Genomic DNA, 43,244 nt, shown 5'->3' on the forward strand with positions numbered 1-43,244 from the left:
GGTCGGATATAAAGCCGCAACCCAACCTAGTCAGGTCAGAGCGCACAAAAACCTCGCAAACGGGAGGCGTTCATATAAAGTCATATCAGTATCTAGGGTAAGAGCCCTGTGTTGAATTGGGCACGACGGGATCTGTGCGGGCGGGTAATAGGCAACCGGAATTCCGACCGCGATACGATTCACGGTTGAGCAGGGGGCGCTCAGCCACGGCGAGACCTTCGTCACCGTCATGGATTGGACGGAGACGCTTGCCTTCGTCGGCCACCTGGCTTGCTCCACCGTTGCATTGCTGATCAGTGTAGCGTGCACGGTGCGCCACAGTGCCCCGATCCTCGAGCGGCCTTATATGTGAACTCCTCCAACATTAGCATCGGGAAGACACGAGCCATCGAGTACGTGCGCTTGCTGCTGGCACGCAACCATCCAAAGATGACGAGCTACCATGCGCAGTGCGAACACAAGCCGCGACACGCCGAGGGTCCGTTTTTTGCAAACCTGCTGGAAGCCGTAGGCGACCCCGAACCGAATGCCGGTTCCAATCCCGCCAAGCGCCTGCGCCTGTCTCTGCGAATTAGAGAGGCGGCAGCGAGGTCGGGGAGTGGGACTGTGCTCCTGTTCTGTGATGAAGCACAGCGGTACAACGAGAACGAGTACGAATGGCTGCGCGATGTACATGACGCGCTCGATCGCCAGCAGATCAAGCTGTTTACCTTTCTCGTCGGTCAGCAGGAATTTCTCGCTCAGAAAACGGCCATGCAGGTGGCAGGAAAGACGCAGATCGTCGCGCGGTTGATGGTCGAGGAATTGCCCTTTTATGGCATCCGAAACGCGAAGGACGTGGCGACGTGTCTGAGCGGCTATGATCCAACGGCGTATCCAGAGGGCACGCAATGGAGCTTTACCCGATTCTACATGCCCCAGGCTTTTGATGCTGGATATCGGCTGGTCAGCGATGCGGACGTGATGTGGGACGCCTTCGAGGCGGCGGCGTGCCGTTGAGATCCTGCTAAAGGATAGCGAGATCAGGGATTGCCCGGGCTACTGTCCGGAGCCAGCGTTATGGGCTCACGCGGTACGGCATTGCGGTCATGTCCAGTCTCGCCATGCAACCGGACGTGTGCTTGTCGCCGCCGCCTTGTGAGGGGAGAGCGCCGCGCTTTCCTATCCTCACGCTCGACGAGGCAAAGCTCACGCCGGCGCTGGGCTACGTATTCGACAAGAAGTGGATCGAGCCATGGGAGTCGCTTGTCTCGATCTTGTGGAAGTTCAAAATGGCGAATGGGTTGTCTGGTGCCGCGATGATGCGGTTGCTGAGGCCGGACCTGGATCCTTACGAGGCTATCCCACCGCGGCAGGGATCGGTGAATACTGTCCGGCTGAATGAGGCCTTGGGCTTGACCAAAAAGACGCTGCAGATGGCGCTCATCGAGAACGCCGAACAGCGACGCTATTGCGAAGTGCTCCGCTACTGTCGTTCCTGTATGTCACGCGGCTACCACTGCCTCTTGCATCAAATGGCGAGCGCGACTCGATGTCCTGCTCATCGTTACCCCTTGGAATCTGCCTGTCCTCGGTGCGGTCATGAAACGCCGTTTTGCTTGAACGTGCAACTTCTCGAGGCACCGTATCATACACGCCCCCGTCGACCACGAGTGCCGAGGAAATGCCTGCCAGCGTCGTACCACCGTAGGAAGTGCGCCCCCCGGCAGTACCGAGCAGGACCAGATTGGTACGGTAGCTGGAAGCGGGCGCGGACGCCGCCACCTCCAGAGTGCCAGCAGCGCTCGCCATGGCAGGCACCAACGCCAGGAGGAAGCAGTGTACGAGCCGGGCATATGCGGTGCTGCCGATGGAACACCTGGCGCTGGAGGCGGGCGGTGCATCGTTCAATCGCACCAACCTCGGCGACTTGATCGTCAGCCCTGCGCTGATTGCGTGGGGTTCGGGCGCGCTGCGCACGGTGGCTGCGATCGAATTTGTGCTGCCAACCGGCCAGTACGACATGCATGCGGCGTTGAACACGGGCAAGAACTACTACACCGCGCGGCCGGTGTTCGGCGTGTCCTGGTTGCCGAACGACAAGGTCGATGTCTCCGCAAAGATCACGTACAGCTTCAATTCCCCGAACAACGACACGCACTACCACTCGGGAAATCTGTTCCACCTTGACTATTCGGCGGGTTATGCCATCATGCCGAAGGTGCACGTTGGGCTGTCAGGCTACTTCGTCAAGCAGACGACGGATGACACGCAGAACGGGCAGTCGGTCAACGGCGATGGCTTTCGCGGGCAGGCGTTTGCGATCGGACCGGGGCTGCGTTATCAGTTCAGCAAGGTCAGCGTGGAAGCACGTGTCGTGAAGGAATTCTTCGTGCGCAACCGGCCTGCCGGCGAGGCAATGTGGGTGAAGGCGGTCAACCGTTCTGACGGAAAGGGACGCATGATGCCGCCCCAGAAGGGCGGCATCATGCCGCGCGTTACCGCGCGAGCCCCGCAAGACGCGGGAACAGCGGTAGCGCGTTGTCTCGGTTGACCGCAGCGTGCTGCTCCGTGCTCAGTGCGGGATGGGCGTCCTGCGCAGCGGTGAACGACGTGCTGACCGACGGCGGCGCATACGGGAAATCGCTGCCGTACAGCACGCGATCGGGCTGCGCGAATGCCATGAGGCTCGGCAGTGCGGACGGCGACGACAGCGCGGTATCGAAATAGAACGTCCGGAGCAGGTCGAGCAGCCCTTCGCGGTTGGGAACATCCTCGCGCACACCCGGCGCGAGTTCAGCGAAACGGTACGCCGCATACGGCAGGAAGCCGCCCGCATGCGACAGAATGATGCGCACGTGCGGATGTCGTGTGATCACGCCGTTGAGCACAAGCTGGACGGCGGTGCGTGTCGTGTCGAACGGATAATCGAGCAGCGGGCCGGGCATTCCGGGCAACGCGTCGAGCGGCGGCTTCGCCGGGTGGATGAATACCACCGCGTGGCGGCGGTCGAGTTCCGCCCACACGCGTTCAAAGGCCGCGTCGCCGAGATAGACGCCGTCGTAGTTGCTAAGCAGCACGACCCCGTCCGCGTGCAGCACATCGAATGCATGGCTGATCTCGGCGAGCGCGCCGTCGACGTCCGGCAGCGGTAGCGTCGCAAAGTGGCCGAAGCGCGTCGGCCACTTTGCAACGAGGTCCGCCCCGTACTCGTTCACTTTTCGGGCCATTTCACGCTTGGCTTGGCTGTTCCAGCCGTGTACCCCGGGCGCCGTCAGCGACAGCACACCAGTTTCGATTTGTAGCGAGTCCATGAACGCGAGTGCGCTGTCCGGACTCCAGTTCGGGCTTGTCCAGCCGGACGGGTCGCCACCGTGCGAGGGCAGTGCCTCAGCCCAGAATGGCGGGACGACGTGTTGATGGACATCGATGCGGTGACGGACTGACATGATTTGGCTCCTGTAGAGATATGCTGTGTTTCAGTGCGTTATCGTCAGGATGCACGCGATTGATTTTTCAATCCAATATATTAAATTTCGTGTTTGATCGTTTTTGGTGAAAAATCATCCGTATGGATCTTCGTCATTTGCGCTACTTCCTTGCGGTTGCCGAGGAAGGACATTTTGGCCGCGCCGCGGAACGGCTACATATCGTCCAGTCTGCGCTGAGCGTGCAGATTCGCGCGCTTGAGGAGGAGCTGGGAACGGCGCTGTTCCTGCGCAGCACGCGCAAGGTAACGCTGACGGATGCGGGCCGGCTATTGGTGATAGAGGCGCGTCGCACGCTCGAGCAAGCCGAGCATGCGAAGACGCTGATTCAGCGCGCCGCGCGCGGCGAGACGGGTGTAGTTCGGATCGGCTTCGTTGGTAATGCGGTCGCGACGGGGCGTCTGTCTGACGACCTGATCGCGTTTCATGGTGCGTGGCCGGACGTGGCGCTTGAACTGCACGAGATGGCGCCCGCTGCACAGCAGGACGCGATCCTGTCGGGGCGGCTTGATATCGGCTATTGCCCGGCGTTTGGCGTGGCCTTCGATGCAAAGTTCTCCGTGCGCACGCTCGGAAGCTGGGCATGGGACGTGGTGATGAGCGACCGGCATTCACTCGCAAAGCGGCGCACAGTGCCGGTCGCGGCGCTCGCGGACGAGCCCTTCATCCTCTATGCGGCCGAGGACTACGACGATGGGCAGTTGATAATGCTACGGCAACTGCTCGGCACCGAGCCGCATATTGCACAGAAGGTGAATAGCACGTTGTCGGTACTGGCGCTGACGGGCGCAGGTCTCGGCATAGCGCTCGCGCCGGCACCGCTGAGTCGGATTGCGGCGCCGAACGTCGTTTACCGGCCCGTCGGGAAGGGCGGCCCGCGATCGGAACTCGTTGCGATCAGCCTGATGGATGGCGAATGGGGGGCCGTGCAGCAGTACCTAGCGATGCTGGGCAAGCACACCGCATAGGCGCCGAATCGAAGCTCGCATCTCAACGTCACTTACCCGTCAATCGGACTTTCACGCGTGCACTCTTGAAGTAAGCGTCTCGCCGTCCCACCTTGCCGGTTGAGAGCGGTTGTGAGAGATCAGACGCGCTCAGCGTGCGGGACGCCAGTTGTGGGGAAGCAGCTCGTCGATGCGGCTGTTCAGGTGGGTGGGCAAGCGAGTCAACACATCATTGAGGTAGGCCCACGGATCGTGCCTGTAAAGCTTGACTGTTTGCACCAGGCTCATCACGATCGCGGCGCGCTGACCAGCCAGTTCGCTGCCAGCGAACAACCACGAGCGCCTTCCCAGGGCCCAGGGACGGATCAGGTTTTCCAAGCTGTTGTTGTCCACACTGACCTCCCCATCGAGGAGATGGTGGGTCAGCGTCGCCCAGTTCTTGAGGCTGTAGTCGAGCGCCTTGGCTGTGATGCTGCCGTCAGGCACACGTGACCGCTCCAGTTGCAGCCAGGCATGCAGTTCCTCCCACAGCGGCTTGGCGTCGCTGTGCCTCCTGGCCTGACGTTGCTCGCTGCTCAGCGTGGCGAGCTCTCGCTCAAGACGGTAGATCTGCGCGATGCGACGCAGCGCCTCTGGCGCGACCGTGCTGTTGCCCTGGTTCCGTAGCAGTTCGTCGTACCGACGTCGGGCGTGAGCAAGACATCCCGCCGCTACGCGACCGGGGCTGGCTTGCAACACGCTGTCATAGGCAGCGTATTCGTCGCGCACCAAGGTACCTTGCCAACATCGCTCGTTGCCGTCTTCGCTGGTACCTCCCAGGAAGGCAATCGGGTACTGCGCGCCTCGGCCAATACAGAAGTCGTAGATCACGCCAGGCAGTGGATCGAAGGCGCCGCGCGAATAGGCCCAGACGTACGCTCGCTTGGTCTTGCCGGCTCCCGGGTCGAGCATTGCCACCGGCGTCTCGTCGGCGTGCAGCACCCTTGCTGCAAGTACGAAGCGCTTGTGCGCTTCATAGAGCGGTTCAAGCGCCGCACCAGCACGCCCGGACCAGGCAGCCAGTGTTGAGCGCGGCGTGTGTACGCCCGAACGGGCGTTGATCGTCTCCTGCCGGTAGTACGGCAGATGGTCGACGAAGCGGCTGATCAGCGTGTGTGCCATCAACATCACGACCGGCGGCAGCACGCTCATGACACTTGAGGAGCGCCTCGCCTATCCTCTCCTCGCCAAGCCAGAAATGTGCTCGCTGAACATGGGATCGATGAATTTCTCGATTCACCCGGTGGCTAGGCGCATCTCGTCGTGGAAGTACGATTGGGAGAAGCCGTATGTCGAGGGAATGGAGGATTTTATTTTCAGGAACACGTTCAAGGACATCAAGCGCATCCTGCAAACTCTGGGAGAGTGCGGGACGCGCTTCGAAATCGAATGCTACGACGTCGGGCACCTGTACACCCTGGCCCATTTTGTCGATGAAGGGCTCATCAAGCCGCCGTTCTTCATCCAGTCGATCTTCGGCGTCCTCGGGGGAATGGGCCCGGATCCGGAGAATCTCACCATGATGCGCACCGTCGCCGATCGGCTGTTCGGCAGGGACGCCTATGCCTTCTCCATCCTCGGATCCGGCCGACACCAAATGTCGTTGCTGACGATGGGAGCAATCATGGGCGGGAATGTCCGGGTGGGCATGGAGGACAGCCTCTATCTTGCGAAGGGCGTCATGGCTGAATCGAACGCCCAGCAAGTCAGGAAGATCCGACGGATCCTTGAAGAGCTTTCATTCGAAGTCGCATCCCCTGCGGAGGCCCGGGCGATGCTGCAGCTCAAGGGTCGCAGCGAAGTCTCGTTCTAGAGCGTTTCCGGATCAACACAACGAGTGGAGGAATACATGGGTGCTGCAATCGTGGGCTGGGCGCACTTGCCCCTTGGCCGGTTCGACGAACTGAACCTGGAGGACCTGATCGTGCGCGCCGGTCGCCAGGCCATCGATCATGCTGGCGCGCCGCCCGACGCGGTGGACGGGATATGGCTGGGCAATCTGAACGGCGGTCTCGTGCCGGACAACTTTGCCGCGTCGCTCGCCCTGCATTGCGATGACGGACTGCGGTGGAAGCCGGCCGTCCGGGTGGAAAACGCGTGCGCGTCGGGCGCGGCGGCGATCTATGCCGCATGCGATGCGATCGAAGCGGGCCGAGCTCGGATAGCGCTGGTCATCGGTGCCGAGAAAATGACGACGGTGTCCGGCGCCGATGTGACACGGATTCTCGGCAACTGCGCGTACTCCGGCGAGGCGGGTCATCCCGCCGGCGGTTTCCCGGATATCTTCGCTGCGATTGCCCGAGACTATTTCGATCAGTATGGAGACCACTCCGCGACGCTCGCGCATATCGCGGCGAAGAATCATGCGAACGGTGTCGCCAACCCGTGGGCGCAGATACGCCGAGATCTCGGCTTCGATTTCTGCAACAGTGTTTCGGAGAAGAATCCGCTGATCGCGCCACCGCTGCGCAAGACTGACTGCTCACTGGTGTCAGATGGCGCTGCGGCGTTGATTCTGGCCTCGGAAGAAGCCGCCGCGGACTTTCAGGTGGCCGTGTCGATCCGGGCACGCGCGCAGGTCAACGACTATCTTCCGCTGGCGCGGCGCCGTGCGGTCGAATTCGAAGGGCCGACGCGCGCGTGGCGCAACGCACTGCATCAAGCTGGCTGCACGCTTGACGACCTTTCCCTCGCCGAAGTGCACGACTGTTTCACCATCGCGGAACTCCTGAGCTACGAAGCGATGGGGCTTGCGCCATTGGGGCAGGGCCATCGCTTGATCGAAGAGGGCGTAGTTGCGCGCGGCGGACGCCTGCCGATCAACGTCTCGGGCGGGCTCAAGGCGAAGGGCCATCCGATCGGCGCTACCGGCGTCTCGATGCACGCCCTCGCCGCGATGCAATTGACCGGCCAGGCCGGCGACATGCAAGTACCCGACGCCACACTTGCCGGTGTCTTCAACATGGGTGGGTCGGCGGTGGCAAGTTACGTCAGCATCCTGGAGCGCAGCCGATGAACATTGCCCCTCCTTCCTGAGCAGGGCCGCCTCGCGGCGCACCAGTTGTCCGGCCCTCGGCTCCTTCGCGCGGAAGTCCCAGGAGAAGCTTCCGGGTTACTACGGATTAGGTTATAGGCCAGGTGACCTATATTATTAAGCCTGCATTCACAGCAGGCGCCGCGCGACAGTCGAGGGTGCCGGAGGAGACACAAGGTGGAACACGGTGCCAATCGCGAGAGTCTGCCGAGGCAATTGTCGCAGTTGCCCATGCCTTTCGGTGGAGCCCGCCCCACGGTTGGCGCAGGCCTGGAATCGGGCATGGACAGGCTGGGAACCGGCATCCTTGTCGTGGCGGAGCAAGCTGTGCTTCCTGCCTCAGCCAGCGATTCGCACGCAAACACGATCCCGCGTCTTCTGTTCGACACCCCTTGGTGCAGTGTTGATCACCTGGCGGTTGGTTCCACGCGGCATCGCGTTCGCATGGAGCGGGAGGCGCACACGCTGATCCTGTTCGACGGGGGCAGCTATTGCACGGAGGGCGAACGCTGCCTTGATGGTTCACGGGCATTCCTGACCGGTCCGCTGGATGGCGGCGTGGATGTGGTGCCGGCAGGGTGCCGACTCACCGCCACGTCTGGGACAGCTAGCAACGTTGGATGCACGCTGATCACGCTGGACGCGGATTACCTCGCGGCTTGCATTGAAATGGAAACCAATGCGCAAGGCGAGGTGTTGCAACCGCGGATCAATATGCGCAACGACTTGATTACCACGCTCGCCAGCCGCATTCGTCGCTGGTCGGTCGTCGACGAATCGGATATGAGCGCCATGCAACGCGAGACGACCCTGATGCTGCTCGTGCTGGAAGTCGTGCGCTTGCAACGCGCGGCGGCCGCGCAAGGCAAGGACGTGCCCCGCGGAGGCCTATCGTCGCGGCGACGGCGCCTTGTTCGTGAGTTCGTCGCGGCCAATCTCGATACGCGCATCGACCTGCAGATGCTGGCCGATTGCGTGGGAATGAGCCGCTTTCACTTCTCGCGCGCGTTCAAGACTTCGTTTGGCTTGCCACCGCACAAGTACCTGATGGGTGAACGCATCCGGTTGGCGGCGGAACGTCTTCGCAATAGCGCTGACTCCATTACCGATATTTCGCTCCAGGTAGGCTTTTCCTGCTCGAGCGAGCTGACGCGGCTGTTCAGGCAGACGATCGGCTGCACTCCGCGCGAGTATCGGGCGCGGATCGTGGCAAGCGGTGGCTGATCAAGGTTGAAGAGGGCAAGGGCTGCGCGTGCCTATCTTGAGGTCTCAGAGACTGATGCTTAAACCAACTCAAATCCTCGGCAAGGGTGACAACACGGGTCGCACAAGACGCGGCAACAAGAGCACGCGCATCCCAGAGATCCTTGATATCGCGGCCCGGCTCCTGTCGCGGGACGGATACGCGTCGTTTACGACCCGCCGCGTCGCGCAGGAGGCCGGCATCCTTCTCAGCACGCTCCAGCACTATGTTGGCGCTCGCGAAGAGCTTCTTTCGAAGACCCTTGCCGGACTCATTGATCAATATACCCAGCTGTTTCAACGCGCGACGGCCGATGAAAGCGCATCGCCGACGACGCGCCTGCAAACGCTGCTTGATGCGTGTTTCGCTGAATTCGTCAGACCCGCCGTCGCGAATTTCTGGGTCGAGGTCTGGGCAATGGCCCGGCACGAGCCGCTCGCGAAGGAGTTGGCGACCAAGGCGTATGAGCAGGGTACTGGCAAGATCCAGAGCCTGATTTCTGAAATCCGCCCCGATCTTCCGGAATCGGAAGCCCTGCTCAGGGCGAGGGCGGTGTCAGTTCAATTGGAAGGTTTGATGGTGCTCTCCAGCCGATATGGGGAAGGGCCGGAGTTGGATGCCGCGGTGAATGCCGCAAAGGCGATCTGCGAGGCGATCGTGACTGCCGCTGCCACCCCGGACAAGGCGCAGATCCGCCTGTCGGCCGGCCCGGTTGTCCACGCTACCATGGCGTAGCCATTGCGCCGAGGGGCGGCTCCCGGTGCGGCGTACGCGCAGCCTGGTTCTCGCGCTGTTCGTAGTCCCACCGGATATCCGGCGGGACCACCCGTCTTTCCTGCCTCCCTATTCCTAGCGGATCCACGGCGCATCGTCGCCGCACTCGATCTCGTAACGCGCGATCGCGACGGCATGTTTCGCCGGACTGACGACGGCAAGTGCAGCGAGCGCGATGTGCCAGCGGTCGACTTCAAAGAAGCGACGCAGGGCGGGGCGCGTGTCACTGCGCCCGAAACCGTCGGTACCCAGCGCGACGTACTGTGCGCTGATGTACGAGGCAATCAGCTGCGGGTATGCGCGTACATAGTCGCTCGCGGCCACCACCGGCGTGCTGCCTGCGAGGCAACGCTCGACGTGGCTCTGCCTGCCACCCCCATCCGCCGTTTCGGCAAACAGCCGCTCGCGTTCGACTTCCCGCGCTTCGCGCGCGAGCTCCGAGAAGCTCGTCACGCTCCAGATTTCCGACGTCACGCCCCAGTCGTTCGCCAGCAGTTCCGCCGCCGCGATGACCTCGCGCAGGATCGCGCCAGAGCCAAGCAGGCGCACTGCTGGCACGCGAGCGCCCCGTGTACCCAAGTGGCGCATCCCCTTCACAATGTCATCATACTGGCTTTCGTCGATCTGCGCCTGAACGTAGTTCTCGTTGGTCACCGTCAGGTAATAGAACTCGTCGCGCTGGTCCTCGAGCATGCGGCGGCTACCGTGATCGATGATCACCGCGGCCTCGCCGGCAAACGCCGGATCATACGCGCGGCAGTTTGGAACTGTTGCCGCCATCAGGTGACTCGTGCCGTCCTGGTGCTGCAAGCCTTCTCCGGAGAGCGTGGTGCGACCGGCCGTCGCACCGATCAGGAACCCGCGCGCACGCTGGTCGGCGGCTGCCCAGATCAGGTCGCCAACGCGCTGGAAGCCGAACATCGAGTAATAAATGTAGAAGGGCAGCATCGCAACGCCATTCACGCTGTAGGAGGTTGCTGCGGCGACCCACGACGAAAGCGCCCCCGCCTCCGTGATGCCTTCCTCGAGCAGCTGGCCGTCCTTCGACTCCCTGTAGTACAACATCGAGCCCGCATCCTCGGGCTCGTACAGCTGTCCGAGCGGGGAGTAGATGCCCACCTGCCGGAACAGGCTCGCCATGCCGAACGTGCGGGCCTCGTCGGCGACGATCGGCACGATTCGGGGTCCCAGCTCGCGGTCCTTGAGCAGGTTGGTAAACAGGCGCACCACCGCCGTTGTCGTCGAGTTCTCGCGTACGTCGGGGCTCAATGCGAACTGCGCGTAGTCCGCCAGCGGCGGCACCTTCACCGACTCCGCGTGCGTTTCGCGTTTCGGCAGGTAGCCGCCCAGGGCCGTGCGCCGCTCATGCAAGTAGCGCGCCTCGGCGCTATCGTCCGCCGGGCGGTAGAAGCGCATTTCTGCGACCGCCTCATCGTCCAGCGGGAGGGCAAAGCGGTCGCGAAACGCCTTGAGCGCCTCGACGTCGAGCTTCTTCTGCTGATGCGCGGTGTTGCGCGACTCACCCGCCCGTCCCATGCCATAGCCCTTCTTGGTCTTGGCGAGAATCACCGTCGGGCGGCCGCGATGCGCTGCCGCGGCTGCAAATGCGGCGTAGAGCTTGCGGAAGTCGTGGCCGCCGCGCCGCAGCCCGTCGATCTCCTCTGGCGACATGTGCGAGACAAGAGCCTGTAGCTCGGGATCCAGGTCGAAGAAATGCGTCCGGTTGTAGTCGCCATCGTTTGCGCCGAGGGTCTGGTACTGTCCGTCGACGGTGGCCGCAAAGCGGCGCAACAGCACGTGGTGGTGGTCTCGCGCAAAGAGCGTATCCCAGTCCGAGCCCCAGATGACTTTGATCACATTCCAGCCAGCGCCGGTAAAGAGGGACTCGAGCTCCTGGATGATCTGGCCGTTGCCACGCACCGGACCGTCCAAGCGCTGCAGGTTGCAGTTGATCACGAACGTAAGGTTGTCGAGCTGCTCGCGAGCGGCGAGCGAGAGCGCGGCAATCGACTCCGGCTCGTCCATTTCGCCATCACCGAAAACGCCCCAAACGCGGCGGGATTTCGTATCCGCGATACCGCGGTGCTTGACGTATCGCAGAAATCGCGCCTGATAGATGGCGCTGATCGGGCCGATGCCCATCGAGCCCGTGGGGAACTGCCAAAACTGCGGCATCAGCCACGGGTGGGGATACGAGCACAGGCCGCCGCCGTCCACTTCCTGCCGGTAGCGTTCGAGCTGTGCCTCTGGCAGCCGTCCTTCGAGGAACGCCCGAGCGTAGATCCCTGGTGCCGAGTGCGGCTGGAAATACACTAGGTCTCCCTTTTCGGTTTCGCTGTCGGCGCGGAAGAAATGGTTAAACCCAACCTCGAAGATCTCGGCCGCCGAGGCGTAGCTTGCAATGTGGCCTCCGAGTTCGCCGTATGCCTTGTTTGCCTTGGCGACCATCGCGAGTGCGTTCCAGCGGATGATGGAAGTGATGCGTTCTTCCAGTGCGAGATTGCCAGGATAAGCGGGCTGGTTCTCGACGGCGATGGTGTTCTGGTAAAGCGAATACGGTTGGGCCGCGGGCGAGACGCCGAGATGTCTCGCATGCTCGGCTAGGCGCTGTAGCAGGAACGTTACGCGGTCGATTCCTGCGTAGCGTGCCACTCCGTCCAGCGCGTCCAGCCACTCGGCGGTCTCCTGCTGATCGTAATCCTGTTCTGGCTCAGCCCCAATCGCGACGCTCAGGACATTGTGCGGTTCAAACTTCATGTCGGTATGCTCGGTAGTTCGGGTGTCGTTGCTTGCACCGGGACATCTCCTGGAGGTGACGCGGGTCGCTCAAGGCGTGGTGCCCCCGGCGGCGCCGCCAAAGGCGGTCCACCCACCGTCGACAGGAAGAATGGCGCCGGTGATATAGCTCGAGAGTTCGGAGACCAGGAATGCCGCGACATTTGCCACTTCGCGCGGAGTGCCGAACCGGCCCATGGGCGTGCGTGCCTCGAGTCGCGACATGTCGATTATGCCTTCGCGGATTTGGCGCTCGGTCATCGGCGTCGCGATATAGCCCGGCGCGATCGCGTTGACGCGCACGCCGGCCGTGCCCCATTCGCAGGCGAGATTGCGCGTCAGCATTGCGACGCCCGCTTTTGCCGGACCGTACGCGTGACGGTAGGGAACGCCCACAACGCCGTATATCGACGAGACGTTCACGATCGAACCGTGACGTTGCGCAATCATCTCGCGACCCGCCGTGCGGGCCATTAGGAAACTGCCTCGCAGGTTGACGTCAACGATACGCTGCCAATCCTCGATAGCGAGTTCGACGGCAGGCGCCACCTTGTCGCTGATGCCGGCGCAGTTCACCAACGCGTCGATGCCACCGCATTGCGCGATCGTCGCGCTGACCATGGCGCGACAATCGTCTTCACGCGTCACGTCGCCCGCATGAATGCCGTGGGCCCCGATGGTGTCCTGGGCGGCGCCCAACGTCTCTTCTGACAGATCTGCGATGACGACGGTTGCGCCGTAGGCGATCAGCTGTTCCGCGGTGCTGCGGCCGATGCCGCTTGCACCACCGGTGATGAGAACTCGTTTGCCCTGAAGATTCAACTCTGAGCCTGACATGGCGGCCTCTCCTGAGAATGATGAGGGAATGGAATGGAATGGATGGAGCCGGCAGCCTACGCGAGCAGCGCTCCGGCTGAACGGAATTTGACAAAAGCGACGAGGGGCCGCCTCACGATTCGTGCGCAAGTCGGGTCCTTCTTGCGCAATATTGCCGGCGGTGAGCCGGCGTGCATCGCGTTCGCGACATGCCGATTGGAGACCTCGCACCCAATCCCGCAAGACTGTCCCGAAGCGGCAAGAATTGCCAAGCGGCGGCTGTCGGAATCCGACATCGTTCCCTGTGGACGGGAGGCGAACGCGTGACCGTTCGTCCACCCGGTATGACGACGCAAGGAGAGAACTCCAGGCGCGTCACCTGCCTTCGTAAGTACAGGAGAAAATGCATGACCGACTGCGCGAACCACCGCGAAAACCCGCACCCCGACAACACGACACACCTGACGTGGGTTGCCGAGTGCGAACGCCTGTGTCTGGATTTTGCCTACTTCGTCGACCGACGCGACTACGCGCGCGCCGTGGCACTCTTCACGGCGGATGGCACGTTCACGCGCAATGGCGATACGCTGCACGGCCCGGGGGCGATTCTTCAGTCCATGCATGCCCGGCCTGCCGAGATCGACACGCGCCACGTATGCACCAACATTCGTATCGATATAGGGCCCGACTCCACCTCGGCCCGCGGCACGTCATACCTGACCCTATATCGCGGCCCGAAGTCCGGCGATGGCACGGTGGCGGCAACGGTCGTTGCGGAATTCGATGACCGGTATCAGCGCACGCCAGGCGGATGGCGCATCGCGTCGCGCGTCGTCAGATTTGCGTTCTGAAGGTTGCTTCCCTCTCCCGCATGCGGGGGAGGGGATGGTCTCGGGTCAGTTGCCGAACAACGAACCTTTCACGTCGGATTGTGGAAGATGCACAGTGCGATGCAGCATCGTCTGCTCTGGCACACCCGCGCGAAGAAGGGCGAGCAGCGCCTCCGGATCATACTCGACGCCGATCGGGTTGAGCGCGAAGTGCGGCCCTTCCATGAATGCGTTGGCCTCATCGCTCGTATCGAAGCAATCGACCTGGAACTCCATTTGATTGCCGTCGGGATCGGCGTAATACATCGAGACGGTGATGCCGTGGTGGATGCACCAGTACGGCGTGATGCCCTGCTCCTTGAGGCGCGCGTAGTTCTCCAGCAGGTCGCGCAGCGAGCCGAACCCGTAGGCAACATGGTCGACCCCAACGTCGCCGCGCACGTTCGCCTCAGGTCCCTGCGGCTTGATCAGCGAGAGGTTGGCAATCGCGAACCGATGATGTTCGTCATCGTACGTAAGGAACGCGAGGGCGTCGGTCCGGAGCTGAACCGTTGCGCTGAAGACGGTGAGGTACCAATTCAGCATGGCGTCGAAGCGACGTGTGCGATAGACGACGTGGGCGAACGTCTTCGGCTTAAAGCTTGTTGACATGATTGTCCTCCTGGTGCCGGCCGAAGCCGGCGCGTGATTCAGATTTCGTCGACGACCGTGTTGCGCAGCTTGCCGATGCCGGACGCCTCGACTTCGATCACGTCGCCGGCCTTCATCAGCAGCGGAGGCTCGCGCACGATGCCAACCCCAGCCGGTGTGCCGGTCGAGATGACGTCGCCCGCTTCGAGTCGCGTGATCGTAGAAAGGTACTGGACGATGTAGCCGACATCCCAGAGCAGTTCGCCGAATTCGGTGCACTGCACAACCATCCCATTCAGTCGCGTCGTCAGTACGATCTTCGAAGGATCCTTGATTTCGTCGGTGGTGACGAGCCAGGGACCGAATGCGCCGCTGCCATCGAAATTCTTGCCGGCCAGAAGGCTGTGGTGCTGCAAGTCGCGCACGGACCCATCCATAACCAGGCTGTATGCCGCGATGTGTTCGTGCGCCCGATCCGCCGGGATCGCGCGACCTGCCTTGCCGATGACAATGGCGATCTCGCCCTCGAAGTCGTAAAAGGTGCTCGCGCTGGGGCGTGTCAAGGGCCTGCCATGCCCGACCAGCGACTGCGGGTGCTTGCTGAACACGAGGGGAAACTCCGGCGCGACAGCGCCGCCTTCTTCCTGGTGCGCCTTGTACGACAGCCCGAGGGCGAACATGCGCATGTCTGCACGCGGGTTCGGCGGCAGGAATTCTACCTCGTCGAGCGTGAAGTCGACTTGCCGGGTCCGCGAAAGCAGGCGCGCTTGGTCGAGCAGACCGCGGGAAAGCAGCGTGCGCAGATCCTCGCAATCGGGAAGCCGCGACGACAAGTCGAAGAAGCCGTTGTCGTCAACGATGCCATATCGGACTTTGTCGTCCGCTTCCACCGTGGCTAGTTTCATCTGATCTCCTGTGTGCCGACCGGTGTCGGCCAAAGTGCGACGATTGAAAAGTGCAAATCTCGTGACCTGAGGTGGTTATTCAAGGCGCAGGTCCGCGAGAAAGCGGTCGAGTGCGGCCGTCACGGCTGCGGGCGTCTCGAGCGGCGCAGAGTGGCCGGCGCCATCGAAGGTGACGAACTGTGAGCCTGTCACGGCGCAAAGATAGTGCCGAGCCAACTCGATGGGGCTGCCGGCATCGTGCTCGCCCCAGGCAATCAGGGTCGGCACTGTAATCGACGACAGTCGGTCAACCACCGAGCCGTAGGTGAGGGGCAGGCGCACCGCACGCGCGAGGCCGGAGCGGTCGTGCGAGCGCAGGCACGCCCGCGCGGCGGCCACGACCTCCGGGTGGTCGCGCCGTGTGGCCGGGCTGAGCATGCGTTCCAGGACGTCCTCAAAGAACGCCTCGATCCGGATATCGTCGCCCAGCAGCAGCGTCGTTGAGGCATCAGTGAGCCACGATCCGACAGCGACTGGCGGGCCAAAGGGCGTCGCGTCCATCACGACAAGGGCATGCACTAGCTCCGGGTACGCCAGCGCAAAGCGGGTGAAGATGGCGCCGCCTTGACTCAAACCGACGAGGATCGCCTTGCGCTCGCCCAAGGCGCCGATCAAGGCGGCGACGTCTTCCACCAAGTCGTCGGCGGTCCATCCTTCCGGCTGGAATTCGCTCTTGCCGTGCCCGGGCCAGTCGATGCTGACACAGCGGAAGCGCGCACTGAGCGCGGCGGCCTGTGAGTGAAACATGGTGCGGTCAAACAGCATGCCATGACCGAACAGGATCAGCGGACCCTGTCCGATATCGTCAAGCGCATAGCGGATACCGCGGACAAGAAGTGTCGATGTCATGCGGCATTCCTCGACACGACGCGTGCGCGACCAGTTAGCAGGTGGACGAACTCTTCCACGTCGGCAGGCAGGCTTTCGCCTCGCCAGGCGACGTGCTGGTCAGGGCGAATCAGCGTCAGCGGCCGGCCGAACAGGCTCCTGAGCGATTCGTCGGTAACCGACAGGTGTGCGACGGGCAACCCGGCAGCGGTAAGACGCTGTGCCGCGACACGACCCGCATCGGACGCTGGCGCGAGATCCAGCAATGTGTACTCGGGGCCGAAACGGTCGTATAGGGGGGCGCCAGCGTTGTCCCGATACATCGGGGCGCGGTGCCCCGGCACCGCGCAGGGGGTATTGCGCGCCGGATCGTAGGGGACATGTTCGGACGCCGCCTGGTCGCAAGCAACGATGGGCGAATCTGGATAGCGCAAATCCAGCACGATGCCGTCCGATACCCACTGCGGATAGAGATGGTTGCCGATATCCTGGCCCATCTGCTCACGCCTCGCATGGGTGTCGGCATCGTCGCCCTCGATCGTCATCCATTCCGCCAGACGGCCAAAAGAGGAATAGAGGCGCGCGTGGTTCTGAAGCACCTCCCCCTTCGTTCGCAGCACCATCGCGCGGCGCTCGACAGAATAACTGTCGAGAATGGCGTCGCCGGCCCAGCCACGTAGCACATGCGCGAGCTTCCATCCGAGATTAACGGCATCACCGATGCCGAGGTTGAGGTTGTGCCCGCCCAGCGGCGGAATGATATGTGCGGCGTCTCCGGCGATGAAGCCGAATTCGTCCCCGAACCGGTCGGCCACAAGATCGAAGTAAGAGAACGGAAAAGTGCGCTCCAGCTTGTAGTCGATCCCGGGCCCGACCAGCGCGCGCACGACCGCATCCGGATCAATATCGTTCTCGGTCGCGTCATCGGCCAGGTTGATCTGGAGCTCCCAGCGATGGCCCTGAATCAACCGCGCGATGCCTCGCACTTCCGGCTTGGAGACAACATACATGACGGCGTCGGTAATCCCGCGCTGACGCATGCTGGCAAGCAGATCCGGTGCGTCGAAGAAGACAGCGACCACACGCGACAAGGCACCATTCCCCTGATACGTCATGCCGAGCGTCTCGCGCACGAAGCTGCGCGCTCCATCGCAACCGACGACGTAGCGCGCACCGATGTTGCGCGTCACGCCGTCGGATTCCACGCCGACACATGCGGTGCCGTCGTCCCGCCGCGTCATAGACACAGCCTTTGACGAGAAATTGATCATGACGCCGAGTTGCTGGGCCTTTTCGAGTACGACCTGCTGCAATTGGCCCTGCGTGACCCAGAGCGCGTCCTCCGACGCATCAGGCAGGACGCGCTGCCAGCCGAGACCTTCGGCGCAGACGCTGGTGATCTGCCGACCGCCAAGGGTATCGACCAGCGTCACGTTCCCCGGCCAGCCCTTGGGGACGAAATTGATGTCTTTCAGCCGCTCGGCGATCCCCCACCGCCGCAGATGCTCCATCGAACGCTTGTTGCAGTTCATGGCTCGCGTCCACCAGCTGCCAATCTCCGGCAGCTGTTCGACGATCTGCACGCGGATGCCGCGCAATGCGAGCTCGACTGCGAGCGAGCCACCCACCGGCCCCGCTCCAACGATGAGGACATCGGTTTCCATGTCAACGGCGGAAGGCAGGGAGGAGTTGGGCAAATGGTCTGTCATGGCAGTGCGCCTATCGGGGTTTTTGGACAGGGCGAATGTGGCGCGAGACGGCCAACCGTGCTGAGCGAATCGTGCGGATTCCGGTAGTTCTTGCGCGGTCATGCGCTGCGAGTCGACCCCAGAGAAGGGACGCTTTCGCCGGCAATTCGCATGGAGCGCATGAATTGTCCAATATCGCAAGAATCGCAAAGCGCGCCAATGATGGTTCGAACTTAATGGCGACGCGGATAACGGTCCGGGTCGCAACGATCGTCAATGGGCGAGGCACACAGGGACAAGACTACAAGGAGACCGCGCCAAACCGGGGGCTGACGACCGGACCGCTGCCGAGAGGCAATTGACGCACCTACAATGCGCCCATGTCTACTGATCCCGGGCCGGCGACCTCCGTCCTTCAACTTCGAATTGCTCTGCGCGGCCTGAGCCCGCCGGTTTGGCGACGCGTCCTTGTTCCCGAGCACTTGACGCTCAGGCAATTGCACCATGTCATCCAGGTCGTCATGGGCTGGGCCGACGAACATCTGCACACGTTTAGCATTCGTGGCAGGCGTTACGGGGAAGCTCAGGAGGGCGTCATGCAGTTCTCCACCGTGGCAAACGAACTGCTACTGACTGCGTTTCATCTCCGAGAGCAGGAAGGCTTCGTCTACGTGTATGACTTCAACGCGTGGTGGCGCCACGAGATACGCATGGAGCGACGTAGGCTGCAGCAACATCCTGGCCAGCTGCCCCGTTGTGTGGCGGGTAGCGGGCCAGGCCCGCCAGAGGACATGGGCGGGATCGAGAGGTATCTGGAGGCCCGGGACGAACGCAGTGAGTATGAGTTCCTCGATTGGCTCGAGTCGCTGCGCGAGGGTCCAATCGCACTGGAAGACTTACGCGATGAGGTCGACGGGTGGCTGACTTGGCTGGATCGTCGCTTTGACCGTCAGACCGTCAATGATCGGTTGCGAGAGTTCGAGAGGTAGACTGGTCGCCGCAGTTTCCGCGGGAGGAGGGCGGCCATGCGTATCAGCTTGCAACTTGTAGTGCAGGACGATGGAGGGGCGCCAGCCACCGTCACCGAGATTGCCCAGTTCGCGAGAGACGGCCTTGATGTGGGCTCACTGGGCCTGCATCTGGAGGAGGCGAAATCATTGCTGGGGCGGCTGCAGCGCACGATGGTCGCGGCACAGGTTGCCGAGGCAGCTGCGCGGACCAGCGTCTGTCCCACGTGCGGGGCGCCGTTGGCTTGCAAAGGCCACCATCACTTGATCTTCCGGAGCGCGTTCGGGCGACTGTCGATTGACAGTCCGAGGCTGTACCCCTGCCGGAAGTGCAAAGGCGATGCCCCCACCTTCAGTCCGGTCGCTAGCTGCTTGCCTGAGCGGGTCAGCCCAGAACTGCAGTATCTCGAGGTCAAGTTTGCAGCGCTGATGTCGTATGGGTTGACCGTCAACGTCCTGCAAGAGGTGTTGCCGCTCGATCATGTGTTGGCGGCCAGCTCGATCCGGCGCCAGGTCACCACGCTCGGTCGCCGGCTGGAAGCGGAACAGGCCGCCGACGCCCGGCAGCAGGCGGAGGTGGCCGCGAGCTTCGGTTTGCCGGAGATCCCGGAGCCCAGTCGGGTCCGCGCGGTCGGCATTGACGGCGGCTACCTCCGACGGGCCGGCCACCGGCGCCGCCAAGACGGTTGGTTTGAAGTGATCGTCGGGAAGTCCCTGCGGGATCAGGATGCCGGCCATAGCTTTGCCTACGTGCACAAGCTGGAGCGCCGACCGGCCGATCGCATGTGGAGCTTCCTGCTACGAGAAGGTGTGCAACCCAGTCAGCCGGTCACCTTCCTGTCGGACGGCGGGGACACCGTACGGTTTGCCCAACTCGGCTTTGGTGACCGCGGTGAGTACGTTCTCGATTGGTTCCACATCGCCATGCGGGTGCAGAATCTCGAACAGATGATCAGGGGCCGGCCGGCACCCTGTGACGGTCCTAGCAACGCAGCCTTGATCAAGGCGCTGCATGGCTCCAAGTGGCGCCTGTGGCACGGCTGTCCCCATCCGGCGTTGCGCCAACTGGGAAGTCTGGGCTGGGATCTGGACGCTGAGGCCAGCCCCGAGGAGGCCAAACTTCTTGGCAAGCTCGAGGAGTTTATTGTCTACCTCGACAACAACCGGCACTTTATCGTGAACTACGGTGACCGCTATCGGCATGGGGAGCCCATTGCCTCAGGTTTTGTCGAGTCGGCCGTCAACCAGGTGATCAGCAAGCGATTCGTCAAACGGCAGCAGATCGCCTGGCGGCCTCGGCACGCGCACAACCTGCTGCAAATCCGGACGGCCGTACTCAATAACCTGCTCCGGTCTTACGTTGAACGATGGTATCCCTCCATTCCTCAAGGCGAGGGCCACCGCCTTGCCGCTTAGTTAGCCCCCGGTTTCGCGCGGTCTCCCAGTCGGCGTGCCGGAGTGCAGCCAATCAGCCGGGTCACGGCAATGTGGCAAAGGCGGGCACGGCGCGCAGCGCGATTCGTGCGCAAGTCGACGTTTCTTGCGCATGGTTGCCGGCAGCGCGACAGGGCGCCACTGCCAGCGGCCGGCGGTGGCGCCGCGCGCGGCAAGATCCTTCGTACATAGCAAGAATCGTTAAGCGGCGGCCCGGGAACTGCGTCAAGTTACGCCCCTGACAGAGACGAGCGCAGTGACGCTCGCCCGCCGAGACAGTTGGCCCGCGCGCCGGTCTCGCCGACGTACAGGAGACAACGCATGACCGCCCCATTGCATACCGATTTGGCCGCCCCCGCTGACCTGGCATTGTGCGCCGCATGCGCCAGGCTTTGCGACGACTTTGCCTACCACGTGGACCACCGGGACTATGCGGCCGTTACCGGACTGTTCACGGAGGACGGGACCTTTATGCGCCAGGGTGAAACCCTGCGCGGACGCGCCGCGATTCTCGCCGCCATGCAGGCGCGTCCTGCGGACACCGAGACCCGCTACGTCTGCACCAATGTGCGCATCGACGCTTGCCCTGTGCCCGGAGCGGCGCGGGGAACTTCAAACCTCACCTTGCATCGCGGCCCGCGTTCGGGCGACGGCGTGCCCGCGGTCACGGTGATCGCCGAATTCACGGACGACTACCGCCTGACCCCGGAAGGGTGGCGCATTGCGTCGCGCGTGGTCACGGCAGCGTTCTGACAGTCCGGACTGGTCGTCCAGGCCGCTGAGATCTCCACCGTCCTCCTGCCAGGCCATAGAGGCCATCCCGCCGCCAATGACCAGGACGCGCAAGCGCGTGGCGGGTGTGGCGGCCTGCGCAGGCGAGGGTGAGTTAGCCGGGGACAGCGCGGACGACGGTCCAGGATGCCGCAAAGAAGACCGACAAGCATCCAAGCCTGCAGCCGGCATACCGACCGGCGCCAATCCAGAGGAAGAGGAGACTCCCGATGCCGCATTTCCCACCGACAACGCCACGGGCAAAGCGCCGCCGGCGTGCCCTGAGAACCCGCGCGATGCGCACGCTGGTGGCGACAGTCCTGCCGTCGCTGGCCGCGACCGGCGCACAGGCGTTCTCGATAGACACCGGTGTGCCTGACCTGCAGTGGCGCTGGGACAATACGCTCAAGTACAGCTCAGCCTGGCGGGTGAAGGGGTTGGACGAGAATGTCTCCGGCCCGAATGCATCGAACGCGAATCCGAACTTTGACGACGGGGACCGCAACTTCCATCGCGGGATGATCTCCAATCGCGTTGATCTGCTGTCCGAGATGGACGTCAAGTACCAGAACGTGGGCGCACGCGTGAGTGCCGCGGCCTGGTACGACACGATCTACAACCGCTCGAACGCCAACAACTCGCCGGCGACGGCCAATGCCGTGTCGGTCCCGCACGACCACTTCACCGATGCTACCAGTGACCTGATGGGGCGCAAGGCGGAGTTCCTGGACGCATTCGCGTTCGGCAGGTTCACGCCGGGTGATACCGCCCTGAACGTCCGTGCCGGCCGCTTTACCCAGCTGTACGGCGAAAGCCTGTATTTCGGCGCCAATGGCATCGCGGCCGCGCAGACCCCGGTCGATGTGATCAAGGCGCTTGCAGTCCCGAACTCGCAGTTCAAGGAAATCCTGATGCCGGTGACCCAGTTGTCGGCGAACTGGCAGATCAACACGCAAGTGTCCGTGGGCGCCTATTACCAGCTCGAGTGGCGGGCGTCGCGCCTGCCGCCTTCGGGCAGCTACTTCAGCTTCGGCGATTTCCCGGGAACAGGCGGTGAACGGCTGCTGGGCGGGGCGCCGCTGATGCCGGGCGGCGGCCCGGCTGCGTTCTTCCACGGCACCGACATCGACGCGCGCAACTCGGGACAGGGCGGCGGACAGGTCAAGTTCAAGTTCGGCGACACCGAGTACGGCATCTATGCGGCGCGCTTTCACGACAAGGCGCCACAGTTCTACCTGCGCCCCGGGGCGGGCGGGGTGAACCCCGCCACTGGCGAGATTGGACAGTATGTCCAGGTCTACGGGGAAGGCATCACGACATATGGGGCGAGCTTCAGCACGGTGCTCGGTGATGCCAACGTGGCGGGTGAACTGTCCTTCCGCCACAACATGCCGCTCAACGCGGTGGGCAACATCGTGCTCGACCCGCTGGGCGCTGGCAACGGCAGCAGCAACCCGCTCTACCCGGTCGGCCACACGCTGCATGCGCAGCTTTCGGTGATCAATGTGCTGCCGGCCGGTCCGCTCTGGCAGGGCGCGTCGATTACCGGGGAGGTTGCCTATAACCGGCGGCTGGCCGTCACCAGGAATGCCGACCAGCTCGACCCGAATGTCTCGCGCGATGCCGCGGCATTGCGCCTGATCGTCCAGCCCGAGTATTTCCAGGTCTTGCCGGGCGTCGACATGCAGGTGCCGATCGGCATCGGCTACGGGTTGTTCGGCAACTCGTCGGTCAACGGGCTTGGCTTCCCGGCGCGGCACGGCGGCGATTTCACCTTTGGCATCAAGGCGGACTACGAGAAGGTCTGGTACGGCTCGTTCACCTACACCCATTTCTTCGGCAGGGCCGGCAGCGTGGCCAACGCCGCCGGCCAGCTGACCGGCAACCAGGTCTACAAGGACCGGAATTTCATCGCGCTGTCGATTCAGCGCACGTTCTGACCAGCGGGCAGGAGTCACTATGAAAGAGGCAAAGCAAGGACGGCATGCCAGTGCCGGTGCATGGCAACACAAGGCAGCGTTGGCTGCGGCATGGCTGGGGGGCCTGTGCATGGCGGCGGCAGGCGTGCCAGGACATGCCATTGCGGCTGTCAGCGCCGACGAGGCGGCCGCGCTCAAGTCGGCCCTCACGCCGCTGGGCGGCGAGAAGGCGGGCAGCAAGGACGGCGTGATCCCGGCATGGACTGGCGGCATGACGTCCGCATCCGGGCCGAAAGTGGGGGACGTTCCGTCTGCGGTGTTTGCCAATGAGAAGCCGGTGATGCAGATCACGGCCAGGAACATGGTGCAGTACGCCGACAAGCTCACCGACGGTACGCAGGCATTGCTGAAGAAGTATCCCGATACGTTCCGCGTCGACGTATACCCGGCGCACCGCACGGCGTCAGCAAGTCCCCAGGTCTATGACAACACCGCCCGGAACGCGACGCGCTGCAAGACGCGCGAGGGCGGCCTGTCGGTCGAAGGGTGCTTTGGCGGGATCCCGTTCCCGATTCCCAGGGACGGCTTCGAGGCGATCTGGAACTTCCTGTTGCGGGTGCAGCCGGAGTCGGCGCAGATGGGGTTCAAGAACATCGTCGGCACGTCGGACGGCAACCGCACGATCGCGTCCCGTGGCGAGAACAACTGGAACTTCCCGTACTACTACAAGGATGGTGCGCTCGAGAACTGGTCCGGCAAGTACCTGCTGCAGCGCTTCACCACGACGGAACCGCCCTTCCGCGCCGGCGAATCGCTGGTAGCCCATGACAGCATCGACGCAAAGCAGTCGCGCGAGGCCTGGCAGTACCTGGTCGGGCAGCGCCGTGTCCGCCGTGCGCCGACGGTGGGCTATGACACGCCCGATTTCATGTCTTCAGGCGCGCATTACTTCGACGAGGTGATGGGGTTCGCCGGCGATCCGGGCCGCTACCAGTGGAAGCTGGTCGGCAAGAAGGAAATGATCGTCCCCTACAACGCGAATGCGTTCGTGACGGCCAAGCTCGACGAGGCGTTCGTCAAGCACCACGTCAATCCGGATAAGCTGCGCTGGGAAACCCATCGCGTCTGGGTGGTCGAGGCCACCCTGGCCCCGGGCAAGCGACACGCCGTGCCCAAGCGCCGCTTCTACCTGGACGAGGACAGCTGGACGATGAGCCTGGCAGACGGGTATGACGCCCAGGGCAACCTGTGGCGCACGGAGCAGATCCCGCCGTTCGTCGTGCCATCGATTCCCGCCGTCGTCGTTGCGCAGGCGATCATCTACAACCTGCAGGCCGATACCTACAGTTCCGTGGTGTCGCTCAACGGCGAAACCTATCGGGTCGGCACACGCAAGCCGGACAGCTTCTTCACCGGCGAAGCGGCTGCCGCCGACGCCACACGATGACCGGCACGGGATTGCGAGGCTGACGATGGAAAGTCATGACAAAACAGCGGCGCAGCCGGACGGCATGCCGGCGGGGGGGGAATGCCGGGCCGATGGGGTGGGGCTGGTGTCGCATACGCGACGCCGGCTGATGGTTGGCGGTGCCGGCGGGCTGTTGGCCCTGGTGGCGCAAGCACTGCCGGGGCATGCGGCGTGGGGCGCCACGCCGGCGGACGCGGCCAGGCCGGGGACCGCTTCGCTGGACCCGTTGCGGCGCCCGGCGCCGCGGCGCTCGCATCCGGAGCGCGCGTTGCTGACCTGCGTGGCACGGGCGGGCAAGCGCGTCATTGCCGCGGGAGAGGCGGGCATTGTCGTCCTGTCGGATGACCACGGCAGGACGTGGCGGCAGGCGCGGGTACCAGTCAGCGTGACCCTGACCAGCCTGTCGTTTGCTGCCCCGGATACCGGCTGGGCAGCGGGCAATGGTGGTGTCGTGCTGCGCACCGATGATGGTGGCGAAACGTGGTCGCTCCAGCTTGACGGCCGCCGGGCCGCGCAACTGGCGCTGGAAGAGGCCCGCGCGGGCACCGATGGCGCAGCGTTGGCGGATTCGCTGCCAAAGGCCGCACGGCAGCGCGTGGCGACCGCGCATCAATGGATCGCCGACGGCCCGGACAAGCCGCTGCTCGACGTGCATTTCTTCAATGTCAATGACGGCATTGCCGTGGGTGCCTACGGCATGGCGCTGGCCACCCGGGACGGCGGCCGGCACTGGCATTCGATTGCGGGGCGTATCGAGAACCCTGGCGGGCGACATCTCTACCGGATTCTGGCGACGGGTGACGCCCTGTACCTGGCGGGCGAGCAAGGCCTGATCCTGCGAAGCGGCAGTGACGTACACCAGGCGAGGTTCTCGGCACTGCCCAGTCCGTATGCCGGAACCTTCTTCGACGCCATCTCCATGGGCCAGCACGGCATCGTGATGCTGGGGCTGCGCGGCCATGGCTTCGCGACGCAGGACGGGGGCGCGACGTGGCACCCGCTCGCGGTGAAAGGCGTTGTCACCCTGACTACCGGGCTGTGGCTTGCGTCCGACGGGTCGCCCGCCGGCCAGTTGGTCATCGCTGACGAAGCCGGCCAGCTGCGCCACAGCAGTGACGGCGGCATGAGCTTCCAGGTCTTGGCGAATCCCGAGCCATTCCCGCTTTCCGATCTGGTCGCGAGTGCCGATGGCGCGTTGATTGTGGCTGGCGCACGCGGGGTCCGGCGTGTTGTCTTGACCGGCGCCGCCAGCGTGGGTGCGGCGCGTGTCGATCGTTCCCGCCTTGTTGCCGGCAGCCATGCCGGCACGCATTCTGCATTTCAGGAGTCGCATTCATGAGCTTCGTATCCTCGTCCGCGGACCGGGAGCCGCCCGTCATCGGCCAGCTCGATGCCTTTGACGCGAATTCCGGGTCGCGCCTGGAGCGCCTGCTGTTCAACCACCGGCGCATTGTGGTCGCGCTGTGCGTGTTGTTGACCGTTGGGCTGGGCATTGCCTCGGTCGGGCTGCGACTGAATGCCGCGTTCGACAAGATGATTCCGACCGGGCATCCGTTCATCGTGAACTTCCTGGCGAACAAGTCGAAGATGGCGGTGGGGGGCAACAGCCTGCGGATTGCCGTCGAGGCGCGCAGCGGTAATATCTTCGACGCCGGCTACCTGGCCACCTTGCGGCAACTGAACGATGAACTCTTCCTGATGCCCGGGGTCGATCGGCCGTACATGAAGTCGCTCTGGACGCCCGCCACGCGCTGGACCGGCGTGACGGAGGACGGACTCGATGGTGGGCCGGTGATTCCGGACGACTACGATGCCTCACCGGCATCGATTGCCCAGGTCAAGGCCAACGTCGAGCGCTCGGGCGAGATCGGCCAGGTCGTGGCCGACGATTTCCGTTCGAGCATGATTCTCGTTCCCTTGCAGGAGTCGCTCGGCGCGAGCGGGAAGCCGCTCGACTACGGCGACATGCAGCATCGCCTGGAGACATTGCGCGACAAGTATGGCAACGACAAGGTACGTATCCACATTACGGGCTTTGCCAAGATCGTGGGCGACCTGATCGACGGCGTACGTCAGGTGATAGTGTTCTTTGCCATTGCCATCGCGATTTGCACCGGGGTGCTGCTGTGGTACACGCGTTGCCTGCGCAGCACGGCGCTGGTCGTGACATGCTCGCTGGTTGCCGTGATCTGGCTACTGGGCATGTTGCGCTTGCTTGGCTATACGCTGGACCCATACTCAGTGCTGGTGCCGTTCCTGGTATTCGCCATCGGCATGAGCCATGGCGCGCAGAAGATGAACGGGATCATGCAGGACATCGCGCGCGGCACCCACCGGCTGGTGGCGGCGCGCTACACCTTCCGCCGCCTGTTCCTGGCCGGCGTGACGGCGTTGCTGGCCGATGCCGTGGGCTTTGCGGTCCTGATGATCATCGATATTCGTGTCATCCAGGATCTGGCGGTCACGGCCAGCATCGGCGTCGCGGCGTTGATCGTCACGAACCTTGTGCTGCTTCCGGTGCTGCTGTCCTTCACGGGGGTCAGCAAGGCGGCGGCCCAGCGCCGGCTTCCTGCAGAGGCGGGCGCACGGGCCCACGTACCGGAACCGTGGCTCTGGCGTTGCCTGGCGCGGTTCACCCGGCGGCGCTGGGCGATCGGGGCGATTGCCGTGTCCGTCGTGCTCGGGGCGATCGGCTTCGCGACCAGCCTGCACCTGCGCATTGGCGATACCGATCCCGGTGCGCCGGAACTGCGTGCCGACTCGCGCTACAACCGCGACAATCGCTTCGTCGTCGCGAACTATGGGGCCAGCAGCGACAACTATGTCGTCATGGTGCGCACGCCGCAGTACGCGTGCGGCCAGTATGACACCCTGCTCACGGTGGATGCACTGGAGACGGAACTGCGCCGGCTGCCCGGCGTTGTCACGACACAGTCGCTGGCTGGCATTAGCAAGGGGGCCGCGTCCGCCATGAACGAAGGCAGCCTCAAGTGGTATGACATTCCGCGTACGCAGGACATGCTCAATACCATCGTGACGCGAGCGCCGCGCGAGCTGATTGACCAGGCGTGCGACCTGCTGACGGTGTCGGTCTACCTGCACGATCACAAGGCCGATACCCTGACCCGCGTGGTCGATACTGTGACGCAGTTCGCCGCGGTCCAGGATACCCATGATGTCAGGATCCAGTCTGCCGGGGGCAATGCCGGCATCGAAGCCGCCACCAACATCGTCGTCAGGCAGGCGAACATGCAGATGCTCGGCCTGGTCTATGCCGCCGTCGTGCTGCTGGCGTTCATTACATTCCGTTCGTGGCGTGCCGTGATCTGCGCGGTGCTGCCGTTGATGCTGACTTCTGTCCTGTGCGAGGCGCTGATGGTGTGCCTTGGTATTGGCGTGAAGGTTGCCACCTTGCCTGTCATTGCACTTGGCGTGGGCATCGGCGTGGACTACGCGCTGTACGTGTTGACCGTGACGCTGGCCCACCTGCGGCGGGGTGTCGCGCTGGAGGAGGCCTATGCGGAAGCGCTGCGCTTCACCGGCCGTGTCGTGGTGCTCACCGGGGCGACGCTGGGGATTGCCGTGGCGACCTGGGCGTTCTCGGCGATCAAGTTCCAGGCCGATATGGGAATCCTGCTGGCCTTCATGTTCGTGTGGAACATGGTGGGCGCGCTGGTCCTGCTGCCTGCGCTGGCGCATTTCCTGCTACGCCCCGCGGCGGCGAACGCCTGTATCGGCGAATCCGTGACGGCAGGCGAAGCGGCGGGTCGTCCCGGGTTGCTGGGCCGGACGTGATCCCCGGCCAGGGCCGCCGTGCCCTGGCGACGGTCAGTGAGGGGAACGCAGCATTCCCTTCCGGCGACAAGCCATTGCGGCCCTTCGGGGCCGTTGCGGTTCCTGCCTTTCGTTATGCATCCGCGTACGCAATGGCACGGCAAACCTGCTTCATGGCAGCGAGCAGGGTGCCGAGGTCGGGGACCGCATCGCGATAGCGTCGTACCAGCGCCAGCAGGCCTTCCACCTGGGCCGAGATCAGCATGGCCCGCAGGGCGCATTCTTCAGCCGTCAGCGACGGCATCATCCTGGCAATCACGGTTTCGACATAGCGTGTGCCGTCTTCGTAGGCGCGCAAGTCCAGGGTTGATGCAACCGGTTCGTGGCGGGCCATGGCCCATACCTCGATCCAGAAGGCGGCCGTGTCGGGGTCGGCGAAGGCTTCGAAGGTGAAGTCGAGCACGGCATCGAACTGCTGCGCCGGCGCGAGCGAGGTGTCCTCCGTCAGGGCACGAAACCGTGCGTGATAGTGCGCGACCAGCGATTCGATGGTCGCGTGCAGCAAGGCATCGCGTGTCGGGAAGTAATGCTGCAGCGTGCTCAGGCGCAGTCCGGCTTCCGCCGCCACGCGCCGGGCGGTGAAGGCGGTATGCCCATCCCGCGCGAAGAGGCGCGCGGCCACGTCAAGGATTTCCGGGATGCGCGTCTGTCGATTGCCGCGTCGGGGGGCATCGTCGCCCGCCGGGGGCTTGCCGAGGTCGTGGGACGTAAGCCTGATGGTTTTCATGAGAGCAGGAACGGATGAATCATTGAGTACGGTAGTCAGATTATAGGTCTAATGACCCATACATTGAATTCATCAAGAAAGCGACGATCCTGACGGAATTTCCCAGATATATAAGGGATGAAGACGTGTGCGGTGCGGGTATTTCCTGACACCATGAGTGGGTCATGTGACCTATAAATGAGCCAGACGAGAACAAACCGGCGCCGACACGCCGCCAGGTGATCCAGGAGACAGTCACATGAACCATCCGCCTCAGCACGTCGGTCCCACAGGAGGCGCGTCATCCTTCCTGTTCCCCTCAGCCCCGCATCCTGCCGCTGTTTCGTGTTTTCCCCTAGGGATTGACGATGTGCTGTTCGAAGCCGTTGACGCGCCGCGGTCCGACAACGACGCTGTCATGGCTCGTGCCGGACAGGGCGTACCGGGACCGCTGCCAAGGCGCGACAGCCTGAAGCCGCAGGTTGTCTTCCGGTCGGATTGGTGTACCGCGCATCATCTGGCCGCGGGGACGACGCCCCATCGGGTGCGCATGGAGCGGCACGCGCATACGCTGCTCGTATTCGATGGGGGAAGCTACAGCGAGGGCGAGCGCCGCATCGACGGCACGCGGCTCGGGGCGGCGGGGGCGCTGGATGCGGGTATCGATGTCGTGCCGGCCAGGAGCCGGCTGGTGGCATGGTCCGGTGTGTCGAGCAATATCGGGGTCACCCTGATCACGCTGGACAGCGAACGGATGGCGCGGATCGTGGGCGAGCCCGCCGCAAGTGCGGCGGTACATGGCCTGCGGCCGGATATCAACCTGCGCAACGAGTTGCTTTCGCCGCTGGTCGCACGGGTGCGGCGCTGGTCGATGCTCGACGACGCCGAGTCGGATACCATGCAACGTGAAACGATCCTGATGCTGATCATGCAGGAAATCATGCGGATGCAGCGGCTCCAGTCCGGCGGCACCGCAGTCAACCGCGGCGGACTGTCGCTGCGTGCGCAGCGTCTGGTGCGGGAGTTCGTCGCGGCCCACCTTGATACACGCATCGAGTTGCAGACGCTGGCGGATCTTGTCGGCATGAGCCGGTTCCATTTCTCGCGTGCGTTCAAGGTGTCGTTCGGTCTGCCGCCGCACAAATACCTGATGGCTGAGCGGGTGCGGGTGGCCGCGAAAAAGATCGGCGGCACGGACCACTCCATTACCGACATAGCGCTGCAGGTGGGCTTTTCCTGCTCAAGCGAGCTGACGCGTCTGTTCAAGCAGGCCATGGGCTGCACGCCGCGCACCTATCGCGCGGCGCGCCGTTCCGGCACCGTCCGGCAGGAAGCGCGCGTGACGCGCTGAGGGCGGCGCCGGGCCGCCGGCCGTGTCAGCAGCCTGCGGCTGTCTGACCCGCTTTCCCGTGCCTTGACAACCCCATCTGGCGCGCCACCTGGTGCGCGCGTCCTCCATGCGGGAGAGCCGTCCGATACCCGGCACGGCTGCGCGCAAGATGCCTTCAGTTCCGCAAGATTCGCCAAGTCGCCGCGTGTCGCCGCTTCTATAGTCGGCGCATGTCTGGCCGACGGTGGCAATGAACGATGTTGCCGCTGTCGGTCAATGCTTCATGGTGATTCTCAGGTGACGACGACAGGTATGATGAACATTCATCCGATCGAACCCGGCGAACGTGCGGGGGAAGACAGCGATATTCAGGAAACACGGGAATGGCTGGACGCGCTTGACAGCGTGGCGCGCGTGGCCGGTATCCCGCGTGTGCGCTTTCTGATGCAGCGGTTGGCCGAGCAGGCCAGCGACCTTGGCGTTGGCGCCGGCGCCCATCCCTATTCGCTCTACCGCAATACGATTCCCGTCGAGGCGCAGCCGGTCTATCCGGGCAATCTGGCCCTGGAAACAAAGCTGACCTCGATCATGCGCTGGAATGCCCTGGCGATGGTCGTGCGGGCCAACCGGTCCTATGGCGAGCTTGGCGGCCATATCGCAAGCTATGCATCGGCGGCCGAGATCTTCGAAGTCGGGTTCCAGCATTTCTTCCGTGCGGACAGCGCATCGGGGAAAGGCGATCTCGTTTACTTCCAGCCGCACTCGGCGCCCGGCATCTACGCGCGCGCCTATCTCGAAGGCCGGATGTCCGCGGCGCAACTGGCGAGCTACCGGCAGGAGGTGGGCGGCGGCGGCCTGAGTTCCTATCCGCATCCCTGGCTGATGCCGGACTTCTGGCAGTTTCCTACCGGGTCCATGGGCATCGGGCCGATCAGTGCCATCTACCAGGCGCGGTTCCTGCGCTATCTCGAGCATCGCGGCCTGGCGGACACCTCGCATCGCCGCGTATGGGGCGTATTCGGCGACGGCGAAATGGACGAACCAGAATCGCTCGCGGCACTGTCGCTGGCGGCACGGGAACAGCTCGACAACCTTACGTTCGTCATCAACTGCAATCTGCAGCGGCTCGACGGGCCGGTACGCGGCAATGGCCAGATCATCCAGGAACTCGAATCCCTGTTTGCCGGCGCCGGCTGGAATGTGATCAAGGTGATCTGGGGCTCCGACTGGGATGCACTGTTTGCGTGCGACCGGCATCATGTCCTGCTCAAGCGTTTTGCCGAGACGGTGGACGGCCAGTATCAGGCGCTCGGCGCAAATGACGGCGCGTACAACCGCGCGCACTTCTTCGACCTGGATCCGGCGTTGCAGGCGCTGGTTGCGCACATGACCCCCGAGGAAATCGATGGCCTGCGCCGCGGCGGCCACGACTTCCACAAGCTGTACGCGGCATTCGAGGCAGCATCGCGCCATCGCGGCCGGCCGACCGTCATTCTTGCCAAGACCAAGAAGGGCTACGGAATGGGGCAGGCGGGGGAATCGCGCAACACCTCGCACCAGCAGAAGAAACTGGACCTTAATGCGCTCAAGGCATTCCGCGATCGCTTCGAGTTGCCGCTCCCGGATGCCGCGCTCGAAACCATGGACTTCTATCGCCCCGCCGAAGACAGTCCGGAGATGGTCTATCTGCGCGAGCGCCGCGCAGCGCTGGGGGGCTACCTTCCGAGACGCCAGGCCGTTGCCGACGCGATCACTGTCCCCGCGCTGGCGAGCTATGCCCAGTTCGCGCTGAGCCCCGACGAGCGGGAGGTGTCGACCACGACAAGCGTGGTCCGGCTGCTGGGGAATCTTCTGAAGGACAGGACGCTGGGGCCGCGCATCGTGCCGATCGTCGCCGATGAGGCGCGCACTTTCGGCATGGCGAACCTGTTCCGGCAGATCGGCATCTATGCGCCGCTCGGACAGCGATACGAGCCCGAGGATTCGGGGTCGATGCTGTACTACAAGGAGTGCAGGGACGGGCAGCTGCTCGAGGAAGGCATCACCGAGGCCGGTGCGATCTCGTCCTGGGTGGCGGCTGCGACGTCCTACAGCGTCAATGGCGTACCGATGCTGCCGGTCTACATCTATTATTCGATGTTCGGCTTCCAGCGCGTTGGCGACCTGATCTGGGCGGCCGCGGACCAACGCGCGCGCGGGTTCCTGATCGGGGCCACTGCCGGCCGTACCACGCTTGGCGGAGAGGGCCTGCAGCACCAGGACGGCTCCAGCCACCTGATTGCGGCGACGGTACCGAACTGCCGGGCCTACGATCCCGCCTTTGCCGCGGAGGCCGCCGTGATCATCGACCATGGCAGCCGGCGCATGCTCGAAGGTCAGCAGGACGAATTCTACTACCTGACAGTGACCAACGAGAACTATGTGCAGGCACCGCTCGATCCCGCATTGCATGAAGACGTGGTTCGGGGCATGTACCGGTTCGGCACGCGCGATGCTGCGGCCGGTGCGCCGCGGGTACGGTTGCTCGGTGCCGGTGCAATCCTGCGCGAAGTGATTGCGGCGGCCGACCTGCTGGCCAGCGAGTGGGGCGTTGCCTCGGAGATATGGAGCGTGACGAGCTTTTCGGAGCTGGCGCGCGATGCCCGCGAGGTTGAGCGGCAGCGGTTGTTTGGCGATGCCTTGTCGGGCGACGGGGCGCCCAGTCATGTCGCGCGCTGCCTGCCGGGCGAGACGCCGATCGTCGCGGCAAGCGACTACGTGCGCGCTTGCGCGCAGCTGATTGCATCGTACGTCAGCGCGCCCTACACCGCGCTGGGAACCGATGGCTTCGGGCGAAGCGACAAGCGCACCGCGCTTCGGTCGTTCTTCGAAATCGACCGCCATCACATCGTGCTGGCCGTGCTGGCGTCCGTGGCACCCGGCAAGCATGCTGAGGCGCGCAGCCGGTATGGCATCCATGCCGACCAGGCGGCACCGTGGCTGTCCTGACGGCATGGTCATCGCTCATACAGGAGTCTTCATGCAAACATTGATCGTACCGGATCTCGGCGACTTTCACGACCTGCCCGTCATCGAGGTCCTGATACAGGCCGGCGACGTGGTGTACCTCGAGCAATCGTTGATGACCGTTGAATCCGACAAGGCGACCATGGATGTGCCAAGCGCATTCGCCGGCGTGGTCAGGGAAGTGCTGTTGAAACCGGGGGATCGTGTGTCGCGGGGTTGCGCCATCGCGCACCTTGAACCGGTCACCGCGGTGGCGGGCGAGGTGGCGCGCGCAGACGAACCGGCCGGCGAACCGCCTGCCGTGGTGACAACTCAGGAGCAAGGTGCCGGCAGCCATGCGGACGCGGGACCGATAGGCCTGGAGCCCGATGCGCCGACATGGCCGGCACCCGGTCTGCGCACCGATGCCGAGCGGGTGTCCGATGTGCTGACGCTCGCGGGCCCTGCCGTGCGCAAGCTGGCGCGCGAACTGGGTGTGGCTCTTTCAGCGGTAATGCCCTCCGGGCCGAAAGGGCGGGTCCTGCGCCAGGATGTGCTTGCACACGTCAAGGCGGCGCTCACCGCGCGGCCCACACCGGCAGCGGAGGGCGGGCTCGACCTGGCACCATGGCCAGAGGTCGACTTTGCACGATTCGGTCCGGTCGAGCGCGCCTCGCTGACACGCATCCAGCGGCTCTCCGGTGCCAATCTGCATCGCAACTGGGTGCGGATCCCGCATGTGACCAACTTCGAGGAGTGCGACATCACCGAACTGGACGCGCTGCGTGGTGTCCTGAACCGCCAGCGCCAGCCACAGGCGCCCAGGGTGACCTTGCTCGCGTTTGCCATCAAGGCTTGCGCGCATGCGTTGCGGCAATTCCCCGCGTTCAATGTGAGTCTCGATGGGGAGGAGGTGGTACGCAAACAGTATGTCCACATCGGTTTTGCGGCGGACACGCCGAATGGCCTTGTCGTTCCGGTCATTCGCGACGCGGATCGCAAAGGGGTGGCCGCCCTGGCGGAAGAGGTGGCCGCGCTTGCGGCTCTGGCGCACGAAGGAAGGTTGTCGGTCGAGCAGATGCAAGGTGGATGCCTGTCAATATCGTCGCTCGGCGGAATTGGTGGCACGCATTTCACGCCGATCATCAACGCGCCCGAGGTCGCGATACTTGGCCTGGGGCACGCCCGGACGCAGCCGGTATGGGATGGGGCGCTATTCCAGCCGCGATCCATCCTGCCGCTTTCGCTGTCGTGGGATCACCGTGCCGTGGACGGTGCCCAGGCGGCCCGCTTTCTCGGACATATCGGAGCCGTCCTGACGGACTTCCGGCGCGCGATCCTCTGACGCGCGTAGACGAGATCCGGCGCCATGCACGGCGCCGTTCGGAACCGGGCCCCGATAAAGAGCGCCCGGCATGCAAGAAAAGACAAGGAGACAATTGGATGACAGGGAATCTGGACCAGGGCGGTGCCGGCGAGCGCATCGTTCCTTTCAAGATGGCGCATCTGGTGATTCGCACCGCGCGATACGCGGAAGTCGTGCAATGGTATCGGACGGTGTTTCTTGCCGACGTGGTGTTCGCGAACGAGATGCTGACGTTCATCACCTTCGACGACGAGCACCATCGTGCCGCCATCGCCAACATGCCCGAACTGGCGCCGAAGCCCGAGGGGACGGTAGGCATCGACCACATTTCCTTCAGCTATCGCGACATTGGCGAGCTGCTGACGACGTACCTGCGGCTAAAGCAGGATGGGATTGTGCCGTTCTGGTGCATCAACCATGGCCCGACCACATCGATCTACTACCGGGATCCGGAAGGGAACGATATCGAACTCCAGGTCGACAATTATCCCGATCCGAAGGACGCTGCCGCGTATTTCCATTCCCATGCCTTCGCGAGCAATCCGATCGGTGTCGAGTTCGACCCGGACGCGATGGTGACGCTATGGCGTGACGGGATGCCGGCGTCCCAGCTTTGCCGGCAAGGCACGGCGGCACGGCCGGTCGCCGCAGTGGCTCGTTGAGGGGAGGCGCAATGAAACTCATCAGTTTTCAGCATGGCGACGGCCCGGTGCGGGTGGGTGTCGCCGTCGGAGAGGGCGTGGTGGATATTGCGGCGCGCTTGCCCGGCGCCCCCGGTGACATGGTGTCACTGATCAAGGACTGGGAAACCTGGGAGCCCAGGGTTGTCGAGGCGGTGCGGACGGCCGCGCCGGACTTGCGGGGCGATGCGTTGACATGGCTGGCCCCGGTGCCGCGTCCGGGCAAGATCCTGGCGATCGGACTGAACTATGCGGATCACATCGCCGAATCAGGCATGGGCACGCCGGAGGATCAGCTCTGGTTTGCCAAGATGCCGACAGCGGTGACGGGACCGTTCTCGCCTGTGGCGTTGCCTCGGGTATCGGAGAAGCTTGACTATGAAGCGGAGTTGGCGGTGGTGATCGGACGGCGTTGCCGGCATGTCAGGGCAGAGGATGCGATGTCGATGGTGTTTGGCTACTGCGTGGCGAACGACGTCAGCGTGCGCGACTGGCAGTTGCGCACCTCGCAGTTCACGGTCGGGAAGTCATTCGATACGCACGCACCGTTCGGGCCATGGATCGTCACCGCCGACGAGATCGCGAATGTCTGCAATCTTGACGTGCGGCTGTTCGTGAACGGCGAGAAACGACAGGATTCGTCAACGAGTCACCTTGTCTTCGATATCCCGGCGCAGATCGCGCATCTTTCGCAAGCCATGACCCTTGAGCCGGGCGATGTATTGCTGACGGGCACACCTGGCGGCGTCGGAGCAGCGTGCAAGCCGCCCCGTTGGCTGCGCGCGGGCGATATTGTACGGGTCGAGATCGATCAGATCGGGGCAATCCAGAATCCCATCGTCGGCGAATAGCCGGTCATCCTTGGCACGGTCGTCTCACGGGAAGGCCGGGCCCTGGCATCAATAACAGAGTGGAAATTACTGTATCAGTGATGGCGGCGATGACATAAATTTTGCGTGCAAGTTGCCGTCGGCAACGGCCCGCGTGTGGTTCGCTCAAGGATGTCCCCATGACGTAACAGCGCCCAGCAACCAAGGTGAATGAGCTGGTGCTCGATCGCCAAGCCGTTGTAAAGCTCATAGCCATCGGTCATCAACGCCGCACCTGGACGGATGCCAGCATAGATTTCCTTGGCATGTTTGGCGCCGCGTCCCGACGCGTAGCTGAACAAGCGCACGGGCGGCCCGGAGCCGTTCATTTGCGCCCACATATAGCTCTTCGTCTGTGGCCGCCGTCCCGGCTCCTTCAGGACCTGGAGGGTCGTCTCGTCGCCGTAGATGATGTCAGACTCAAGCAGCGTATCGCGCAGCAGGTTGATCACCGGCCGCACGGCCTGGCCCACGCACACCATGCTGACGGCGATGGTATTCGCCGAGATGTCGCCGCCGAAGCGGCGCAGTAATGCGTAATGCGGCCTGGCGATACAGGGGCATGCCGAACTGGTACTTGCTGGTGGCAATCCAGGCAAGAGCCGACTCGGTAAACAGGCCACGGGGGATGATACGCGGCGGGACCGGCGTGACCTTGATGCTCAGATCGCAGCACGGGAAGGCGCGCTTGACGCGCTGGTGCTGGATGACACGGACCTGTTCCGGGATCACGTCCAGTTGCTCGCTGATCTCGACGCCGATCTCGACCAGCGCGTGGCCATCGTTTGCACAGAAGCGCTCGGGCTCGGGCAGGTCGTGACGTACCACTTCGCGTGGCAGATTGGGATCGAGCGGCTTGCGACCGCGCTTGTTGCGGGTGTGAGCGGCGACCTTCGTGCCGGGCACGTCTTCCTGTGCAGGCTGTGCGTTGAGCGCGTTGCATCCTTTGAATTTCTTCCGCGTCCAGAATTTGACAGCGGCAAGGCCCAATGGAACTCCTTGTGTGGTGACCGCAAGACTAGAATGCATCAGAATCCCACAAGGCACTGCTTGAACAACTGCAACGGTGCGTTAACGTTGGCGATCGTGAGAGCGATATTTGCGAACTCTTCTGCCTTTCCGAAGAGCTTCAAACAAACTTCTTGGTTCGTACATGCGTTGACCGGCTTGCTGGGGATGGGAGCCACACGATCGCAAACGAGATGGATGAGGTTCAGGTTAAAGGACGTACATCGGATTACAGTCCGGGACCAAACTGGCAAGGCTCATCGGGCGGTACTGGAGCTACGATATCGGCGCATAACAGTGTTGCCTCCGATTGGGAAACAACGACGTTACCCAGCTTTGCGCCTAACGGTGATCCATGCTATTGAACGAGGCGCACCTGCAGGAAGAATGCGCATAGAGTGGAAGCTGATCACAAACTTGCCGGTGACCACCCGCGGTGCAGGGGGCGCTGAAACTGATCCTCGAAGCGGTATTCGAGGCGGACTTCTGCCCGAACTCCTACGGGTTTCGACCGAAGCGGTCCCCACACCTCGCGCTGGCGGAAGTCAGACGCAGTGTGCTGCGGCGCATGTCGACGGTGGTTGATGTGGATCTGTCGCGCTACTTTGACACAATTCAACATTCAACCCTGTTGGGCAAGATCGCGAAGCGCATTCAGGATCCTCAGGTCATGCACTTGGTCAAGCAGGTTATCAAAGCAGCGGGCAAAGTTGGGGTACCGCAAGGTGGCCCATTCAGCCCACTCGCTGCGAACATCTACTTGAATGAGATTGACTGGATGTTCGACGAGATTCGACGCAAGACGGCACAGGGCCCTTACGAGGCAGTGAACTATCACCGGTTTGCTGACGACATTGTCATCACCGTCAGTGGCCACCACACCAAACGCGGCTGGGCTGAACGTGCCCTGCAGCGTCTGCGGGAACAACTCGTGCCGCTAGGCGTCGAGTTGAACACGGAGAAAACCATTGTGGTGGATACATTGAAGGAGGACGCCTTTGGGTTCCTGGGGTTCGACCTGCGTCGCGTGCGCAAACGAGCGGGGAAAGGGTACTTCGTCCTGATGACCCCCAAGAAGAAGGCTCGCCAAGCGATCAAGGCGAGGATCCGCGACATCATCCGGCATGGAGGCTCGACCCCGGCCGTGAAGCTGGTCGCGAAACTCAACGCCGCGGTGGCGGGATGGGTCAACTACTTCCGGGTCGGCAACGCCAGTCGCGCCTTCAGTGAGGTGCGCGACTATCTGGATGGAGCGGCCCCCTGAATCGCCGGACACAGTCCCCCACTTACAATAGCGGGTAGGCATACGACTGTGTTTATGACTAAAACGAAGCAGGAATTGGTGGAAGTGTTGACGGAGCCGGAGCGCCGGCGGCGGTGGTCGCCGGAAGAGAAGCTCGCGATGGTGCGCGAGAGCTGCGAGCCGGGTAAGACGGTGTCGATGGTGGCGCGCCAGCATGGCGTAAATCCGAACCAGCTCTTTCATTGGCGCAAGCTGTACCAGGACGGCAGCCTGTCTGCCGTCAGTGCTGGGGAGGAGGTGGTGCCAGCTTCCGAGTTGAGCGATGCGCTCAAGCAAGTTCGTGAGCTGCAACGGCTGCTGGGCAAGAAGACCATGGAGAACGAGATTCTGCGCGAGGCAGTGGAGGTGATGAAGTCGCGAAAATGGATTGCGCGCTCACCCTCATTGCCAGGGGACGACCTGTGAAGCGGGTCTGCGAAGTTCTCGGTGTAGCGCGCTCGAATGTGGCAGAAAAGTTGGCTCGTCCTGCAGACTGGCGGGATGGGCGCGGCGCCAGGCAATCCGACGATGCAGGGTTGGTCGAGGAGATTTGCAACGCGGTCGCGCATCTGCCCAGCTACGGCTATCGCCGGGTCTGGGGTGTACTGCGTAGGGAGCGCGAGCGCCACAGTGCGCCGCCCGTCAACGTGAAACGGGTCTATCGGGTCATGCGTGTGCACGGCCTGCTGCTGCAACGCAGAGCGGTTCCGCCGAGGCCTCAGCGCCGGCATGACGGCAAGGTTGCTGTAGAGAAGACCAATCAGCGCTGGTGCTCTGACGGCTTTGAGTTCCGCTGCGACAACGGCGAGCCATTGCGCGTGACGTTCGCCCTGGACTGCTGCGACCGCGAGGCCATGAGCTGGGCGGCGACCACCGGTGGGCATAGCGGTGACGTGGTCCGCGACGTGATGTTGGCCGCCGTCGAGAATCGCTTTGGAAACGCGCTGAAGACGCCGACGGAAATTGAATGGCTGACCGATAACGGCTCGGGCTACACGGCCGACAAGACCAGGGCGTTTGCCTCGGCCATCGGCTTGAAGCCGCTGACTACGCCGGTCTGCAGCCCGCAGAGCAACGGGATGGCCGAGAGCTTCGTGAAGACCATGAAGCGCGACTACGTCGCCTTCATGCCCAAGCCTGATGCCGAGACGGCGGTTCGCAATCTGGCCATCGCCTTTGAGCATTACAACGAGCAGCACCCCCATAGCGCCCTGAATTACCGCTCCCCGCGGGAGTTCAGGCGTGCGATGGCCTTATCAACCTAAGGGTGTGACCGTGTCCGGGGACACGGGGGCAAATCCACTGGAAATGAAGGTTCGAACTCTGCTAACGCGGCGCAAGCGACGCCAGAAGGCGAGCGTCGGGTGGCGCTTCAACAGGTTAGCTTGGTCTCCGAGTCAAACTTCGGTCTAGACTTGAGGGCGACGATCAGGGCGTCCGAGTGGCAAAACGGCGCAATCCGTGCAAGTCGGTCACCATGACACGACCATAGCTGACGCTCAGCAGGCCAAGTGCCTCCATTTGGCGGACGGCGAGATTCACTTTCTGACGAGTGATGCCGGAGAGGTAGCCAATTTCTTCCTGTGTCAGTGGTATCTCGGTCTTACCCAGTGGGTACAGACGTGGATTGAACATTGCCAGCAGACAGTTGGCGACGCGCAACGCCGGCTCGGTAAGACGGTCGCTCTGTACCATTGCCATGAGTTGTCCTAGCCGCTCGTTCACGTGCTCGAGCACGAAGCGATTGAAGATGATGCTTTCATCGAGCAGGCGGAAAAACAATGCCGAAGGCAGGCAGGCTACCAAGGAGGCGCGCAGAGCGATGGCGTCGTAGTGCCAGCGGTCACCCTTGAGGACCGTTCCCTCGCCAAACCATGCACCTGGCGGCAGGCCGGCAAAGGTCATAATTCGCCCCTCGCTGGAGGTGTTGCATACCTTGATCAGGCCATCCACCACGCCAAACCAGCAATGGCTGGGCTCGCCGCGCCGGCAGACATAACCGTCAGGCGCCACGTCTCGCAAGCTGACATTTTGGCGGACCTGGTCTTGGAGCTCCTGCGTCAGGGTCGGGAACCAGGGCGTGGTCAGGAGCAGCTCGTCGGTCGTCTTCATAGTCAGGGCAGTCGAGTATGGCTTTTGTCCCGCAATTGTTTCATACGGGACAGACTTCCGCCTAGATTCTCCCTAAAGTGACTTCCCGGATGACTATGCAATTGGTCAGCGCGCCCTCGCTCATGACCGTTCGGTTCGGACGGCGCAAAAGGTGTGCGCGACACCGGAGAAAAGAAATGGAGACTTCAATTGGTGCCTTGATTGCCGCGTCCGCGGCACGATATGGCGAGAGAACGGCACTTGTAGTGGACGATCGGCGCTTCTCCTTTGCCGAACTCAATCGATTGTCCTCCAGCGTGGCAACGCGCCTGCTGCAACGCGGGTACGGGCAAGGCACGACAGTCTCGCTTTATGCGCCGAACTCGCCGGAATGGATCATCGCTTATTACGGCATTCTCAAGGCGGGATGCATAGTCAATCCGCTCAATCCCATGCTGACTGGGCCCGAGGCCGCCTTCGCGGTGCGCGACTGCGGCGCGGCAGTGGTTTTCGGACAAAGCGAAAAGTTGCTGCTGCTACGCGCAGCGCTAGGGGAGAACGGACCGGTCCTGGTTTCTTTTCAAGGTGTCGCGGAATCGGTCGAGATGTTCACCGATTGGAGCGAAACGCCGGTGGACCCGGAACTGCGGGTTGATCAGGACAGGCTGGAAGAGATCAGCACGATCGGCTATACGTCGGGAACGACGGGTAAGCCGAAGGGCGCCCTGTTGACGCATCGGGCGATCCTTCTGAACGTCGCGATGACGGCCACAATGCACAGGCGTACCGAAGCCGACACGGTGGTAAGCGCGCTGCCGCTGTCTCACGTCTATGGCAACGTCGTGATGCAATGCGCCATCGCGTACGGCATGGCGCTGATCCTGCATCCGACATTTCAGGCAGAGGCCGTGCTGCGGAGCATCGACACGTACCGGGCAACCCTGTTCGAGGGCGTGCCCACGATGTACCTCTACCTTCTCGACTTTCCAGACTTCCTTTCATACGATCTCTCAAGCCTGACTCGGTGCACAGTGGGGGGGCAGACGATGCCGGAAGCGAAAATGCGCGAAGTTGAAGCGCGCTTCGGTGCTCCATTGCTTGAGCTATGGGGTATGACCGAACTAGGCGGCCTGGGAGCCACGCATCCACTGCTTGGGGAACGGCGTCTCGGGTCCATTGGTTTGCCTCTGCCGTCCATGGAAGCGCGCATCGTCGCGAACGGCGAACCTGGAAAGGTTCTGCCACCGGGCGAGATCGGAGAGCTGGCGCTCAAGGGCCCGATGACCATGCAAGGCTACCTGAACCGGCCGGATGCCACTGCCGAAACTATCGATAGTGAGGGTTTTCTGCACACGGGTGATCTCGCCTACATGGACAAGGATGGCTATATCTACGTCGTCGACCGCCTTAAGGACATGATTATCACCGGTGGCTTCAATATCTATCCGGCTGAGCTCGAAAGTGTCCTCAGCGAGCATCCTGCCGTGTCGATGGCGGCCGTAGTGGGTATTCCCGACCCATTGAAGGGCGAGCTGGCCAAGGCTATCGTCGTGCTGGCGAAAGGTCAGAGCGTGAGTGAGCAAGAATTGCTGGAGTTCTGCAGGACGCGCTTGGCCGCGTACAAGATTCCACGGCTGGTGGCGTTCGTGGACGATCTGCCGAAGACGGGCTCTGGAAAGATCCTGCGGCGGGCTTTGCGCGTTTGATTGTGTTTGGTTGGAGACACAACCGCGATGGCTGGTTGCTCGGTGACTTGGCCGCGATCGACGGGCAGCGCGATTTGCAATATCGTTGGCCTGGTCGTGGCCAGTTCCCGGGGGGCGCGTTGATCGATGCCGGAGCCGCGGAGATACACGTGCTGAGCGAGCACAAGCTGTTCGCTAGGACGGCCTGAGCGATAACTGCATAACCCAATTCACAGAATTTCCGGTGCTGATATGGCGGTAATTGAGACAAAGCTGAACCCTCGATCCGAAGCGTTCAAAACGAATTCGCAGACAATGCAGGCCCTGGTTGTCGACCTGGAGGCCAGGATCGCAAAGCTGGCCGAAGGCGGTGGCGAGGCCGCGCGCGACAAGCATCTGTCGCGCGGCAAGCTGCTGCCGCGCGACCGCGTGCAGCAACTGCTCGATCCGGGCACGCCGTTCCTGGAGCTGTCGCAGCTCGCCGCCTACGACATGTATGACGATGCCGCGCCCGGCGCTGGCATCATCACCGGCATCGGCCGCGTGGCCGGGCAGGAGTGCGTGATCGTCTGCAACGACGCCACCGTCAAGGGCGGCACGTATTACCCGATGACGGTCAAGAAGCACGTGCGCGCGCAGGAGATCGCCGAGCAGAACAACCTGCCGTGCATCTACTTGGTCGATTCCGGCGGCGCCAATCTGCCCAACCAGGACGATGTGTTCCCCGACCGCGACCACTTCGGCCGCATCTTCTACAACCAGGCCAACCTGTCCAAGCAGGGCATCCCGCAGAT

General features: G+C 63.2%; 32 protein-coding genes and 3 pseudogenes. 24 read left to right on the plus strand and 11 right to left on the minus strand.

Annotation, left to right across the window (positions count from 1 at the left end; all coding sequences use genetic code 11):
- Positions 1–348 precede the first annotated feature (348 nt).
- Together AC1Q7H_RS35265 and AC1Q7H_RS35270 are read left to right on the plus strand one after the other, a co-directional pair.
- A pseudogene (locus AC1Q7H_RS35265) lies at positions 349–1,141 on the plus strand (ATP-binding protein).
- Between the two features lie 648 nt (positions 1,142–1,789).
- Positions 1,790–2,533 carry a SphA family protein gene (locus AC1Q7H_RS35270; protein WP_492316659.1) on the plus strand — a complete coding sequence of 248 codons (744 nt, stop codon included), beginning with the start codon at positions 1,790–1,792 and terminating at the stop codon, positions 2,531–2,533.
- Here the strand turns inward: AC1Q7H_RS35270 and hndA are convergent.
- The gene (gene hndA, locus AC1Q7H_RS35275; RefSeq protein WP_492316658.1) at positions 2,478–3,428 is read right to left on the minus strand and encodes a 2-hydroxy-1-naphthoic acid nonoxidative decarboxylase; all 951 of its coding nucleotides are present in this window, start codon (positions 3,426–3,428) and stop codon (positions 2,478–2,480) included. The genes AC1Q7H_RS35270 and hndA overlap by 56 nt on opposite strands.
- Positions 3,429–3,550: 122 nt before the next feature.
- Between hndA and AC1Q7H_RS35280 the strand changes: the two genes are divergently transcribed.
- The gene (locus AC1Q7H_RS35280) at positions 3,551–4,435 is read left to right on the plus strand and encodes a LysR substrate-binding domain-containing protein (RefSeq protein ID WP_492316657.1); all 885 of its coding nucleotides are present in this window, start codon (positions 3,551–3,553) and stop codon (positions 4,433–4,435) included.
- A 129-nt stretch (positions 4,436–4,564) separates the two neighbouring features.
- Here AC1Q7H_RS35280 and tnpC (AC1Q7H_RS35285) read toward each other — a convergent pair whose 3' ends face one another.
- Positions 4,565–5,605 (minus strand): IS66 family transposase, encoded by a 1,041-nt coding sequence (gene tnpC, locus AC1Q7H_RS35285; protein ID WP_492370402.1) that lies wholly within the window; start codon positions 5,603–5,605, stop codon positions 4,565–4,567.
- On the opposite strand from tnpC (AC1Q7H_RS35285), the pseudogene AC1Q7H_RS35290 reads away from it, so the two are divergent.
- The 4 genes and pseudogenes from AC1Q7H_RS35290 to AC1Q7H_RS35305 form a co-directional block, all read left to right on the plus strand.
- Positions 5,574–6,266, plus strand: a pseudogene (locus tag AC1Q7H_RS35290) (beta-keto acid cleavage family enzyme); the annotation flags it as partial. The gene tnpC (AC1Q7H_RS35285) and the pseudogene AC1Q7H_RS35290 sit on opposite strands and share 32 nt — an antisense overlap.
- A 36-nt stretch (positions 6,267–6,302) precedes the next feature.
- Complete coding sequence (locus AC1Q7H_RS35295; protein WP_492316656.1) at positions 6,303–7,469, plus strand: acetyl-CoA acetyltransferase; 1,167 nt, start codon at positions 6,303–6,305, stop codon at positions 7,467–7,469.
- Between the two features lie 195 nt (positions 7,470–7,664).
- The gene (locus tag AC1Q7H_RS35300; protein WP_492316655.1) at positions 7,665–8,711 is read left to right on the plus strand and encodes a helix-turn-helix transcriptional regulator; all 1,047 of its coding nucleotides are present in this window, start codon (positions 7,665–7,667) and stop codon (positions 8,709–8,711) included.
- A 55-nt stretch (positions 8,712–8,766) separates the two neighbouring features.
- The gene (locus AC1Q7H_RS35305; protein ID WP_492316654.1) at positions 8,767–9,465 is read left to right on the plus strand and encodes a TetR/AcrR family transcriptional regulator; all 699 of its coding nucleotides are present in this window, start codon (positions 8,767–8,769) and stop codon (positions 9,463–9,465) included.
- Between the two features lie 114 nt (positions 9,466–9,579).
- Here AC1Q7H_RS35305 and mdeB (AC1Q7H_RS35310) read toward each other — a convergent pair whose 3' ends face one another.
- The gene (gene mdeB, locus AC1Q7H_RS35310; protein ID WP_492316653.1) at positions 9,580–12,261 is read right to left on the minus strand and encodes an alpha-ketoglutarate dehydrogenase; all 2,682 of its coding nucleotides are present in this window, start codon (positions 12,259–12,261) and stop codon (positions 9,580–9,582) included.
- Positions 12,262–12,330: 69 nt separating this feature from the next.
- On the minus strand, positions 12,331–13,116 hold the full coding sequence (locus AC1Q7H_RS35315; RefSeq protein WP_492316652.1) for an SDR family NAD(P)-dependent oxidoreductase: 786 nt from the start codon (positions 13,114–13,116) through the stop codon (positions 12,331–12,333).
- A gap of 386 nt (positions 13,117–13,502) precedes the next feature.
- Here AC1Q7H_RS35315 and AC1Q7H_RS35320 point away from each other — a divergent pair, with 386 nt between their 5' ends.
- Positions 13,503–13,946, plus strand: a complete 444-nt coding sequence (locus AC1Q7H_RS35320; RefSeq protein WP_492316651.1) for a nuclear transport factor 2 family protein — start codon at positions 13,503–13,505, stop codon at positions 13,944–13,946.
- Between the two features lie 45 nt (positions 13,947–13,991).
- Here AC1Q7H_RS35320 and AC1Q7H_RS35325 read toward each other — a convergent pair whose 3' ends face one another.
- The 4 genes from AC1Q7H_RS35325 to AC1Q7H_RS35340 all read right to left on the minus strand — a co-directional run bounded on the left by AC1Q7H_RS35325 (position 13,992) and on the right by AC1Q7H_RS35340 (position 18,036).
- Entirely contained in the window at positions 13,992–14,576 is a 585-nt protein-coding gene (locus AC1Q7H_RS35325) for a VOC family protein (RefSeq protein ID WP_492316650.1), read from the minus strand.
- A 38-nt stretch (positions 14,577–14,614) separates the two neighbouring features.
- Positions 14,615–15,460 carry a fumarylacetoacetate hydrolase family protein gene (locus tag AC1Q7H_RS35330; protein WP_492316649.1) on the minus strand — a complete coding sequence of 282 codons (846 nt, stop codon included), beginning with the start codon at positions 15,458–15,460 and terminating at the stop codon, positions 14,615–14,617.
- A gap of 75 nt (positions 15,461–15,535) precedes the next feature.
- Positions 15,536–16,348 (minus strand): alpha/beta fold hydrolase, encoded by an 813-nt coding sequence (locus AC1Q7H_RS35335; protein ID WP_492316648.1) that lies wholly within the window; start codon positions 16,346–16,348, stop codon positions 15,536–15,538.
- Positions 16,345–18,036 (minus strand): FAD-dependent monooxygenase, encoded by a 1,692-nt coding sequence (locus AC1Q7H_RS35340; protein WP_492316647.1) that lies wholly within the window; start codon positions 18,034–18,036, stop codon positions 16,345–16,347. Before AC1Q7H_RS35340 ends, AC1Q7H_RS35335 begins: the two co-directional genes overlap by 4 nt.
- Positions 18,037–18,395: 359 nt before the next feature.
- On the opposite strand from AC1Q7H_RS35340, the gene AC1Q7H_RS35345 reads away from it, so the two are divergent.
- The 7 genes from AC1Q7H_RS35345 to AC1Q7H_RS35375 all read left to right on the plus strand — a co-directional run bounded on the left by AC1Q7H_RS35345 (position 18,396) and on the right by AC1Q7H_RS35375 (position 28,409).
- Positions 18,396–19,004 (plus strand): plasmid pRiA4b ORF-3 family protein, encoded by a 609-nt coding sequence (locus tag AC1Q7H_RS35345; protein WP_492316646.1) that lies wholly within the window; start codon positions 18,396–18,398, stop codon positions 19,002–19,004.
- Between the two features lie 36 nt (positions 19,005–19,040).
- Entirely contained in the window at positions 19,041–20,438 is a 1,398-nt protein-coding gene (locus tag AC1Q7H_RS35350) for an ISKra4 family transposase (RefSeq protein ID WP_492316645.1), read from the plus strand.
- Between the two features lie 339 nt (positions 20,439–20,777).
- Positions 20,778–21,209, plus strand: a complete 432-nt coding sequence (locus AC1Q7H_RS35355) for a nuclear transport factor 2 family protein (RefSeq protein ID WP_492316644.1) — start codon at positions 20,778–20,780, stop codon at positions 21,207–21,209.
- A 248-nt stretch (positions 21,210–21,457) separates the two neighbouring features.
- Complete coding sequence (locus AC1Q7H_RS35360; RefSeq protein WP_492316643.1) at positions 21,458–23,167, plus strand: DUF1302 domain-containing protein; 1,710 nt, start codon at positions 21,458–21,460, stop codon at positions 23,165–23,167.
- A 19-nt stretch (positions 23,168–23,186) separates the two neighbouring features.
- Complete coding sequence (locus tag AC1Q7H_RS35365) at positions 23,187–24,593, plus strand: DUF1329 domain-containing protein (protein WP_492316642.1); 1,407 nt, start codon at positions 23,187–23,189, stop codon at positions 24,591–24,593.
- A 289-nt stretch (positions 24,594–24,882) separates the two neighbouring features.
- A complete protein-coding gene (locus AC1Q7H_RS35370; RefSeq protein ID WP_492316641.1) occupies positions 24,883–25,953 on the plus strand; it encodes a WD40/YVTN/BNR-like repeat-containing protein in 1,071 nt (356 codons plus the stop codon).
- Positions 25,950–28,409 (plus strand): efflux RND transporter permease subunit, encoded by a 2,460-nt coding sequence (locus tag AC1Q7H_RS35375; RefSeq protein WP_492316640.1) that lies wholly within the window; start codon positions 25,950–25,952, stop codon positions 28,407–28,409. Before AC1Q7H_RS35370 ends, AC1Q7H_RS35375 begins: the two co-directional genes overlap by 4 nt.
- Before the next feature lie 112 nt (positions 28,410–28,521).
- Here AC1Q7H_RS35375 and AC1Q7H_RS35380 read toward each other — a convergent pair whose 3' ends face one another.
- Positions 28,522–29,175: a TetR/AcrR family transcriptional regulator gene (locus tag AC1Q7H_RS35380; protein WP_492316639.1), complete on the minus strand. Its 654-nt coding sequence runs from the start codon at positions 29,173–29,175 to the stop codon at positions 28,522–28,524.
- A gap of 238 nt (positions 29,176–29,413) precedes the next feature.
- Between AC1Q7H_RS35380 and AC1Q7H_RS35385 the strand changes: the two genes are divergently transcribed.
- The 5 genes from AC1Q7H_RS35385 to AC1Q7H_RS35405 all read left to right on the plus strand — a co-directional run bounded on the left by AC1Q7H_RS35385 (position 29,414) and on the right by AC1Q7H_RS35405 (position 36,366).
- Positions 29,414–30,505, plus strand: coding sequence for a helix-turn-helix domain-containing protein (locus AC1Q7H_RS35385; protein WP_492316638.1), 1,092 nt, complete (start codon positions 29,414–29,416; stop codon positions 30,503–30,505).
- Between the two features lie 291 nt (positions 30,506–30,796).
- On the plus strand, positions 30,797–33,472 hold the full coding sequence (gene mdeB / locus AC1Q7H_RS35390; protein ID WP_492316637.1) for an alpha-ketoglutarate dehydrogenase: 2,676 nt from the start codon (positions 30,797–30,799) through the stop codon (positions 33,470–33,472).
- Between the two features lie 31 nt (positions 33,473–33,503).
- Positions 33,504–34,814 (plus strand): 2-oxo acid dehydrogenase subunit E2, encoded by a 1,311-nt coding sequence (locus tag AC1Q7H_RS35395; protein WP_492316636.1) that lies wholly within the window; start codon positions 33,504–33,506, stop codon positions 34,812–34,814.
- 98 nt (positions 34,815–34,912) lie between these two features.
- Complete coding sequence (locus AC1Q7H_RS35400) at positions 34,913–35,497, plus strand: VOC family protein (protein WP_492316635.1); 585 nt, start codon at positions 34,913–34,915, stop codon at positions 35,495–35,497.
- Between the two features lie 11 nt (positions 35,498–35,508).
- Positions 35,509–36,366, plus strand: coding sequence for a fumarylacetoacetate hydrolase family protein (locus AC1Q7H_RS35405; protein ID WP_492316634.1), 858 nt, complete (start codon positions 35,509–35,511; stop codon positions 36,364–36,366).
- Positions 36,367–36,527: 161 nt separating this feature from the next.
- On the opposite strand, the pseudogene tnpC (AC1Q7H_RS35410) reads toward AC1Q7H_RS35405, so the two are convergent.
- Positions 36,528–37,311: pseudogene (tnpC, locus tag AC1Q7H_RS35410) on the minus strand (IS66 family transposase); the annotation flags it as partial.
- 517 nt (positions 37,312–37,828) lie between these two features.
- Here tnpC (AC1Q7H_RS35410) and AC1Q7H_RS35415 point away from each other — a divergent pair.
- Both AC1Q7H_RS35415 and AC1Q7H_RS35420 read left to right on the plus strand, forming a co-directional pair.
- Entirely contained in the window at positions 37,829–38,656 is an 828-nt protein-coding gene (locus AC1Q7H_RS35415; RefSeq protein WP_492316633.1) for a reverse transcriptase domain-containing protein, read from the plus strand.
- A 78-nt stretch (positions 38,657–38,734) separates the two neighbouring features.
- Positions 38,735–39,939 (plus strand): IS3 family transposase gene (locus AC1Q7H_RS35420; RefSeq protein ID WP_492382286.1). Its coding sequence is split into 2 segments (ribosomal slippage): positions 38,735–39,053 and positions 39,053–39,939, totalling 1,206 coding nucleotides; the frame shifts between segments, so codons are not numbered across the junction.
- A gap of 163 nt (positions 39,940–40,102) precedes the next feature.
- On the opposite strand, the gene AC1Q7H_RS35425 is transcribed toward AC1Q7H_RS35420, so the two are convergent.
- Positions 40,103–40,786, minus strand: coding sequence for a Crp/Fnr family transcriptional regulator (locus AC1Q7H_RS35425; RefSeq protein WP_492316622.1), 684 nt, complete (start codon positions 40,784–40,786; stop codon positions 40,103–40,105).
- Between the two features lie 176 nt (positions 40,787–40,962).
- On the opposite strand from AC1Q7H_RS35425, the gene AC1Q7H_RS35430 reads away from it, so the two are divergent.
- Together AC1Q7H_RS35430 and AC1Q7H_RS35435 are read left to right on the plus strand one after the other, a co-directional pair.
- Positions 40,963–42,471, plus strand: a complete 1,509-nt coding sequence (locus AC1Q7H_RS35430) for a class I adenylate-forming enzyme family protein (protein WP_492316621.1) — start codon at positions 40,963–40,965, stop codon at positions 42,469–42,471.
- Positions 42,472–42,702: 231 nt separating this feature from the next.
- A partial coding sequence (locus AC1Q7H_RS35435; protein WP_492382285.1) for a carboxyl transferase domain-containing protein occupies positions 42,703–43,244 on the plus strand: 542 nt, incomplete at its 3' end.

The sequence above is a fragment of the Cupriavidus sp. GW823-FHT06D04 genome, from assembly GCF_058795055.1.

Bases quoted from the DNA above. Each gene is read 5' to 3' on its own strand.
- AC1Q7H_RS35270 (WP_492316659.1), top strand. From the start codon at position 1,790: ATGGCAGGCACCAACGCCAGGAGGAAGCAGTGTACGAGCCGGGCATAT.
- hndA (WP_492316658.1), bottom strand. From the start codon at position 3,428: ATGTCAGTCCGTCACCGCATCGATGTCCATCAACACGTCGTCCCGCCA.
- AC1Q7H_RS35280 (WP_492316657.1), top strand. From the start codon at position 3,551: ATGGATCTTCGTCATTTGCGCTACTTCCTTGCGGTTGCCGAGGAAGGA.
- tnpC (WP_492370402.1), bottom strand. From the start codon at position 5,605: ATGAGCGTGCTGCCGCCGGTCGTGATGTTGATGGCACACACGCTGATC.
- AC1Q7H_RS35295 (WP_492316656.1), top strand. From the start codon at position 6,303: ATGGGTGCTGCAATCGTGGGCTGGGCGCACTTGCCCCTTGGCCGGTTC.
- AC1Q7H_RS35305 (WP_492316654.1), top strand. From the start codon at position 8,767: ATGCTTAAACCAACTCAAATCCTCGGCAAGGGTGACAACACGGGTCGC.
- mdeB (WP_492316653.1), bottom strand. From the start codon at position 12,261: ATGAAGTTTGAACCGCACAATGTCCTGAGCGTCGCGATTGGGGCTGAG.
- AC1Q7H_RS35315 (WP_492316652.1), bottom strand. From the start codon at position 13,116: ATGTCAGGCTCAGAGTTGAATCTTCAGGGCAAACGAGTTCTCATCACC.
- AC1Q7H_RS35320 (WP_492316651.1), top strand. From the start codon at position 13,503: ATGACCGACTGCGCGAACCACCGCGAAAACCCGCACCCCGACAACACG.
- AC1Q7H_RS35325 (WP_492316650.1), bottom strand. From the start codon at position 14,576: ATGTCAACAAGCTTTAAGCCGAAGACGTTCGCCCACGTCGTCTATCGC.
- AC1Q7H_RS35330 (WP_492316649.1), bottom strand. From the start codon at position 15,460: ATGAAACTAGCCACGGTGGAAGCGGACGACAAAGTCCGATATGGCATC.
- AC1Q7H_RS35335 (WP_492316648.1), bottom strand. From the start codon at position 16,348: ATGACATCGACACTTCTTGTCCGCGGTATCCGCTATGCGCTTGACGAT.
- AC1Q7H_RS35340 (WP_492316647.1), bottom strand. From the start codon at position 18,036: ATGACAGACCATTTGCCCAACTCCTCCCTGCCTTCCGCCGTTGACATG.
- AC1Q7H_RS35345 (WP_492316646.1), top strand. From the start codon at position 18,396: ATGTCTACTGATCCCGGGCCGGCGACCTCCGTCCTTCAACTTCGAATT.
- AC1Q7H_RS35350 (WP_492316645.1), top strand. From the start codon at position 19,041: ATGCGTATCAGCTTGCAACTTGTAGTGCAGGACGATGGAGGGGCGCCA.
- AC1Q7H_RS35355 (WP_492316644.1), top strand. From the start codon at position 20,778: ATGACCGCCCCATTGCATACCGATTTGGCCGCCCCCGCTGACCTGGCA.
- AC1Q7H_RS35360 (WP_492316643.1), top strand. From the start codon at position 21,458: ATGCCGCATTTCCCACCGACAACGCCACGGGCAAAGCGCCGCCGGCGT.
- AC1Q7H_RS35365 (WP_492316642.1), top strand. From the start codon at position 23,187: ATGAAAGAGGCAAAGCAAGGACGGCATGCCAGTGCCGGTGCATGGCAA.
- AC1Q7H_RS35375 (WP_492316640.1), top strand. From the start codon at position 25,950: ATGAGCTTCGTATCCTCGTCCGCGGACCGGGAGCCGCCCGTCATCGGC.
- AC1Q7H_RS35380 (WP_492316639.1), bottom strand. From the start codon at position 29,175: ATGAAAACCATCAGGCTTACGTCCCACGACCTCGGCAAGCCCCCGGCG.
- AC1Q7H_RS35385 (WP_492316638.1), top strand. From the start codon at position 29,414: ATGAACCATCCGCCTCAGCACGTCGGTCCCACAGGAGGCGCGTCATCC.
- mdeB (WP_492316637.1), top strand. From the start codon at position 30,797: ATGATGAACATTCATCCGATCGAACCCGGCGAACGTGCGGGGGAAGAC.
- AC1Q7H_RS35395 (WP_492316636.1), top strand. From the start codon at position 33,504: ATGCAAACATTGATCGTACCGGATCTCGGCGACTTTCACGACCTGCCC.
- AC1Q7H_RS35400 (WP_492316635.1), top strand. From the start codon at position 34,913: ATGACAGGGAATCTGGACCAGGGCGGTGCCGGCGAGCGCATCGTTCCT.
- AC1Q7H_RS35405 (WP_492316634.1), top strand. From the start codon at position 35,509: ATGAAACTCATCAGTTTTCAGCATGGCGACGGCCCGGTGCGGGTGGGT.
- AC1Q7H_RS35425 (WP_492316622.1), bottom strand. From the start codon at position 40,786: ATGAAGACGACCGACGAGCTGCTCCTGACCACGCCCTGGTTCCCGACC.
- AC1Q7H_RS35430 (WP_492316621.1), top strand. From the start codon at position 40,963: ATGGAGACTTCAATTGGTGCCTTGATTGCCGCGTCCGCGGCACGATAT.